The 57,671-nt window shown below is 32.5% G+C and carries 60 protein-coding genes and 2 tRNA genes (1 of these 62 running past the window's edge); 19 read left to right on the plus strand and 43 right to left on the minus strand.

What is annotated here, in order from left to right:
- The 3 genes from BM227_RS04410 to BM227_RS04420 form a co-directional block, all read right to left on the minus strand.
- A partial coding sequence (locus BM227_RS04410; RefSeq protein WP_143089669.1) for a transposase family protein occupies positions 1 to 284 on the minus strand: 284 nt, incomplete at its 3' end.
- 120 nt (positions 285 to 404) lie between these two features.
- The gene (locus BM227_RS04415) at positions 405 to 5,324 is read right to left on the minus strand and encodes a DEAD/DEAH box helicase (protein ID WP_092911581.1); all 4,920 of its coding nucleotides are present in this window, start codon (positions 5,322 to 5,324) and stop codon (positions 405 to 407) included.
- A complete protein-coding gene (locus BM227_RS04420; protein ID WP_092911583.1) occupies positions 5,317 to 8,022 on the minus strand; it encodes a hypothetical protein in 2,706 nt (901 codons plus the stop codon). The genes BM227_RS04415 and BM227_RS04420 overlap by 8 nt, the downstream gene beginning before the upstream one ends.
- A 337-nt stretch (positions 8,023 to 8,359) precedes the next feature.
- Here BM227_RS04420 and BM227_RS04425 point away from each other — a divergent pair, with 337 nt between their 5' ends.
- Complete coding sequence (locus tag BM227_RS04425) at positions 8,360 to 9,004, plus strand: ParA family protein (protein ID WP_177201988.1); 645 nt, start codon at positions 8,360 to 8,362, stop codon at positions 9,002 to 9,004.
- 40 nt (positions 9,005 to 9,044) lie between these two features.
- A complete protein-coding gene (locus tag BM227_RS04430) occupies positions 9,045 to 9,263 on the plus strand; it encodes a hypothetical protein (RefSeq protein ID WP_092911588.1) in 219 nt (72 codons plus the stop codon).
- Between the two features lie 467 nt (positions 9,264 to 9,730).
- Here BM227_RS04430 and BM227_RS13135 read toward each other — a convergent pair whose 3' ends face one another.
- The 4 genes from BM227_RS13135 to tnpA all read right to left on the minus strand — a co-directional run bounded on the left by BM227_RS13135 (position 9,731) and on the right by tnpA (position 11,198).
- The gene (locus BM227_RS13135) at positions 9,731 to 9,853 is read right to left on the minus strand and encodes a hypothetical protein (protein ID WP_281244296.1); all 123 of its coding nucleotides are present in this window, start codon (positions 9,851 to 9,853) and stop codon (positions 9,731 to 9,733) included.
- A gap of 628 nt (positions 9,854 to 10,481) precedes the next feature.
- Positions 10,482 to 10,607 (minus strand): hypothetical protein, encoded by a 126-nt coding sequence (locus tag BM227_RS13140; RefSeq protein ID WP_281244297.1) that lies wholly within the window; start codon positions 10,605 to 10,607, stop codon positions 10,482 to 10,484.
- 12 nt (positions 10,608 to 10,619) lie between these two features.
- The gene (locus tag BM227_RS13145; RefSeq protein WP_281244298.1) at positions 10,620 to 10,748 is read right to left on the minus strand and encodes a hypothetical protein; all 129 of its coding nucleotides are present in this window, start codon (positions 10,746 to 10,748) and stop codon (positions 10,620 to 10,622) included.
- Positions 10,749 to 10,781: 33 nt separating this feature from the next.
- A complete protein-coding gene (tnpA, locus tag BM227_RS04435) occupies positions 10,782 to 11,198 on the minus strand; it encodes an IS200/IS605 family transposase (RefSeq protein WP_092911590.1) in 417 nt (138 codons plus the stop codon).
- Positions 11,199 to 11,284: 86 nt separating this feature from the next.
- On the opposite strand from tnpA, the gene BM227_RS04440 reads away from it, so the two are divergent.
- Together BM227_RS04440 and BM227_RS04445 are read left to right on the plus strand one after the other, a co-directional pair.
- A complete protein-coding gene (locus BM227_RS04440) occupies positions 11,285 to 11,689 on the plus strand; it encodes a hypothetical protein (RefSeq protein WP_092911592.1) in 405 nt (134 codons plus the stop codon).
- Between the two features lie 77 nt (positions 11,690 to 11,766).
- On the plus strand, positions 11,767 to 12,231 hold the full coding sequence (locus BM227_RS04445; protein WP_092911594.1) for a hypothetical protein: 465 nt from the start codon (positions 11,767 to 11,769) through the stop codon (positions 12,229 to 12,231).
- Here BM227_RS04445 and BM227_RS04450 read toward each other — a convergent pair.
- The 4 genes from BM227_RS04450 to BM227_RS04465 all read right to left on the minus strand — a co-directional run bounded on the left by BM227_RS04450 (position 12,228) and on the right by BM227_RS04465 (position 15,709).
- Positions 12,228 to 12,407: a hypothetical protein gene (locus BM227_RS04450; protein WP_092911596.1), complete on the minus strand. Its 180-nt coding sequence runs from the start codon at positions 12,405 to 12,407 to the stop codon at positions 12,228 to 12,230. The genes BM227_RS04445 and BM227_RS04450 overlap by 4 nt on opposite strands.
- A 439-nt stretch (positions 12,408 to 12,846) precedes the next feature.
- Positions 12,847 to 13,248 carry a hypothetical protein gene (locus tag BM227_RS04455; protein ID WP_092911598.1) on the minus strand — a complete coding sequence of 134 codons (402 nt, stop codon included), beginning with the start codon at positions 13,246 to 13,248 and terminating at the stop codon, positions 12,847 to 12,849.
- Between the two features lie 143 nt (positions 13,249 to 13,391).
- Positions 13,392 to 14,234 (minus strand): IS982 family transposase, encoded by an 843-nt coding sequence (locus BM227_RS04460; RefSeq protein WP_092911600.1) that lies wholly within the window; start codon positions 14,232 to 14,234, stop codon positions 13,392 to 13,394.
- Positions 14,235 to 14,683: 449 nt separating this feature from the next.
- Positions 14,684 to 15,709, minus strand: a complete 1,026-nt coding sequence (locus tag BM227_RS04465; protein ID WP_092911602.1) for a bifunctional 3,4-dihydroxy-2-butanone 4-phosphate synthase/GTP cyclohydrolase II — start codon at positions 15,707 to 15,709, stop codon at positions 14,684 to 14,686.
- Positions 15,710 to 15,821: 112 nt separating this feature from the next.
- Between BM227_RS04465 and BM227_RS04470 the strand changes: the two genes are divergently transcribed.
- From BM227_RS04470 to BM227_RS12720, 6 genes are all read left to right on the plus strand, one after another.
- Positions 15,822 to 15,896, plus strand: a tRNA-Gln gene (locus tag BM227_RS04470).
- Between the two features lie 13 nt (positions 15,897 to 15,909).
- Positions 15,910 to 15,986 (plus strand) — tRNA-Met (locus tag BM227_RS04475).
- A 286-nt stretch (positions 15,987 to 16,272) separates the two neighbouring features.
- Positions 16,273 to 17,733 (plus strand): NAD(P)/FAD-dependent oxidoreductase, encoded by a 1,461-nt coding sequence (locus BM227_RS04480; RefSeq protein WP_092911604.1) that lies wholly within the window; start codon positions 16,273 to 16,275, stop codon positions 17,731 to 17,733.
- A gap of 25 nt (positions 17,734 to 17,758) precedes the next feature.
- A complete protein-coding gene (locus BM227_RS12715; protein ID WP_177201989.1) occupies positions 17,759 to 17,926 on the plus strand; it encodes a hypothetical protein in 168 nt (55 codons plus the stop codon).
- Between the two features lie 163 nt (positions 17,927 to 18,089).
- The gene (gene msrA, locus BM227_RS04485) at positions 18,090 to 18,623 is read left to right on the plus strand and encodes a peptide-methionine (S)-S-oxide reductase MsrA (protein ID WP_092911606.1); all 534 of its coding nucleotides are present in this window, start codon (positions 18,090 to 18,092) and stop codon (positions 18,621 to 18,623) included.
- Between the two features lie 12 nt (positions 18,624 to 18,635).
- The gene (locus BM227_RS12720; RefSeq protein WP_177201991.1) at positions 18,636 to 18,803 is read left to right on the plus strand and encodes a hypothetical protein; all 168 of its coding nucleotides are present in this window, start codon (positions 18,636 to 18,638) and stop codon (positions 18,801 to 18,803) included.
- Between the two features lie 10 nt (positions 18,804 to 18,813).
- Here BM227_RS12720 and BM227_RS04490 read toward each other — a convergent pair whose 3' ends face one another.
- The 4 genes from BM227_RS04490 to BM227_RS04505 form a co-directional block, all read right to left on the minus strand.
- Positions 18,814 to 19,038 carry a hypothetical protein gene (locus tag BM227_RS04490; protein ID WP_092911608.1) on the minus strand — a complete coding sequence of 75 codons (225 nt, stop codon included), beginning with the start codon at positions 19,036 to 19,038 and terminating at the stop codon, positions 18,814 to 18,816.
- A 63-nt stretch (positions 19,039 to 19,101) separates the two neighbouring features.
- Positions 19,102 to 19,716 (minus strand): phosphatase PAP2 family protein, encoded by a 615-nt coding sequence (locus tag BM227_RS04495; protein WP_092911610.1) that lies wholly within the window; start codon positions 19,714 to 19,716, stop codon positions 19,102 to 19,104.
- Positions 19,713 to 20,507, minus strand: coding sequence for a patatin-like phospholipase family protein (locus tag BM227_RS04500; protein WP_092911612.1), 795 nt, complete (start codon positions 20,505 to 20,507; stop codon positions 19,713 to 19,715). Before BM227_RS04500 ends, BM227_RS04495 begins: the two co-directional genes overlap by 4 nt.
- Before the next feature lie 7 nt (positions 20,508 to 20,514).
- Positions 20,515 to 21,105, minus strand: a complete 591-nt coding sequence (locus BM227_RS04505) for a TetR/AcrR family transcriptional regulator (protein ID WP_092911614.1) — start codon at positions 21,103 to 21,105, stop codon at positions 20,515 to 20,517.
- 104 nt (positions 21,106 to 21,209) lie between these two features.
- On the opposite strand from BM227_RS04505, the gene BM227_RS04510 reads away from it, so the two are divergent.
- From BM227_RS04510 to BM227_RS04520, 3 genes are read left to right on the plus strand one after another with little or no spacing between them, the layout of a single operon-like run.
- The gene (locus tag BM227_RS04510; protein WP_092911616.1) at positions 21,210 to 22,325 is read left to right on the plus strand and encodes an HlyD family secretion protein; all 1,116 of its coding nucleotides are present in this window, start codon (positions 21,210 to 21,212) and stop codon (positions 22,323 to 22,325) included.
- A gap of 3 nt (positions 22,326 to 22,328) precedes the next feature.
- A complete protein-coding gene (locus BM227_RS04515; protein ID WP_092911617.1) occupies positions 22,329 to 23,885 on the plus strand; it encodes a DHA2 family efflux MFS transporter permease subunit in 1,557 nt (518 codons plus the stop codon).
- Positions 23,882 to 25,159: a TolC family protein gene (locus tag BM227_RS04520; protein WP_092911619.1), complete on the plus strand. Its 1,278-nt coding sequence runs from the start codon at positions 23,882 to 23,884 to the stop codon at positions 25,157 to 25,159. The genes BM227_RS04515 and BM227_RS04520 overlap by 4 nt, the downstream gene beginning before the upstream one ends.
- Here BM227_RS04520 and BM227_RS04525 read toward each other — a convergent pair whose 3' ends face one another.
- From BM227_RS04525 to BM227_RS04560, 8 genes are all read right to left on the minus strand, one after another.
- Positions 25,160 to 27,952 carry a helicase-related protein gene (locus BM227_RS04525; RefSeq protein WP_092911620.1) on the minus strand — a complete coding sequence of 931 codons (2,793 nt, stop codon included), beginning with the start codon at positions 27,950 to 27,952 and terminating at the stop codon, positions 25,160 to 25,162.
- A 32-nt stretch (positions 27,953 to 27,984) separates the two neighbouring features.
- Positions 27,985 to 28,518, minus strand: coding sequence for a molybdopterin adenylyltransferase (gene mog, locus BM227_RS04530; protein WP_092911622.1), 534 nt, complete (start codon positions 28,516 to 28,518; stop codon positions 27,985 to 27,987).
- 11 nt (positions 28,519 to 28,529) lie between these two features.
- Positions 28,530 to 29,054 carry a pimelyl-ACP methyl ester esterase BioV gene (bioV, locus tag BM227_RS04535; RefSeq protein WP_092911624.1) on the minus strand — a complete coding sequence of 175 codons (525 nt, stop codon included), beginning with the start codon at positions 29,052 to 29,054 and terminating at the stop codon, positions 28,530 to 28,532.
- Entirely contained in the window at positions 29,041 to 30,690 is a 1,650-nt protein-coding gene (locus tag BM227_RS04540) for an AAA family ATPase (RefSeq protein ID WP_092911626.1), read from the minus strand. The genes bioV and BM227_RS04540 overlap by 14 nt, the downstream gene beginning before the upstream one ends.
- Positions 30,677 to 31,924: a tRNA (N(6)-L-threonylcarbamoyladenosine(37)-C(2))-methylthiotransferase MtaB gene (gene mtaB, locus BM227_RS04545; RefSeq protein ID WP_092911628.1), complete on the minus strand. Its 1,248-nt coding sequence runs from the start codon at positions 31,922 to 31,924 to the stop codon at positions 30,677 to 30,679. Before mtaB ends, BM227_RS04540 begins: the two co-directional genes overlap by 14 nt.
- Position 31,925: 1 nt before the next feature.
- Entirely contained in the window at positions 31,926 to 33,554 is a 1,629-nt protein-coding gene (locus tag BM227_RS04550; RefSeq protein WP_092911630.1) for a mechanosensitive ion channel domain-containing protein, read from the minus strand.
- 1 nt (position 33,555) lies between these two features.
- The gene (aroB, locus tag BM227_RS04555; protein ID WP_092911632.1) at positions 33,556 to 34,614 is read right to left on the minus strand and encodes a 3-dehydroquinate synthase; all 1,059 of its coding nucleotides are present in this window, start codon (positions 34,612 to 34,614) and stop codon (positions 33,556 to 33,558) included.
- Between the two features lie 69 nt (positions 34,615 to 34,683).
- Entirely contained in the window at positions 34,684 to 36,099 is a 1,416-nt protein-coding gene (locus BM227_RS04560) for a COG3400 family protein (protein WP_092911634.1), read from the minus strand.
- Positions 36,100 to 36,151: 52 nt separating this feature from the next.
- Here BM227_RS04560 and tgt point away from each other — a divergent pair, with 52 nt between their 5' ends.
- Genes tgt through pdxA form a run of 5 tightly spaced genes read left to right on the plus strand, consistent with a single transcriptional unit; the run spans position 36,152 to position 39,573 of the window.
- Positions 36,152 to 37,270 (plus strand): tRNA guanosine(34) transglycosylase Tgt, encoded by a 1,119-nt coding sequence (tgt, locus tag BM227_RS04565; protein WP_092911635.1) that lies wholly within the window; start codon positions 36,152 to 36,154, stop codon positions 37,268 to 37,270.
- A gap of 55 nt (positions 37,271 to 37,325) precedes the next feature.
- Positions 37,326 to 37,583, plus strand: a complete 258-nt coding sequence (locus BM227_RS04570) for a type II toxin-antitoxin system RelB/DinJ family antitoxin (RefSeq protein WP_177201992.1) — start codon at positions 37,326 to 37,328, stop codon at positions 37,581 to 37,583.
- The gene (locus BM227_RS04575) at positions 37,580 to 37,822 is read left to right on the plus strand and encodes a type II toxin-antitoxin system RelE family toxin (protein WP_092911639.1); all 243 of its coding nucleotides are present in this window, start codon (positions 37,580 to 37,582) and stop codon (positions 37,820 to 37,822) included. Before BM227_RS04570 ends, BM227_RS04575 begins: the two co-directional genes overlap by 4 nt.
- A gap of 21 nt (positions 37,823 to 37,843) precedes the next feature.
- A complete protein-coding gene (locus tag BM227_RS04580) occupies positions 37,844 to 38,623 on the plus strand; it encodes a pyridoxine 5'-phosphate synthase (protein ID WP_092911641.1) in 780 nt (259 codons plus the stop codon).
- The gene (gene pdxA, locus BM227_RS04585; protein WP_092911643.1) at positions 38,620 to 39,573 is read left to right on the plus strand and encodes a 4-hydroxythreonine-4-phosphate dehydrogenase; all 954 of its coding nucleotides are present in this window, start codon (positions 38,620 to 38,622) and stop codon (positions 39,571 to 39,573) included. The genes BM227_RS04580 and pdxA overlap by 4 nt, the downstream gene beginning before the upstream one ends.
- 6 nt (positions 39,574 to 39,579) lie before the next feature.
- On the opposite strand, the gene BM227_RS13150 is transcribed toward pdxA, so the two are convergent.
- The 7 genes from BM227_RS13150 to BM227_RS04615 all read right to left on the minus strand — a co-directional run bounded on the left by BM227_RS13150 (position 39,580) and on the right by BM227_RS04615 (position 44,911).
- Positions 39,580 to 39,711 (minus strand): hypothetical protein, encoded by a 132-nt coding sequence (locus BM227_RS13150; RefSeq protein ID WP_281244300.1) that lies wholly within the window; start codon positions 39,709 to 39,711, stop codon positions 39,580 to 39,582.
- An 11-nt stretch (positions 39,712 to 39,722) separates the two neighbouring features.
- Entirely contained in the window at positions 39,723 to 40,853 is a 1,131-nt protein-coding gene (gene cydB / locus BM227_RS04590; protein WP_092911645.1) for a cytochrome d ubiquinol oxidase subunit II, read from the minus strand.
- A gap of 1 nt (position 40,854) precedes the next feature.
- Complete coding sequence (locus tag BM227_RS04595) at positions 40,855 to 42,384, minus strand: cytochrome ubiquinol oxidase subunit I (RefSeq protein ID WP_092911647.1); 1,530 nt, start codon at positions 42,382 to 42,384, stop codon at positions 40,855 to 40,857.
- Between the two features lie 13 nt (positions 42,385 to 42,397).
- Positions 42,398 to 42,631 (minus strand): DUF4492 domain-containing protein, encoded by a 234-nt coding sequence (locus BM227_RS04600; RefSeq protein WP_317066511.1) that lies wholly within the window; start codon positions 42,629 to 42,631, stop codon positions 42,398 to 42,400.
- A gap of 138 nt (positions 42,632 to 42,769) precedes the next feature.
- On the minus strand, positions 42,770 to 43,105 hold the full coding sequence (locus tag BM227_RS04605) for a hypothetical protein (protein WP_092911649.1): 336 nt from the start codon (positions 43,103 to 43,105) through the stop codon (positions 42,770 to 42,772).
- The gene (locus tag BM227_RS04610) at positions 43,093 to 44,271 is read right to left on the minus strand and encodes a sensor histidine kinase (protein WP_092911651.1); all 1,179 of its coding nucleotides are present in this window, start codon (positions 44,269 to 44,271) and stop codon (positions 43,093 to 43,095) included. Before BM227_RS04610 ends, BM227_RS04605 begins: the two co-directional genes overlap by 13 nt.
- Entirely contained in the window at positions 44,243 to 44,911 is a 669-nt protein-coding gene (locus BM227_RS04615; RefSeq protein WP_092911653.1) for a response regulator transcription factor, read from the minus strand. The genes BM227_RS04610 and BM227_RS04615 overlap by 29 nt, the downstream gene beginning before the upstream one ends.
- A 119-nt stretch (positions 44,912 to 45,030) precedes the next feature.
- Here BM227_RS04615 and BM227_RS04620 point away from each other — a divergent pair, with 119 nt between their 5' ends.
- Entirely contained in the window at positions 45,031 to 45,456 is a 426-nt protein-coding gene (locus tag BM227_RS04620) for a c-type cytochrome (RefSeq protein WP_092911655.1), read from the plus strand.
- 1 nt (position 45,457) lies between these two features.
- Here the strand turns inward: BM227_RS04620 and BM227_RS04625 are convergent, their stop codons facing one another.
- The 13 genes from BM227_RS04625 to purL all read right to left on the minus strand — a co-directional run.
- Positions 45,458 to 46,240, minus strand: a complete 783-nt coding sequence (locus BM227_RS04625; RefSeq protein WP_092911657.1) for an energy-coupling factor ABC transporter ATP-binding protein — start codon at positions 46,238 to 46,240, stop codon at positions 45,458 to 45,460.
- Complete coding sequence (locus BM227_RS04630; RefSeq protein ID WP_092911659.1) at positions 46,233 to 46,787, minus strand: hypothetical protein; 555 nt, start codon at positions 46,785 to 46,787, stop codon at positions 46,233 to 46,235. Before BM227_RS04630 ends, BM227_RS04625 begins: the two co-directional genes overlap by 8 nt.
- A complete protein-coding gene (locus tag BM227_RS04635; protein WP_092911661.1) occupies positions 46,774 to 47,421 on the minus strand; it encodes an energy-coupling factor ABC transporter permease in 648 nt (215 codons plus the stop codon). Before BM227_RS04635 ends, BM227_RS04630 begins: the two co-directional genes overlap by 14 nt.
- A 15-nt stretch (positions 47,422 to 47,436) precedes the next feature.
- Positions 47,437 to 48,411: a transporter gene (locus BM227_RS04640; RefSeq protein ID WP_092911663.1), complete on the minus strand. Its 975-nt coding sequence runs from the start codon at positions 48,409 to 48,411 to the stop codon at positions 47,437 to 47,439.
- A 2-nt stretch (positions 48,412 to 48,413) separates the two neighbouring features.
- Positions 48,414 to 48,830, minus strand: a complete 417-nt coding sequence (locus tag BM227_RS04645; RefSeq protein ID WP_092911665.1) for a hypothetical protein — start codon at positions 48,828 to 48,830, stop codon at positions 48,414 to 48,416.
- Positions 48,827 to 49,498 (minus strand): DUF4198 domain-containing protein, encoded by a 672-nt coding sequence (locus BM227_RS04650; protein WP_092911667.1) that lies wholly within the window; start codon positions 49,496 to 49,498, stop codon positions 48,827 to 48,829. The genes BM227_RS04645 and BM227_RS04650 overlap by 4 nt, the downstream gene beginning before the upstream one ends.
- Positions 49,499 to 49,711: 213 nt before the next feature.
- A complete protein-coding gene (locus BM227_RS04655) occupies positions 49,712 to 52,762 on the minus strand; it encodes an efflux RND transporter permease subunit (protein ID WP_092911669.1) in 3,051 nt (1,016 codons plus the stop codon).
- Complete coding sequence (locus BM227_RS04660; protein WP_092911671.1) at positions 52,755 to 53,816, minus strand: efflux RND transporter periplasmic adaptor subunit; 1,062 nt, start codon at positions 53,814 to 53,816, stop codon at positions 52,755 to 52,757. Before BM227_RS04660 ends, BM227_RS04655 begins: the two co-directional genes overlap by 8 nt.
- Positions 53,817 to 53,840: 24 nt before the next feature.
- Positions 53,841 to 55,025: a hypothetical protein gene (locus BM227_RS04665; protein WP_092911673.1), complete on the minus strand. Its 1,185-nt coding sequence runs from the start codon at positions 55,023 to 55,025 to the stop codon at positions 53,841 to 53,843.
- An 88-nt stretch (positions 55,026 to 55,113) separates the two neighbouring features.
- Positions 55,114 to 55,422 carry a hypothetical protein gene (locus tag BM227_RS04670; RefSeq protein WP_143089688.1) on the minus strand — a complete coding sequence of 103 codons (309 nt, stop codon included), beginning with the start codon at positions 55,420 to 55,422 and terminating at the stop codon, positions 55,114 to 55,116.
- Between the two features lie 99 nt (positions 55,423 to 55,521).
- A complete protein-coding gene (locus BM227_RS04675) occupies positions 55,522 to 56,070 on the minus strand; it encodes a Uma2 family endonuclease (protein WP_092911677.1) in 549 nt (182 codons plus the stop codon).
- Positions 56,071 to 56,084: 14 nt separating this feature from the next.
- Positions 56,085 to 57,620, minus strand: coding sequence for a bifunctional phosphoribosylaminoimidazolecarboxamide formyltransferase/IMP cyclohydrolase (gene purH / locus BM227_RS04680; protein ID WP_092911679.1), 1,536 nt, complete (start codon positions 57,618 to 57,620; stop codon positions 56,085 to 56,087).
- A 13-nt stretch (positions 57,621 to 57,633) separates the two neighbouring features.
- On the minus strand, positions 57,634 to 57,671 hold the 3' end of the coding sequence (gene purL / locus BM227_RS04685) for a phosphoribosylformylglycinamidine synthase subunit PurL (RefSeq protein ID WP_092911681.1). 2,173 nt of this gene lie beyond the right edge of the window; 38 of the gene's 2,211 nt are visible here — the last part of the coding sequence; the start codon falls outside the window, past its right edge; its stop codon occupies positions 57,634 to 57,636.

Below are 57,671 nucleotides of genomic sequence, written 5' to 3' on the forward strand. Positions count from 1 at the left end.
TTTCTAAAAGCCGTCTCTAATTCATCTTTATCTACTATCTCAAAAAAATCATATAATCTTGATCTCCCAGGTATTCGTATAAACTCTACTCCTAGTAATTTTTTTATCTCCTTCCTTTTAGCATTTGCTTTCATCCATTTATATACCTCTATTGGATTCTTTGCTCCCATTAATATAGCTATTATCGATAAAAACATTATTACCGGCAAACTATACTGTCTCCCCTGTGGTCTTGCCTGTTCTGATATATGCTCTTTTAAAATTTTCAATAATTCTGGCTCCATTTTTTCTCCCGATATAAATATACTTTTTTGGCTTTATAGCAAAAAGTATTCCTTAGTATCGGAATGGGCTATATGATATATCCTTTTAATATAAGTTTTTATTTAAAAAGATTTTTAAATTTATATTTTTTTAAATTTTTTCAATCTTTCACTATTACTTATTTTTGGCTTAATAATTTGTTTTTTTCTTTTGCTATTCGCACTAATTATGTCATTGTTTTTACCTACTAAATAGTCTAAAGTCTCTTTTCTAGGTAATGGCTCATTTGTATTCATTGTTACAACACATTTTATACATCCATTTAAACACTCTTCATTATGCTTTTCATCAATAAATAATCTTTCTTTAGTTTTTTCTATCCAAGTATTCCATCGATTTTTTGCTAAGTCATACACGTAACCAACACCACCAGATTGATTATCATAAAACATTAAAACATATTTACCATCTATCTCTTGTACTAATGAAGCTATCTCTCTTTCATCAATTCCTAACTCATCAACTCCACTTAGTTTCATAGCATTTGCTAATGTTTGAGCTATTTTAATATCTGTAATCTCTCTTTTAGGAACTATTATAATTGCATCAGTTATCATTTTTGCCATTAAGTTATAATTTCTCCAGATAGTTGGATGGCTTTCAAGGCATCTATTCAAATCTGACTCACTGTAAATAGAAGCATGTTTTTTAAACGATGTTGGCAATTTATCATAACTTCCTTTATTTACCTGTCCATTTTCAGACTCTGCATATCCACACTTTGTACAAATTGCAAATCCATATCCTTTTTCACCTTTATTTATTCCATAAATTGATGTTTTTTCTTTATAAACAATTTTAAAATCATCATATTCAAAAACAATATCATTCTTTGAGGTTGAATATATTTCACTATGTATTTCAACTCTTCCTATTTTTTTAGGACTTGCAATTTTAAATGACAATTTATCTGAAGCAGCAGTAATATAACCATTTTTAGGTATCAAATAATTTGCTGGTTTAACACTTGCCTCACATCCATCCATTTTACATTTATGAACGATATATTGAGATGTAAAAAAATGACCTTTACTACATATATAAATAAATCCATTTTCTCCAAATGCTTCATCTAAATTTTCTCCAGTAAAATGTTTTGAAATCCCTTTTGATTCAATCAGTTTTCCTCCAGCTAATATTTTTGAACCTGGAACATATTCAGATAAAGCTATAAAACTTCCCCTTGATAATTCAAATTCATCTTTTTCATCTCTTCCTTGATTAATAACTTGAAGTGATTTTACATCTATAGGAAAACCATACTTTGGTAAAATTTGAGCATTAGAAAATACTTCAATCAAACTCATGCCATGCTTTTGTTTAATATTGTATCTAATTGCATTTTTATGGCTTACTACTGTTGTACTGTTCCAATCATTAAAGAGTTCTTTTACATCATTAATATATTTATCACATATTTCTTGAATATTCTTTTTAAACTCTCTTAGTAGTTCATAATAATCAAAATCTTGTTTTGTATATGCAAAAATTTCTCTAAAAAAGTTTTTGTCCTCTTCTGAAATTTTATAAGTTTTCAAAAAAAGAATAAACTTCTTATAAATTGACTCTTCCTCTATTTCAAAATCAAATTTTGAGTAAGAATTATCAGTAAATTTTGGAATTTCCAAAATGCCTACAAAAACTCCCATCTTATTAAAAGAATTAACTAAATTATTTCGACTGTCAAAATAAGATTCATAAAACTTTGAGAATATAAAAGAGTTAAAATGCCTAATTACCACTTTCTCTTTTTCAAGAGAAATTGTTAACTTTTTAAGTGGTTTTTCCATATAAAACTTAAAATTTCTAAAAGCATTTTGGTCAAAATGTCTTGTTTTTGCATAAGTCAAAGTAATTGACGAACCATCTGTTCTTCTTCCTGTACGTCCTGAACGTTGAATATAATTTGCTTTATTTGGCGGAATATTTGCCATTAATACACCACTTAAACCACCAATATCAATACCAACTTCAAGGGTTGTTGTAGCAGATAAAATATTTCTTTTCCCTTGAATAAAGAGATTTTGTAATCTTCTATTTTCCTTTTGAGAGAGTTGAGCAGAGTGTTCTTCTGCCCAAAGTCCCATACTTAATTCTTTTGTTCCTTTAAGATACATATTTCTATATCTTGAAAAATAAGGATCTCTATTTAAATCATCTTGAGATACTTTTTTTAGATTGACAATACTATTTTTTTCAGGAACTATATTGTTTACCGCATTTTGCCAAATTGTTTTATTTATGGTATTTAAATAGAGTGTACTTGGTATTGTTAAGCCTAATTCATAGAATACAATTCTAAAAGCATCTACTACTCTATCATCATCAGATTGAACTTCTTTATATTCAAGCCATTGTATATCTGCTCTTTTTGAAGCTACTAAAAATGTTTCATAGATTGCTTCTAAAAAAATATGAATATTTTCATCGGTATCCGCCAAATTGAAACTTCTAAGAATAAAAGCTACAAATCTATATAAAAAACTTTGATTAGTTACTTTTAAATTATAAAGCTTTTTACCTTTTGCATTATATGTGATATATTGACCAAGACCTATTTTTGAAAATTTATCTTTAATTTCATCAAAATATACTTGTTCTGCTGTAATTGCTTTTAAATCTCTAAAGATATATAAAAATATATTTAAAATCTCTAGTTTTATTTTCTCAAAATTATCATATTTATCATCAATAAATATATATTTGAATTTATCAGATAACTCTATTGACTTTATAGCAGGATATATAAATTTTATCAATCCCAAACTTTCTAAGTTAATATCTTTGATATTTGGAGTAATAAGAGACTCTACTACTCTTGAGTAAATATTTCTTTTGATAGCTTCTAAATTTTTCTCATAAGCTAATTGTTCTCTTTCATCATAAGATTGTCTCCTCATTCTTTCCTTATCAAAAAATTCTCCAAGTAACTTATGATTTTTTATTTCATGAATTAAATCAGGTATTGTTATAGCAGAGTCCATTTTTGAAAGTTCAATTTTTAAACTATTTATCTTTTCTATCACTTTTTCTCTAATCTTAGGATTTTCTATACCTTTTAATTTTTTTTCATTTTCTAAAATTTCATTTTGATAATACTCTTTTAATTCGTTATTTTCATTTTCTAAAATTTTATTTTGAATCGTTTCAACTATAATTCTTCGAAAAAGTTGAAGCTCATGTTGGTATGTTAAAAGAGAACCAAGCCTTGCTGCTTCACTTCTACTATCAGAAAAAATTAAAAGTCTTCTTCCCTGAGCTGGTAAAAATCTATTAATCTCTTTATCTATTTTAGGCATATTAACAAGCATTGTTTCAGCAACTAAAGGAAGTAAAAACTGATCACTCAAACCGATAGGAATAAAATTATCATTAGAACACGTTGGACAGACTGAATGAATATAAAATTTGTTATTATAGTCATGTTCAGAGCATTCTTTTCCATCTTTGTTTATATAAATTGATTTTGAAGACTCTTTAAAACTTAAAAAATAGCTATCTTCATTATCAAACTCATTTGATATAAACCTTTTAAGATGTAGTTGATCTTTATCATCAAATTTTCCATAAAAAAAGTGTTCACCACATTCAGAACATTTTACAAGATTTAAAGTAGGTCTCTTGCAAGTTGTACAGTTATAAAAAATCCCATGATGAATTTTTCCTATTCCTTCAATCTTTGAATCTGGACATTTTGGATTGGAACATATAGAAAAACCTTGTAAGCTTCTAACTTGTAAATGTAACTTGTGAGGGAGTAGCGGAAGTTCATTATCATTTTGTCTTGCTTTTGCTCCAATTGTAAAAATATTTAAAAGAGTTTGAGAATCAATAGAGTCAGAAATAATTCTTTGCAGTTTATTAAATTCAATAATATCAATATCATTTTCTTCTTCTGGTTTTGACAATATTTTTAAAATTTTAGGAAATATTTTGTAGTTTTTAAATTTATTATATAAATCAAGATTATTTTTTGTTATTAAATTTGAAATGTCTTTAAAATCTTCTATTTCATTATCAACATTTATATCTTTATCAATTTCTTTAAACTCTTTTTCACCACGAACATTTATAATTTTGTATTTACTTTTATTAAAAAATTTACTAAAGAAATCTTGTTGCTCTTCTTTATTATCTGAAATTGTTGCTGTTGTAGCAATATATAAAACCTTTGAATTATTAATTTTTGCTTTTGTAATCACTCTTCTTAGTAAAAGTGAAACTTCTGCGGCAAGAGTTCCAGTATATAGATGAGCTTCATCTACAATTATAGTTCTTAGTGCATTGCCTATTAAAGGATAATCATTTGGTCTTGCTAATATATATTCAAGCATAGAATAATTCGTAATCATTATATCTGGAGGATTTTTCCAAGCTTCCTCTCTTGTTTTTACAAAGCATTTATCATTAAATTCATCTGTTGCATATTTTTCTTTTTTTGGTGTTTCACTATTGTAAAAAAACATTCTAATTTTTGATTGCCCTTTTAGATATGAAAACAGTCTTTTATTTTGATCTGCAACTAAAGCATTCATTGGATATAAAATAATTACTCTTACACCTGTTTCTCCCTTTCTTCTTGGGTTTGATATTAAATCATTAAGCATTGGTAGTAAAAAGGATTCTGTCTTTCCTGAACCAGTCGGTGCAGTAATAACAATAGCTGGTTTGTTATTTTCATCCATATCACTTACAATCTTTAAAGTCTCATATTGATGTTTATATGGATAAAAATTAGGATCAAAGATTTTATTTAAGTCAAGAAGTTTCAAGAATTTTTTATTCAAAAATGGTATATTGTTTAAAGTTTGAGTATGCTTTTTTGCAGGGAATGCACCCTCAACTAAAATTTCTGAAATTAATCCATCCTCTGATTTTATAACTTCATTTAATTTATTTTGCAATTCACTATCTCTAATATCTATACTACTTAAAGCAACTTCTTCTAGCCTTTCCCTTAAATTTTCTGCTAATTCTATAGCATTTAAATAGTCAGCCATTTAATCTCTCCAATGCTTTTTTTAAATAGTATTTTCCATTTATATAATGCATAGCAATTTTTAAACTATGTTCTTTAATCTCTTTTAAAGTTGTTATTCTAAATAAATTGTCAATAATCTCTTTAATAAATTTTTCATCCCTTTCACCATTTAACTCAACTCTCATAGATACTAGATAATTATAAAAATAATTTATCAATTTATTTGAGTTTGATGCTTGTAGAAGTTTAAATAATACAATTGGTGTATCAATCATAAAATTTTCTTTTCTATTAAGAACAATTTCATTAAGTATCTTAATAGATTTTTCGGTATCAAACTTAAATGAAAACAAAGTATGATCTATTAAGTTTTTATATTTTGAAAAGTTTAATTTAAGCATATCTCCATTTATATTTATTTGTTCACTATAAAATTCTGAAAAAAATTCTTTTAAATTAGTATCAATGCCTTTTCTTAGAAAATTTGTAAAAGAGTCTTTTGATAAAAATATATAATTTGACAATAATAAATTTTTTATTACTTCAAAGTTTCTATAATCATCAAAATTATTTAAAAACTTTGAATCATATGTACTATCTATTATATTATTTTCATGTATCAGTAGAGCAGAGATTAACTTATTATCAAATCTAAATTTATTATCTGTAAATTCTAAATCTTTAACCAAATATCTATGATATTGAAACTCTTGATCTAATAGTATTAATTTTGAATTTTGTGGAATATTTTTACGTATAAAAATTTCATTTAAATTTGTATCTGATAAAGATATATATTCATCAGAATTTTTATAATAAAAAATACTATTATTAAGAGTATAAAATTTATCACTTGAAATAAAAATTGTTTCTCCAAATCCATCTAAACTATTAAATTTAAATATTCTATTTGGTTTAATACTTTGATAAAAGTTTGATTTACTTTTAACATAAAACTTTTCACTTTTACTAAAATCGCTTAAATAGTACTTATATTCAAGAATATCATATTTAGTCAGAAAAGATGATCTATCTACAATCTCACACTCATATCTTCTATCAGTAAAAACTTTAAAAAGCTGATATTTTTTATATTTATTATAATTTTCAATGAAATTGCAATTTAAAACTTTTTTAAATACTCTGCCTTTATATTTTAAAAATATTGTATGTTTTGGAAATACAACCATTTCCGGATGTAGTTTTACTTTAATTGTATTATTTTGAATATCACTAAAATCAGCATAACCAACAGAGTATGACCACTTTATTACTTTACATTCATCTGGCAAATCTGATAACGATATTTCTTCTGTATCAGAATTGAAATGCATTACTTTTAGTTCAAATATATACTCTTTATCAATAACAAATGAGTCAAATGAGTAATCTGTTTTAGCACAAGTATATAATACTAAATTATCAATAAAATCAGGTTTTTCAATATATGTTTTAAAATTTAACTCAAATAATACTTCATTATCATATATTATTTTACAGTCATCTTTATATCCTACAAATGGAACTAAAGTAGCATACCCTTCAAAATATTCTCTTTGATTATCTATATTAAAATTGCAGTCCAAATCTGAATCAATTAAAATGTGATATTTTTTAGAAGCATTTAATTTTTTAAATATATTTTGACAAATATTACCATCTTCATCAAATAAAATCATCTGTTCACTAAAATCAAATAGTGTAATCTCTGTAGCATATACTACATCACTATCTTCATTTCTAACTTCCAAATCTATCTGATTAATTTTGGGATTTGAAATTATAATTGGAGATTCTAGTATTAATTCTTTTGAATTGTTTGCAATTAAAATACCTTTATATTCATCATCAATATAAATTTCATATCTAAAACCACTCAAATTAAGTGAATAGAGATCTTGTGCATTAATAGTAAAATTAAGACCATCATATGAATAATTAATCTTTTCAAGATAAAAGATTGGCAAATCTTCATCTTGTGTTATCATCAATTGCTTTTTAACTCTTTGTTTAGCTGCTTTTAATAACTCATCTAAATTTAGATGTTTAAACCAGATATTTTGATTTAAAATATTTTTGACTTGCTCTTTTGATAAAATATTATCTCTATATCTTCTTAAAACTCTCCATCCATCACTAAACTCTTTTGAAAAATTTAGTGAATCTACATTTAAAAGTTCTGAAATTACTATAAGCAGATTATAATTTGAGAGCCATAACTTTAAATTATCAATACTATTATTTAATAGTCCAATTTGTAATAATATTGTATTTCTAAGATATTGATGCTCATCTCTGTTTTCAAAATCATTTCTTAGATTAAACTCTTTTGTTGCTAATTCTATAGATTCTTTTAAAAAATTATTTGGATTTTTTCTCGATATAAAATAAGTATCAAGAAAAAAAGTAGTTGTTCTTGCATATTTTTCTAAATCTTCAATAATTATATTCCAAAGTGAAGAATAACTTAACTTATGTTTTAACCTATATGTTACATAAATCAAAAATATTAATCCTACAAATGCTTTCCTATTTTGTGATAATTTTTCAGGTCTTTCTCTAAAATGAAACAAAATTTCTTCAATAAAATCAATATCATTTTCACTTAAATTTAATTCTATAATAGATTTAGTATTTTTGTTCTCATAAAAAAAATCAACAATCCTACTAACAACCTCATTATTATATTTCTTTAAAATTTCTTGTTTATTTATCATTTTACACCTCTCGCAAACTCCTCATCAATGAAGATCTCACAATACTCTTCACCATCTTGTACGATTATAATATTTTGACCCGTTGGAAGATAGATCGCTCTTTTCAATGTATTTCCTAAATTTAAAATAAACTGTAAATATCATATAAATAATCTATTTAATTGTTTATTAACTAATAGTAATTAATTTTTGATAAAAACAATGTTAAGTAAAAGTCACTTTATAATTCACACCAATCTTATAAAATGAAAGATTTTTATATCTATTAAATATTATTTAAATATTTAATAGATATACTATAGATATATGTTTAATATATCTTAGATAAAGGGTTATCTTGATTCTAACACTCTCACATCAAAAAGGTGGCGTAGGAAAATCTACAATAGCTTGGAATCTTGCTTTTGAGCTTAGCAAGAATATTGATGTAAAAGTTATTGACCTTGATATTCAACAATCTTTGAGTGTTGCAAATGATATAAGGGTTAATAGTGGTTTGCCAAGTATGCCAATTGAAAAAATTGAATCACCTGATAGGCTTACTAAACTTATTCAAAATGATACAGATGATCAGTTAATTATTATCGATTCAGGAGGTTTTGACAGCTCTTTTAACCGTATAGCTATCGTTGCATCTGATATGATCATAACACCTATTTCAGATAAACCTTTTGATCTTATGGGATTAAAAAAGTATGAAGAGATACTGCAAACTCTATCAGATATACAAAAAGAGACTATACAGTCTCATGTAATATTTAATAGCATCAATCCATCAATGAGAAGATTTGAAGAATTAATAGAATTTGTAGAGAGTTCCAAACATTTCAAACCATTAAAAACAATACTGCGTCAAAGAGTTGATTATGCAAACTCCATAGGCTCTGGTAAAACTGTATGCGAATACAAGCCAGCATCAAAAGCTGCTCAAGAAATACTTGCTCTTGCCAAAGAAGTAAAAGAGCTATTGAATATATTTTAAATATCAAAAAGATATACTATAGATATATAAAGGATATGTTATGGCAAAAAAAGATTTTTTAAAAAATATCGATCAAGTAACATCTTCAGCTGCTCTAGATGAGCAAAAGAAGTCTTTAGAAAAACCTCAAAAGAAGAAAAAACTAATCTCATTACCAGTTGAGTGGGAAGAGAAAATCAAAGCATATTATGGTGGTTCAGTAAATTCTTATATTCTTATAGCTATTCAAGAGAGGATGCAAAAGGATGGGCTTTTGTAAAGATAAAAAATAGTGTTACATTGTAACGATATATTAAATCAGTTGTTTATGGAAACGATAATGCCAGGTCGGAAAATCCAACCTTTTAACATCAATAAACTTATGTTACTATTATTAGAAACAAAAGCACTATAACTAACAACATTATAGGGTTTAGTCTCGGCAAAAAAAAGCCCGTGGGAGCTACCCACAGGCTTTGCCGGGCCATTAACCCCATAAGGTTGTTAGTCAATATAATTATATCATTTTTCAAAGTCTTTTTCATCCTACAACTATGAAAAGTAACTATTAGAAAAAACTGTAAAGTAAAAACATAATTAGTGTGTTTTTTGCTATATGACTTTACAAAAGTGGATTGCTATGACAGCCGACAAGATCAAAACAAATGTTTACCTTGATAAAGAACTCAAAGAAGAATGATCTGTTAACCCTTTTTTAGGCTTTAGATAGCTTTAAAGATATATTAATCAAGCTTTAAAATAGTCCCTAAATGATCTTTTGCCTTTTTTATACTCATTATGTCCAATATGGTACATAATGCCTAAAATTGTAAAGATGGTTAATGGCAAAAAACCTAATATATCCTGCATTTCCAATCCTTTTTTAATATCAACAATTCTATACAATTAAAGGTCACAATGACCCTCTTTTTTGTTTTTATCGTCAATGCTTTTGCCAATCGCTAAAATTGAACCAATTAAAGCAATTATCCCTAAAATAATATTTGCTTCCATTACATTCTCCTTTGGAATATAACAGCTACCTTGCACTATTTGAATATCTTGACAATCCATTCTCATAGCGATATTTTCCAATTGCTATGATTGCAACGATTAGTGTAAAAGTTCCAAGTATTAAATTAAACACTTTTTAGCCTTTCTTTTTTATCTAATATAAGCTCCAGCCAATGTCCTATTGTACCAAAAAGTAGTACATTCATTGATAAGGTATTGTAAATTAAATACTGATAAATACCAGCTCTCAAGATATGATACTAATTACAAAAGTCTACTAAGAAAAAATGAAATTTTAACTAATTGACTACAACTATAAAAGATAATATAATAACAATAACTACTAAGAAGGTAAAAAATGGAAGAGATAAAAGCGCTGTTATTACTTATTTTTGCAATAGGTTTGCTATATGGTTCAATGCAAAAAAAGCATAAAAGAGGTAATAAAAAAATAGAAAATACTCTCCATTAAACTACCTGTTCACTACTTTAGTTTTCCCTTCCAAACGTTTTTAATACGCTTTTTATGCTGCAATCTATCTATACAGATAATAGAACATACAACCACACCAAAAACTGCTATACCTATAACTATTTCAGAAACTGTCATTGGCTAATTTACCTAACTATTAAGTCCAATAAATGAGCCTATGCCAAGTCCTGTTAAAATAATTGCAGTAAACCATTTAATTGGATCCTTATTAACTGCATTTTCGAACCATTCTATAAATTTCATTACAGATTCAACCATTTTTCTTTCCAAATAGCTTATGGACTTTTTTAATTACTCTTCTACTAAGTTATTAACATACTCATCTATTATTACATTTGCATTATTACCCACAGATAATAGACAATAACTTGGTGCCCAAAAGTATGACTTATCGAAGTAATACTTTTTTACATCTTCTTTAAACTCTTTTCTAATAAGCCTACTGCTTACCGTTTTAAAATTGTTTACAAGCTTTGAGAGTTGTACCTGCGGTTGTGTTTCAAATGCTATATGTACATAGTTAGGTTTAAACTCAATATTGGTAATTTCACACTTCCAAGCCTCTTCAAATATCTCTTTTGCGATTTCCTGCAATCTTTTTGCAATCTCTTCATTGATTACATCTCTTTTAAACTTAGAAACTACAACTAAATGATACTTTAGTCTAAATATAGCGTGTCTATTCTTTTTATATAGGGTTTTATCCATTCTTTTACCTTCTTGACAACTGATACTTAGTTGTATTACAATACAACAGAAAGAGATAAAAGTCAATAGACAAAAAGGAGCATAAGATGGCAAACATTATCTATAGAACCAATGGATATGTTGTAGAGTTTGAGATTAGTGAGCCAATCTCTTACAATAAAAGCGAAAGATTTCAAGGTATGTATAAAATGCTAAAGAGTCTTGGCAAGACTGAAATCATCTCTCCAAAACTTGCACAAGCTCTTGAAGATGCAGGTTTGCTTGATCAGTTCCTTTTTGACTTGGAGAGATTTAGTAATGGCGATTGTGACTGTTTCTATATCATTAATGACGAGCATCAAAGAAAAAGAGTTATCGATCTTGAAAGTGATGAAAAGTTTGAAGTGTATGCTCAAAATAAATTTGGATATGTACTTAGAAATGAAGATGGCCCACAAGCGTTTGTAGATAAAGATATGTTTAGAAAGTGTTTTGCAGTTTTGAAAGGTTAAATTGCAATTTTGATATTTTTTTATATCAAATTGCAATGAATATACTAAAATAGAAAAATCTAAGCAAAGGATGGTCAATGACAATTATTAAAGCAGTTTACAACTATTGCGACTATTTTTACAGTTTTGAACTTAAGAGTAATATAGACAATTGTAACGGTGATCTGAATAGAATGTTGGCATTTAGAGAAATCGGCGAACTAAAGCTAACTGATCTATCAAAAGAGTTCGTGGACTCATTAATAAAAGATGGAATCTTAATCCACTTTACTCAAGACTTAGAGAGATTGAGAAATGGTACTAATGACTCTTTCTATTTAATAAATCAGTATAAAAAGGTAGTAGTAGATAGAAATACAGGTGAAGAGTATATTGTATATGCATCTAACAATAGAGCTCACGTACTTTGTAGAAAAAAGGATAATGCATACGAAACTATAGTAACACCGCTAGTTTTAGCTTTAAACTATAAGGATCCTAATGAAAAAGTGCAAAAGATTGATTATGAATACTACCAGAATATGATAGATTTTTATGACTAAAAGTACTTATCTAGCCACTTTTTAAAAGCGCTATCATCTTGATGCAAATCAGCAAAAAGGATAAAAGCCAGAACCGCTACAAACATAGCTGATGCTTTGTACTCTTGCATAGAATACATTCCGGTAATGAGTAGCACCAGGACAAAAACAAAAAGGTATTTTATGTACTTTTCCATTTTATCTCTTTCTTTTGGTAAATTTAGAACTTAGTCTTTTTTATGCAATAGTCGATAAAGCTCACTATTTGGGTTATCTTTTTCGGTGAAATAGTAAGCAAATCCGGCGAATATCAAGCCTGTAATGATTTTTATCATTTTTACTTCCATATATTTGTACAAAAATTTGAAAAACAACATCAATATTTAATGATTTTTTCTTCTACTTCCCTGATATTGTAGCAAAAATTTAATAATTTTAAACTGCTTTTTAGCTTAATAATCAAGCATATTAATAATACATTGACTACGACATAATGATGGCAAAAGGATGAGTAATTGAAGAGATAAAGGCATTAATTTTACTTATTTTGTAGATCATTATAGCACTTTTATATAAAGCCTTTGAGCTTTAAAAATGCTATTAAAACTCAAAGGCAAAATTGTCAGTCTATATTATTTAACCTAATTCTTCCCAATATGAGAAATCTTCACTCTTTATATGTATAGAGTGTGATATATGCTTACAAGAAGTTATATCAACTGCAAACAAAGCTTTCTGACCATTATTATCCATATTAAAAGCTGTATAATCATTATAAAAAGCTACACAAAATGACTCCCAGCTCATCAATGGATTATTAGGTAGCTCTTTTGCTACAAAGCCGGCTGGTGTAATTTTTTTTATTATGAAATTTACAATATCATACGATTTGTCCAATAGTTCATCTGCAAGCTCTTTATTATCATCATCAATGGCTTCATCAAATTTTTGTCCAAGCACCTTAAGTTGATGCAACTCATCTTTAACACATTCAATAGTTATCGACTTAACTATTTTCTTAATTTCAGTTTGTGTCATATTCCAATCCTCCTTTTGTTTTTATTAGATATATATACATATTTTGCACTCTTGTAAGAAAGTTAAACAAATTAAGAGATTGGAATTTTTTTTAAGTAGAATAATTTTGTAGTAAGTGTTTAAAATATTTGTAACCCAAATTGCTAGTTAATCAATAACATTTGCTTCTCTTCATCAAGCTTCAAAAAGCAGTCAATGCTGTAAGCGACAAGAAAGAGTTTAAGTTTTGTAAGAAAACCACCTATGGATGTTGCCTTGATTACTTTACCAAACTTGGCTGTTATCATAGAGAAGGCTGTTTCAACGCCTTTTCTAATTTTTCGTTTAATGAAATAATCATCATCATATTGCATACGTTTCTTAAATATTGGTGAAAGCTTGATATTCAATTTTTTTAGAAACTCTTCAAGCTTACTAGAGATATATCCTTTATCTCCTATGGCAATTGATCCTTTTGGTAGATGAGAAAGTAGTCCATAAGCTGCTGTAACATCATGCATTGATCCTTCAGAAATAAAGAAGTAAACAGGTGATTTATCTGTAGTAACAACCATATGAACTTTAAAACCATAAAAGAATCGACACTTAGAAGCATTAAAACCTTTAAAATCTGGATTATTCCATAGCTGACACCGTTTTTCTCTAGTGATATTGCATAACTCTACTGGAAAGGAATCAACAGAGTAGATATTTGTTCCTTCAAGTTTGATAAATAGTTTACCTAGCCAAGAAAAGAGTTTTTCAATTATCTGCTCTAAACGATTAAGCCGTCTAATAAAGCGTGAATATTCAGGTATCTTAACAAAATTAAGCATTTGACAGTACTTGTGTGCTTTGCGATAATTTCCATTGAAATCACTGACTGCAAGATATCCAACCAAAAGTATCTCACTATTGGATACTTCTGCTCTAATATCATCTTTGATCCCATTTACTTTTAGATATTCATCTATTAAACAATAAACTGTTATAATTCTTTGCTCCATAAATTGCCCCCAAGCTTTTTATGGAGTACTCAAGCAAACTTTAATCCTTCTTTGAAACTAGCAATTTGGGTTATTTGTAAGATAATATTACACATAGGGAACAAGGACAGGTAATCACGTCAAGTGCATTAAATAACAAAAAATACATTATTTTTAGTAGCTCAAATTGTTGTTTTTTACTATAATTATAATTTTATACTGGATAAGTGTGATAAGTCGGATAAGTCCTATTTTAGGGATTTTTATAAGTTAGATAGTTGCGGACAAGTGCGGATAAGTGCCACACTTGATATTCATAATATTTATGTTTTACAGTGTCCAAAATCGTGCCTATTTTTTCGCTTAAAATACAAGTTTTAGATAAAGTTATTTATTGTATTTCCCTATTTTTAGGCATTTTTCTTTGTAATATAGAATAAAAAAGTCTTCATAATATACTCTGATCTTCATTACACTTCAACCTCTTCTACTATATCTAATCCAAACCCTCCAAGACCTACAAACTCTTTTCCTTTGTTTGAAACAAGCAATTTAATATTTTTGATGCCAAGTTCAGTCAAAATTTGTGCTCCAATACCATACTCTTTCATAGAATCAGATGCATTTGTATCTGCACTATCTAAAAATACAACTACTCCACCATTTTGTTTAAGGTAATTTATTGAGTTAGTCAATTGTTTATATCTTGATGAGTGCATTAAAAGGTCAACATCTCTACCTATATTATGAAACTTTACATACTCAGTTTCATGTAGCTTGTAAAAAACAATAGCATAGTGACATCTTCCTTGATGATCTTTAAAACTTTTTTTTTCTACTTTAGTATCAAAAAACTCTATCTCTTCTTCATTAATTAATTGAACCAATCTTTCATTACGAAGTCTGTATTCAACCAAATCAGATATATAGACAGTATTTAGATTATGTTTCTTTGCAAAAACTTCAAGATCATCACGCCGAGCCATTTGACCATCATCTCTCATTATTTCACAAATCACAGCACTTGGTGCAAGTCCGGCTAGTTTACAAATATCTACAGACCCTTCAGTATGTCCTGTACGTACTAAAACTCCTCCATCTTTAGCAATAAGAGGAAAAATATGTCCAGGACGTACAAGATCATTAGGTGAACTTAAAGGTGAAGCCAGTAATTTAATAGTCATATCTCTCTCATAAGCTGAAATACCTGTTGTTGCATCTTTTGCATCAACTGATACTGTAAATGCAGTTTCATGCTGAGAATCATTATGTTGAACCATTGGCTGGAGCTTTAATCGATCTGCAATATCTTTAGATATAGCAACACAAATAAGCCCTTTTGCCTCTGAAGCCATAAAGTTAACTTTTTGTGGAGTAGAAAAAGTAGCTGCATATACAAGATCACCTTCATTTTCTCTATCTTCATCATCTATCATTACAACCATTTTGCCCTGTTTTATATCTTCTATAGCCTGTTGAACTCTTTGAAATGGCATTTTTATCCTCTTTTTTGAAAATTTAAAAAATTATAGCGAAAAACTCTTGACAATGAAACTTTTTTGCACTATAATTCTGCCAACAAAAAGCAATGAGCTTCAAGAAACCGATTGGGGTATCGCCAAGCGGTAAGGCAGCAGGTTTTGGTCCTGCCATTCGGGGGTTCGAATCCCTCTACCCCATCCACTTTTTCTTCAATCGCGGGATAGAGCAGTTTGGTAGCTCGTCGGGCTCATAACCCGAAGGTCGGGGGTTCAAATCCCTCTCCCGCAACCAATCAAAACTTCATAAACGATATTCTTTTAAGCACCTATTCAACTCATTAGTACGATTTTAAGTCGCCAATTCAACCCATCAGTACAATCGCCAACATAATAAGTTTCAGTTTCAACTTGATTCATCAAGTTTTATCAGTTTACTTGTAATTCCCATTCAATAATTTATATTATTTATATAAAAAAACCTATTTTAAAAGTAAAATTTACTATTTTTACAGCATTTAAGTTTCAATTTAATCAGTAGGGATTATAATCAAGTGAACTATAAGTTTAAGGAGAAAAATATGGCAAGAGTAGTTGTTTTAGGGGGTGGAGTATCAGGTCATACTGCAGCTACATTTCTAAAAGATTGGTTGGGTAGCAACCATGAAGTAGTTGTAGTAACACCAAACAGTAAATGGAACTGGATTCCATCCAACATATGGGTTGGTGTTGGAAAAATGAAAAAAGAAGATGTTGTTTTTGATCTTGGACCTGTATATGCAAAAGCTGGAATTGACTACAGACAAGCAAAAGCTATCTCTATTCATCCTGAAGGAAGTAGTGAAAGTGATTCTCCATTTGTAACTATAGAGTACACTGGTCAAAACAAAGAAGGTGAAAAAGAAGAAATTACTTACGACTATTTAATTAATGCAACTGGTCCTAAACTAAACTTTGCTGCTACGGAAGGACTTGGACCACATGGAGGTCATACTGTATCTGTTTGTACTGCTGATCATGCTGTTCATGCAAATGAAGAGTTGCAAAAATGTATTGCAAAAATGAAAGCTGGTGAAGAGCAAACTTTTGTTATAGGTACAGGGCATGGAATGTGTACATGTCAAGGTGCAGCATTTGAGTATATATTTAATATAGATTATGAGCTTCGTGCTGCTGGAGTACGCGATAAAGCAAAATTGGTTTGGTTGACAAACGAGTCATTCCTTGGCGACTTTGGTATGGGTGGAATGCATATAAAACGAGGTGGTTACATTGCTTCTAGTAAAATTTTTGCTGAATCTCTATATGCTGAGCACAATATAGAGTGGATTTTAGGTACACATGTTACTAAAATTGAAGAAGGAAAAATATATTACGAAACACTAACTGGTGAAACTGGTGAGCAAGAATTTGACTTTTCAATGCTAATTCCTCCATTTGGTGGTGTTGGTTTAAAAGCATACGATAAAGAAGGTACAGATATAACTGATAAAGTATTTGCACCAAATGGCTTTATGAAAGTAGATGCTGATTATACTCCAAAACCATATGAAGAGTGGAAAGCATCTGACTGGCCAAAAACTCTTCAAAATCCAGACTATAAAAACATGTTTGCAGTAGGTATTGCTTTTGCACCTCCTCATTTAATGTCTAAACCTATGAAAAATCCAAATGGAACACCAATTAACCCAACTCCTCCTAGAACAGGTATGCCTTCTGCAATGATGGGTAAGGCTGTAGCTGGTACAGTAAGAGATATGATTCTTGAGGGTGCTAAAGAACCAACTCACACTGCAAGTATGGCTGAAATGGGTGCAGCTTGTGTTGCATCAGCAGGTAGTAGTTTGATCAATGGTAAAGCAGTATCTATGACTGTTTACCCTATTGTTCCAGACTATGAAAAATATCCTGGAGTAGGACGTGATTTAGAGTATACAACTGGAGAGATTGGTCTTGCAGGACACTGGATCAAATATCTGTTACACTATGCATTCTTGTGGAAAGCACAGCTTAAACCAGGTTGGAAGATAATTCCAGAATAAAAAATAAAATAGAAAGGATATTAAAATGGCAAATGAGCACATTCAACATCTAGACCCTTATAGTCCACAATCAGGAACAATGATTCCAGGAGGCTTGGTAAAGTTTCTTAGAACGAATATTATATATCAAATTATTCGTTTTCTTGTAATCAATATAAGAATGACAAAATTGATTCTTAAATCTCACCACTAATCAAAATCAATCAAAGGTGCCTTGTGGCTCCTTTGATGCTTACTTCTAATTTAATATCTCTACATTTCTTTTAGTTAAGTAATACTACAATGATTGAATGAAAAAAATAATCTTTATAATATTTTTACTGCAACTATATTTAATTGCAGAAAAAGGAATTGTAATGTCAAAAAATTATGAGAAAGCTACATTAGGTGGTGGATGTTTCTGGTGCCTTGAAGCTGTTTTTGAAAATGTTAAAGGTGTTGAAGATGTAGTAAGCGGCTATGCTGGCGGTCATATTAATAATCCAACTTATGAAGCAGTATGTTCTGGAACTACTGGTCATGCAGAGGTTGTTCAAATTACTTATGATCCAACTATTATAAGCTTTAAAGATATTCTTGAAATCTTTTGGAAAATACATGATCCTACAACACTCAACCGCCAAGGTGCAGATGTAGGAACACAGTACCGTTCTGTTATCTTTTATCATGATGAAAAGCAAAAAGAGATAGCTGAAGAGAGTAAAGCAGAAGCACAAAAAAACTTTACATCACCAATAGTTACTGAAATCTCTCCTCTTCAAACTTTTTGGAAAGCGGAAGATTATCATCAAGACTATTTTAAAAATAATCCTAATCAAGGATATTGTCAGGTAGTTGTTGCACCAAAAGTAGAAAAATTTCAAAAAACATTCAAAGAATTAGTAAAGTGAAAGGAGATTACAATGGCTGAAAAAATGATAGAGTTAGAAGTTAAAGTAACAATGGAAGAGATGAAGAAAATTGGAGAGTTTTGCCGTCAAGAGGGAGTTAATTTTTCAGAGTGGATGCGTAAATTAGCACTAAAAGAGATTGAAAACAAAGAGAAAGAAAAAAGAGACTCAAAATCTTAAGAGTCTCTTTTTAGAGTTTAAACTCCATTTCAACTTGTTTGGCAACTAAAAAGCCTTTTGGTGTCAACTCGCCATCAGAAATATACCCTTCATTTTTTAAACTTTTTGCAAGCTTCTTCCCCTCTTTCATTGTAAATAACCGGTTGTTTTCAAGTATAGCCAATATATCACGTAATCCTTCACCCTCTTCTTTTTTAAGCATAGCAAGCAGTATTACTTTCTCTTCAGTACTCATTGAACAGCTCTTTCCTAACTTTTTAAATCGATAAAAGTATAGCACAATACATAAGCTAATACTCTAAAATTTTATAGTTGAATTTTCATTAAAATATTTAAAAAAAAGTGTTGAAGTGCTGACAATAAATAGTCCTAGTCCCCATCCGGCTAACACATCTGACAACCAGTGTACATTCAAATAAACTCTTGAAAAACCTATCAATAAAGGCCATATAAAAATAAAGCTTATAAAAAATTTTTTAACACGACTATTTTTAATATACTCATTAAAAATGATAAAAACAAGAAGTGACAACACAACAGAAAGAGTAGCATGCCAAGATGGAAAAGCATAACTGTTGATATCAAGCAGTCCATTATCAGGACGATTTCGCATTATATAAATTTTAAAAAAATATGTACTTATCGTAGCAGTAACAATTGTAAAAAGATAAAATAGTAAAGCTTTAAACCTTTTTTTATTGATCAAGTATATAGATACAATTATTGAAATAATTAAAACTGATTCTACATTATTTAAATATGTAACTATTATAAATAGTTGATCAAAAAAAGTTGAGTGATACTGAAAAAGTATCTCTGCTGTTTTTTTATCAAAATAAGGTAGTGGGTCATTCGATATAATCAAATACATTGAGACAAAAAGAAGTAATCCCAAAAAGCTTAAAACTTTCAATTATTAATATCTTTCAATATCTTTTTTGTAACATTACGACCAGTTTCAATAACCTCTTCAGCTTTATGAAAATCTATTGTATTACAAACATCCATAGGAATATTGATCATTATATCTGGTGGATACCCACTAATTCTATAACGTGTTAGTGCATCTTGCATTGTATCTAATGTTTTATCCAATACATCCAACATTGAAAATTTTGGTGCAGATACTATTTTTGTATCAGGTCTTGGTTTAGAGATATCCCCATATAAGTTAACGGCTATTGTAACATCAGTATGATCAGCGTTGGTAGGTGCAACAGGAAGAGGATTTAAGGCACCACCATCAATAAGGATCATATTTCCCATTTTTACAGGTGTAAAAATAGAAGGAATTGCAATAGAGGCACGAATAGCTTTAAGCAAATCTCCCTGCTGAAACCACACCTCCTTTTTCTTTACTAAATCTGTTGCTACTGCTGTAAATTTGATAGGAAGGTCTTCAATTTTCTGCTCTCCTATCATAGTAGAAAGCTTCTGAAAAACCTTTTCACCTTCTATAATTCCACCACGAGAAAAAGAGATATCAAGCAAAGTAGCTATATTGATAGCATTAAGTCCTGTTACCCAATTTTTATACTCTTCAAGTTTACCACAAGCATACAATCCGCCAACCAAAGCACCCATTGAAGAACCACTGATCGCTACTATCTCATAACCACTCTTTTCAAGCTCTTCAATTACTCCAATATGAGCATAACCACGAGCACCACCACTACCTAATACCAATGATACTTTTTTCTTCATAATAATTTCATGCTTTCATACCTTTTAAAAACTCTTCAAGAACTACAGATGCACTCTCTTCAAGTTTTTCATCATAATTTATCCAATACTCAATATACCCCATTGTAAATGCATTAAACAGATAAGCAAGTTTCATATAGTTTTTCTCTTTAAGTGGCTCAATTTTGTCAAGCCTTTCAAAAAGTTCAGCTAAAAATTCAAAAATGGGTTTAACTGGATCGTTTTTTTGAGTATTCATTTTAAAAAAGAAGAGTGGATCACCAATAACTGGATCCTCTATAGCTTTTCTTTTAGCTGTAAATACATCAAATTTCAATTTTACATATGTCTCAAGACATAATTTTGGTTGGGATAATGAAGAACAGTTCTCAACTAACATATTATGAAAGAGTCTGATCTGATAAGCAATATATTCGTAAAAAAGCTCATCTTTTGAAGAGAACAGTTTGTAAAGTGCTCCAACAGAAATGTTAAGTCTGTTTGCAATATCTTGCATTTTAACACTGGAAAATCCATCATTTTCAAATATTTTAGATATCTCTTCAAGAACAAGATTCTTTTTTGTCTCTAAAACTTTCTGTCTAATAATATCTCTCACAAATACTCCATAGAAATTAGATCTAGTACTGATATTATATCAGATGTTCTTAAACTTGAATAAGATAATATTTTCGTGAATATAATTCACTTTAAGGAAAATGAATGTCAAAACGTATAGGAACTTTCATTATTATAGGATTAATACTATTTTTTTCATATATTGGTTACTCTTATCTTCATTACCGTTCAGTTAATGCCGTAAGTGATGCTGCATTTATCAAAAGCGATAAAATATCTACCTTAAGTTTTAAAGTTGGTGGAAAAGTAATTGAAATGAAAAAACTTGAGAATGAAGAGGTAAAAAAGGGAGAGTTACTAGCAGTTATTGATCCTATAGACCTTAAAATAGCAAAAGATAAAATACTCTACTCTATTGAGAGTTTAAAAAAGTCAATAGAAGTTTTAAAACTAAAAAAAGAGCGTTTAAAAAAGAGCCTGCAACTGCAAAGAGAGATTGCAAAAATAGATATAAAGGCAATTAAACAAGAGAAAGATTCACTCCACTTCAACATAGAAGCATCTAAAACAAGACTTAAAAAACTAGATCTTGATCTGAAAAGATATAAAAATATGCTTGAGCAAAATCTTATAGCATCAACTGAATATGAAAATATCAAAACAAATCGTGATGCACTTAGCAAGCAAATTGAAGCTATGGAAAAAAAGATAGATGAGTTAAATGTAAATATATCAAAAGCAAAAAAAGCATACAAACTGGCAATAGTAAATGAAAAAGAGATAAAAGAGCTTGAAAAAACAATAGAAGCTCAAAATGAAAATCTTAAACTTCAAAAAAAATCACTTGAAGATATAGAAAACAAAATTGAATATACAAAACTATATGCACCATTTGATGGAATTATTGCAAAAAAGTTTATAGATGCACCTCGTGTAGTAAAAAAAGGCTCACCAATTTATGCACTAGCCGATCCAAAATCACTATATTGCGAAGTACTACTCTCTGAAAAGAAGATGTATGGAATTAAAGATGGAAGTAGTGTTACAATTAAAGTAGATGCAGTAAAAGATAGAGTCTATAAAGGAGTGGTAGAGTCAATTGCCCCAACATCTGCATCAACTTTTAGCCTTGTTCCCAGAGACATTGCAAGCGGTGAATTTACAAAACTGGACCAACGTTTTATTGTACGCATTAAATTAGACAGTATAGATGGATTACGTGCCGGAATGGGTGCAACTGTTGCAATTAAAAGGAACTAAGTAATGACTGAACCAAATGGTGATGTCATAACACCTAATAAACCTTGGGATATTACATCCAAAGAGAGAGCAATATTTAGCATCATTGTAATGACTGGTGCCTTTATGGCAATTTTAGATACAACAGTTGTAGATGTCATTGTTCCTAAACTTACAGGTCCACTATCTACCGATATGTACGGCGTACAGTGGATCATTACAAGCTATATGGTTGCCGCTGCTATTGCACTGCTAATTACAGAGTATTTAATAAAAAGATTTGGCTCGAAAGCGATCTTTCTTGCAGGAATTGCACTCTTTACAACTGCTTCATTTTTTTGTGGTGTTTCATCTACACTTGAAGAGATCATCCTTTTTCGTATAATTCAAGGATTTGGTGAAGCACTCATTATGGTTACAAGCCACGTTATGATCTTTAGCTACTTTCCACCCGAAAAGAAGGGTTTGGCAATGGGAATTTACGGACTTGGCGTCAGTTTTGCACCAGCTTTGGGTCCCACAATCGGTGGCTATTTGACAGAATATTACAATTGGCGGATGGTCTTTTTTATAAACGTACCTATTGGGCTTTTGCTTGTTATTGCAGGTATTGTTTATCTACCTAAAGATAGCCTTTTTGAAAAGTTGAAGTTCAATTTTGTTAGCTTTTTGCTTCTCTCCCTAGCAACAGTTTCACTGCTTATAATGCTTAGTCGTGGTCAGCAGATGGGATGGTTCAATAACTCATTCATAGGTCTTTTGCTCTTTGTATGTTTGATCGCTTTTCTACTATATGCATTGAGCGAAATTTGGTCAAAACATAAACTGATCGACTTCACTCTATTTAAAAATCCAACTTTTGCCAATGGAATGATGATCTACTTCTTCATTCTTGGCTTCTCTATGTATCAGTATTTTTATCTTTTACCCGTATATTATGAGCATATCAAAATGCTTCCAACCCTTGATGCTGGTATAGCAGTCTTTGCTTTTGCTGTCTTTATAGGCTTCTTTTCTCCAATTGCAGGAATGCTAGCCGACAAAATTGGAGCAAAAAGGACAGTTCTCATTGCATCACTCTTTTATGTGATCACATCAATAACCTTTTTACCGTCACTAAACTACTATACACCATTGACACAAGCAATGCTTTTGACGATCCCGTTTGGCATAGGTATGGGGCTATTCTTTGCCCCTGTTACAGTGATGGTACTTCAAAGTGCACCAGCAGACAAAAGTGAACTTGCCATTGTGCTAATGGATTACTTCCGATTTGTAGGCGGAAGCTTTGGTACAGCACTAGCTACTAACAATATGGAGTATTTTAAAAATCTCCACTTTCTTAGGATGGAAGAACTGCAAAACATTACCTACCTTCAAAACTATCTTAAATCAATAGAAGAGAGTCTTGGAATCACTGCCGATCAGGTTAAGGCCATTTTTATGAATTATGAAACTTTTATGAGTTACAACTATGGGTTTTACAATACCTTTATGCACGCAGGATATTGGGGAATTTTAGGTTCTATTTTTGTACTGCTGCTATTTGTTAAACTCAAACCATCTAAGGATACAAAATGAAACGTTTAACTCTTTTACTCTTTCCATTACTGATATATGCCCAAACCTACCAAGAGATTTTAAGTGGGGTAGATAACTCCCTACAATTAAAAAGTGCTAAACAGCTTGAAGAGTCTGCAAAATTGATCTCTGAAGCTAAAAGAGGTAAAAATCTCCCAACTCTTGATCTTAGTTTGAGCGGAGTATGGCTAAATGAGAAACCGACAGTAAACTTTGTCAATACAACCTTTCCTCTTGGTTCTGAACGCAGTTTTACTGGATCGCTGAAACTCTCCTACCCTATTTTTACAGGTTTTGCTATTAGTGCTGAAATTGATCAGGCAAAATTGGAGTATGAAAAAGCCTCATTAAAAGTGCTTGATCTTAAACGAAATCTCTACCTACAAGCAACACAACTCTTTGGTGCAATTTATGCTGCACAAGAGACGTTAAATGCAAAACAAGATGCAAAAAAGGCGATTGAAGATGCCTATAAAAAGGCAAAAGGACTTTATGACAATGGCATTCTCCCACCGGCAGATCTTTACAATATTGAAGCTAAACGATACGCAATTGAAGCAGAAATTACTGATGCAAAAAGTCAAAAAGATAGGCTACTTAACCAGCTTAAATATCTTCTTAACCAACCTATTACATCGGTTGAGTTTTCTAACTATCCATTACAAAAACTCAATAAAAAAGAGATTATCACAACAGCATTGCAAAATCGTGAAGATATTCAAGCTTTACAACGTACTTTAAAGATCGATAAAGAGAATGAAAAACTTGCAAAGAGCCGCTACTACCCTACAATTGCTCTTACAGCAGAACTAAAAAGAAAAGGTGACACACTAGCACTTAATGGTGATGGATTCAGCAATGCTGATCAAAGCTACATTGGCACGGTAATTTCTTGGAATCTCTTTAACGGTTTTTCTGATAAGAAGCAGTATGAAGCATCATGTTACCGTACACTTTCAGCCAAAACAGCTCTTAATGACTATAAAAACAGTGTTAAAACAGAACTGGAAAATGCCTTTTTAACCTTATCTGCTCTTCAATCAAAGCTTTTAAGCGCAAAGATGGAGCTAAAAGCTCAAAAAGAGTATTATAAATTAACAAAAGGAAGGTTTGAAAACCAGCTTGCAAGTGCTGATGAACTTAGCCGTGCCATTGCCGACCTTTCGGTTGCTCATGCAAAAGTTTCGGTACTTAAGAGTCAAATCTTTATTCAAACAGCTACAATAGGATTGATGGCAGGATTAGAGCGTTTTAAAACGCTCTTTATAAAATAGCTACTTTTTTATATAACGGCGTATTTGCCGTCCTCCTCTATAACACTCTTGGCATATACCAAATTTAAAGTTGGGCGGTAGCGGCTTTCCACAACGTTTACAAGCTCTGGCAAAAACACCCTGTCTCAAAGAGCGTTCAATAAAATCATTAAGAATTTTCCTAGCTTCTAAAGCATTTTCAGTATCTATGAAAAAATTAGAAAAACGATAAGATAACCAAAGATATAAAGAGACCTCTTTAACCATCTCTTCTGCTTCAAAGAGCATATCTGAAGTTTGTGCAACTTGCGGCAGATGTTCAGGTAGATTAAATGGTATCGGCTCTTGTCGCTCAAGTGAGATTAGGTAGCGATGAAAAACACTCTCAAGGTATGGTGATCCCAAACTAAGTGGAGCACATGCAAGATGATATTTTGTCTTAAGATCCAAATTGTACAGATCAACCATTTTAGCAATCTCAAGCATATTTTCAATATTAGCCGCAATAAATGGACCATCAAACTGCATATGTTTAACAAAGAAACCTAAAATCTCTGAAAGGCTTTGTGTCTCAATGATTTTTGCAATCAAATCAATATGATCAAAATTTGCCATTACACGGTATGGACCACGAATTGATGGAGATGGTTCATCTATCAGTTCTGTAATAGTATTTAAAACAGGTCCTGTCAAGGCACCTACAAAACCCTCTTCGTGTAAACCGTAACGCCCTGCTCTTCCTGCAATTTGACGAATTTCAGATGGTGTTAGAAGACGACGGCTTTGACCGTCAAATTTAGAGTCACGCGCAAAAAGAATAGTTCTAATAGGAAGATTCAACCCCATTGCGATAGCATCAGTTGCAACCAAGATTTGCGATTCGCCTTCTCTAAATCGTCTTGCCTCTTCCCTTCGTACTTCCGGACTCAAATTTCCATAAACGACAGAAACATCATAACGACCGCTTAACTGCTCTTTGAGAGCTAAAACATCACGTCTTGAAAAAGCTACAATAGCAGTAGAAGGTTCAAGTTTTTTCAGTGATGTAGAGTTAGAGTTGAGAATAAGCGGTGATTTTCTCTCAAATCGTACTACTTCAAGCTCTTCATCAAGCCACTCTGCCAACTCTTGCACCGCTTCGAGTGCATCTTCACTTCCAGTCATTATGACAGTATGAGCAGGAATCCCAATAATCGCATTTGCCCAAGCCCAGCCACGATCTGGATCAGCAATCATTTGAACTTCATCTATAACACAGACATCAACATCAACCTGAAAGTTTACCATCTCAATGGTTGAGCTTATGTGTGCTGCCTCCTCGTCAATAATCTGCTCTTCTCCTGTTATCAAACTAGCCTCTAAACCGGAGTTTTTTAAAGTTTCATACCCTTCAAGCGCTAAAAGACGAAGAGGAGCAAGATAGTATCCAGTATCAGCCTCTTTTAATTTTTCCATAGCGGCATATGTTTTTCCGCTATTTGTTGGACCAACGTGAAAGATGAGTTTACGACCCATCTCTCTTGCCAATGGAAATAGGTTTTTAAAATCTCTGATAGTACGCGCAAGAAGTTCTTCACGCTGTTTTTTTAGCTTAAGTCCCTCTATTTGACGTGCAAAATGGCGATTGATTCTTTTTAATGTTTTGTAAGGTATCTCAAGAACCTCTTTTTGAGAAATTGCATCAATTACAGAGTTGGCAATAATCGTCTCTACCTGCTCATCTCTCATTTCAAGCCCTTCAGCCTCGCTTAACAGGGCATCTTTAAGTGCAATTAACTCAGCATCAAACTGTGCCTCAACCTCATTACGACGCATTTCAAAATCTTCATCAATAGGCAAATGCTCATTTTCCCAAATAGCCTGATAGAGCCATCGCATCTGCACTTCGAGTAACAGTTTGTATCTGACTTTCCACTCCGGATTTTTAAAAAGTTCTTTTTCAAATTTTTTAAACAATCTAAAGCTATCAGATAAAACCTCTATATCTTTAATCTCAAACTGATTAAACAATATTTCGTGCAAATACTCTGAAGGAATTGGGACAAATGCAAAATCACAATTTTCTGGAATCCGTTTAATTGCCTTTAATTTCTGATCAATATCTAAATATCTGTTAGGTTTTGAAGCAATCTCTAAAAACTGCTTAATTTCCTCTTCTCTTTTGCGAATAGCACTCTCTTTACAACTCTCAAGTCTCTTGCCAAGTTCTTCTTCATCAAGCGTTAAAATCTCTTCTTCTTCAAACGGTCTGCAACTAAGCTCAAGAATCTTATGAAATTGCTCATCAAAAATTTTAAAGGCAAATGAGTGGAAGAAATGAAAGTTTCCGTCATCATCAAATGCACCGTCAAACTTCTCCTCCAAGCTATTACGCTTTTTAGCGTTTCGCAACTTCATAAGAGATTTTTGAATGCGTTTTGGCGTAATCTTTTTTAGCTTTACATCTTCAAACAGCTCTCTTATTGCAACCGCTTCACCTGGAGTATGATCTATGGTTGAGAGTATCTCATCAATTTTTTCAAGCCTTGCTTCTTGACTTGAAACTGTTTTATCTACTTTAAAAGTTGTATCAAGCGATTTAAGATACTCGGTGATCAATGCTCTGTCTGCCGTATCACCATTTGACCATACACGACGAAAAGCTTTTACAAGGTCTGCTTTAGTTAAGTGCTGCTCTTTAAGTGAGAGGATCATTGCCATTTCTATTAAGTTATCTAATGGAACACGGGTGATCCCCTCATCAAAACCTTCGCCGCCAAAAATTTTACGTATAGTTTGATTATATTTAATCAGTTTTTTCTTTTTCTTTGCCATATTCTTCCAGTAAAAAGTATTTTAACTTTTACTTATTTTCCTTTAGGTCTAAATGCTTTGATGACATTTTCATCTGTAACCATATAACGCCCACCAATAAGGTCTATGCAGTAAGGAACTGCAGGGAAAACTGCATCAAGACATTCACGAATAGACTTAGGTTTTCCAGGAAGGTTAATAATAAGACTTTTATTGCAAATACCAGCAGTTTGACGACTTAAAATTGCTGTAGGTACATACTGTAAACTTACCTGACGCATCAATTCACCAAAGCCTGGCATCATTTTTTGACAAACTGCTTCAGTAGCTTCAGGAGTTACATCACGTGGCGCAGGTCCTGTTCCACCGGTAGTTACTATTAAGTCGCACTCTTCATCATATGCCAACTCTTTAAGAGCCTTCTCTATCTCACTCTGTTCATCAGGAATACAACGATATACAAACTCTATCTCATTTTGCAAATACTCTTTAAGAGTATCCATAATGGCTACACCTGAGATATCATCGTAAATACCGGCACTCGCACGATCACTTGCTGTTACGACTCCAACTTTAATTTGATCCATATATATTCCTTTCATAAAGACATTAAAATATGTCCTACATTTTTAAAAAAATAGCTTTCTGAGTATTGTCTGAAAAACTCATGAGCTTCATACGCATCTATAATCTTATCTTTACCGCCAAGATAGGTTTCAATAATTATATCTCTGTTTTTACAGATTTTAAAAGGTTCACTTGGCCACTGATATGTCAAAAGTTTTTCCAAGTCAAACAAAGTCGCAGGTGCAATGTATTTACTTAAATCTAAGTTAGCAGGATATGCAATATTTTTTAAAAATGTTTTAGTGTATGCATCAGCATCTTTTTTATAATAGAGAAGCTGGGTTTTTATAAATGCTTTACTTTTATTACAAAACCAAGCTGGAGAGATTAAAATGAGTTTATCAATTCGCTCATTGCTGTTTGCAGTAAACTCCAATGCTTTTATAGCACCGTAACTAAAGCCAACTACAACGTATGGGTTCTCTTTTACATTATTTAAATAATCATAAAAGAGCTCCTCTTCATTTTTCAGGGAGAAACCACTAAAAAATATCATGCAGCAGATGCCTTACATCATTTTTTGTAACAACTTCACACTTTAAAATCTCATCAGCAAGTTTTACGATACTGTCATGCATTCGTGTAACAAACCCCTCTATATCTAAACGAGCATCTTCTAAGATTTTATCTTCTTGATGTAATCCAGCTGAAAGCTTTTCTCCCATTCCAAAATGCTCTACCATATCTTTGGCTAGCATTCTTGCTTCTTTTAAATCTTGTGCAGCATTTGTATATTGTTCATTAAAATGTAACTGCATCATTATATTTCCAGCTAAATAGACCTTTATACGGTTCATCATCTCTGTTTTAGAGACAATCTCTTTTTCAGAAGTTTTAAAATGATCACTCAAAAGTCCAATCTTTTCAAACTCTACATCAAGCCAGTAAGCTGCTACTGCTTTAGATGCTTGATATAGTGCTTGTATCTTCTTCTCTTCACTGCTGTATGTCAATATTTTTCGCTTACCAAGTAAAACTTTATCTTTTACTGCTAAAAAGTCATCTGTTTCAATAACTTTTTTCCCAGCTTTCAGTGCATGTATAGCTGCTTCATTTACTAAAGATGAAAGAGCTGCTCCACTAAAGCCGACACTCATCTCTGCAATTTCATCTAAATCAAGTGAGTGTGGTTTATTAGAAAGATAGATTTTTAAGATAGATTTTCTCTCCTGTTTATTTGGCAATGATACAAATACCCGACGATCAAAGCGACCTGGTCTAAGTAAAGCATCATCAAGCATTTCAATCTTGTTAGTTGCCGCAATAACAATAACACCGCTGCTATCTTCAAAACCATCCATTTCAGTCAAGAGTTGATTGAGAGTAGCTTCTCTTTCATCATTTCTCATACCGCCACGTGCTTTACCTACAGCATCTATTTCATCAATAAATACAATTGCAGGAGCCATTGTTTTAGCTCTTTTAAAAAGTTCACGAACCCGTTTTGCTCCCATTCCAACATAGATTTGGACAAAAGATGCACCACTTTGATAAAAAAATGGTACACCTGCCTCTCCGGCAACTGCTTTTGCAATCAAAGTCTTTCCAACACCAGGAGGACCTACCAAAAGTACACCTCTTGGCATTCTTATGCCAAAGTTTCTGTACTTTTGCGGTTGCTTTAAAAAGTCAATAATCTCTTCAAGCTCCTCTTTGACATCATCTATGCCTGCTACATCATTAAAAGTTACATCAGAAATAATAGGATGAATATCTGCAGGTTTTTGTAGTTCATTTGCCAGCTGTATCTGCTCGTTTATCTGCTGCTCTTTTAATTCTCTATTTTTTCTAGCCCATCTAAGTAGATATAAAACAAGCAAAATAAGAACAGTCACAGTGATAATGTCTGCAATATATGGATTTTCTTCTTTAATTGTTACAGCAGTTGAGTTGTAAATCTTTTTAAGATCAACTCCATCTTTTGGAACTTTATATAAAGACCCACCACTTTTAAAATATAGATAAGGTCCATCTATTACTGCATCTGTTACCAATGAATTTTCTATTAAGTTTTCTGCTGTACTTGCATCAATTGTTTTTGCTTTATCTCGTAAATAGGCAATAGTAAGTATAATTGCAATAAAAAGTGCAGAAATAATTAAAATAATACGGTTCTTTTTAGAAACTTCCAAAATTTATCTCCTCAGCCACTTCATAATTTTCAATGGTGAGCCACTCACCTTTTATATCACGACTGCTTTTTACTGCTATTTTGTTAAAATATTGATCAAGTCCAACATATGCACCATCTTTTTCACTCTCTATGAGAACCTCTAATGGTTTATCAACACTTTGTCTAAAAGCATAATTTTTTGCTTTTATTATTGAAGTCAACTCTTTATGACGTGCTTTTGCAATATTCCCAGGAACCTGCTCTTTCATTGTACTGCTTGGTGTTCCATCCCTTTTTGAGTAGCTAAAAGCATGAATATGTGTTAATGGAAGAAGTTTAATACGCTCACAGGCTTCACTCCACTCCTCTTCACCTTCACCAGGATGCCCTACAATGAAATCAGTTCCTATTGCATACCCATGACTAGCAATCTCTTCAAAAAGTTTTAAATCACTAGCAAACTCATTTCTGCGATTCATCAGTTTTAACATTTTGTCAGATGTATGTTGCAGTGCTATATGCAAATGTTTAGCCATCCACGGTTCATCAAGAAGCTCTTTAAATTCATCTGTAATTTGAATAGGCTCTAGTGAACCTATGCGAATACGACGTACTCCACGAATGAGACTCATACGCTTTAAAAGTTTTGCAATAGAGCTTCCTCTATCTTTTCCATAACTACCAACATTGGTACCTGTAAGAATGAACTCACCAAAGCCATTTGCTGCTAAACGTTTTATCTGCTCTAAAATCAAGGTTTCATCAAGACTTCTTGCATTACCTCGTACAAAAGGAATGATGCAGTAACTACAGCGAAAATCACAACCCTCTTGAATCTTTATGAAAGCTCTTGATTTTCCTACAAATTGTTCAACTACAGTTGAATCTATATGCTCTAAATCACCTATCTCATAAAATGGTGTATCACTTTGCAAAAACTTTGTAATCTTCTCTTTTTCGCTATGTCCAAAAACTCCCTGAACTTTACCACTCTTAAAAAGCTCTTCACCTTTTGTATGAGCTCCACAACCGGTTAAAAAGATCTTGGCATCTTTGTTTTTACGCCCAACTTGATTAATGTAACCTCTTACACCACTGTCGGCACCATTTGTTACTGTACAAGAGTTTACAACTATTACATCTGCCTCTTCTTCACTATCAGCAATTTCATATTTACCAAGCCGTGACATCATAACCTGTGTATCAAACTGATTAGTCCGACACCCAAAAGTCTTAAAGAAAACCCTCTTCATCCTAAATCCTAACCTCTAAATCCTCACTCCTAAACCCTGAATCCTCTAAATATATACGTTGTGATGGATAGGTGATTGTTATATCTTCTTGCTCTTTTATTTGATCTAAAATTTCTGATGAAATTGTACTTCTTAATGTCAATGTGGCATAAGCATTTGTAAGGTACCAAACACTGATCCTAATTCCATTCTCCTCTAAAAATGAGTAAACGCGAGGCTCAACATTTGTATTTTTCAAACTATACCTTGCACGAAGCTTATTTAACTGTTTTCTTGTAATATCTGTATAACCTTTTGCATACCTCTTTGCTGTCTCTTTTGCAATCAGTTGTGCCTTTTTATGGTTTGAATCAAAAGTGATAGTAAAATCTATTCCATCCCATACTGTTTTTAAGGTTGCGTGGGAATAGTTGGCTATCATATTGGTAAAAATATAGTTATTTGGTATGAAAATTATACGCCCTGCTCTTCTATTATGCAAATATGTAGTTAATGTAATATCTTCAAGTATAGTAATACGAAAGAGTGAAATATCTAAAACATCACCGACATACTTCATACCATCTTTATCTACCCTTATCCTGTCTCCAACATGAATAGAGCCACCTACAACTATAACCATCCAACCAAGCATACTCATAAACCAGTCTTTCATTGCAATAGCAATACCGGCAGAAGCAAATCCAAGTACTGTAACAAGATATGAAACATTTTCTATATAAGCAAAAAGTAAAATCATCACTACAAGAAAAACAAAAGTAAAATTTATAATTTTATTAGCCATATAGAAGCGTTCATTATCGGTAATTGTACGTTTTATAAGCCATTTGAGAAGAAGAACAAAAAGAAGTAAAATAGCTATAGAAAAACCTATAGTTCCAGCTTTTTTTGCCTGCTCTTTAATTTGTTCAGTCAATCTTAGATTTATTTCATCAACTTTTTTTCTATAAACAACTAGAGCAGTCTCATTTAAACTTAATGCGTCCAATGCATCATTTAACTCTCGCTCAACCTGTTTAAGTTCCTGTTTATAATCTTTATTATCAGGTTTTAATTCAAGATACTCTTTTAAAATAGCAGTTTTCTTTTCCAGTAAAGATGTAAACTCTTTTAAACTTTCTAACTCATTTTCAAATCTTAAAAGATGCTCATTTAACTGTTTAATAAATGAAAATGCACTTATTATGGCTATTGGATTAGTTACAGTTGGAATATCTTTGATCTCTTGAGGCTTTACAACTGTCTTAAAAGGGTTTTGTTTATACTCTTCTAAAAGTTTTAACCTCTCTTCAAGCTGGGACTTTTTTAATTTTAGCTCCTGAATTTTTGTATGATATTTTCTGCTGCCCCTTGCTTTATAGTAACGTATCTTCTTCTTTAGCTCTTCTATATCTGAGTTTAGTTTTATATATGCTAAATGGTTCGCATAAATTTTTTGCCAGACCCCTTCATCATTTATTTGCTGATTTATTTCATTTAAATCCTGACTTAACTGTAATAACTTCTCATCTATTTGTTCAACTGAACGATTGTTTTCAGATATATTATTTATAGTTCTTGATGCTTCAATATTTTGAGTTAAAGCAAATGCATAAAAAAGAAGTATAAGATGAAAAAATTTAAATCTCATCTTAAAAACCTTCAGCCTTTTCAAATTTTTTTAATACTTTTATAACTGACTCTTTTTCTGGACTTGACAACATCTTATATTTTCCAATATTTTCTGGAATAATAAAAGTAATTTTATTATCGTGACTCTTTTTATCTAGAAAAAATTGATCATAAAACTTTTCAGCTGACTCTATACTGTAACTGACTGGCAAATTATATTTTTTCAGTAACTCTTTTACACGTTCAGACTCATCCGTAGAAAAATATCCAAACTCCTGTGCCAAATCATTAGCCATTACCATACCAATAGCTACCGCTTCACCATGAAGATAAGAGCCATACCCACTGAAATTTTCAATAACATGAGCAAAAGTGTGTCCATAGTTTAAAACTGCTCTTACACCTTTCTCTTTTTCATCTTCATTAACAACACGAGCTTTTAGCTCAACAGATCTTTTGATTGCCTCTTTTAGATTGCTATCTTCATAAAGATCATTTTTTTCCAGCCAATCAAAAAAGTCTGCATCAAACATAACAGCCATTTTGATTATCTCTGCAATTCCTGCTGAAAACTCTCTTTTTGGAAGTGTATTAAGCCAAAAAGTATCGATATAGACAGCTTTTGGTTGATGAAAAGCTCCTACAAGGTTTTTACCAAAACGATTATTGATACCTGTTTTTCCGCCTACACTGGCATCAACCTGTGATAACAGAGTAGTTGGAATCTGAATAAAATCAATACCACGTTGAAAAATGCTAGCAGCAAAACCTGTCATATCTCCAATAACTCCGCCGCCAAAAGCAATAAGAGTCGATTTTCTATCAAGCCTATGGTCAAAGAAACGATCTAACATAAACTCAATAGTCTCCATTGTTTTGTACTCTTCTCCATCTGGAATTGTCACAATATAAAGCTCTTTAGCTTTTACAGATTGAAGAAGTCTTTGCAAATGAAGACCTGCTACTTTTGGATTTGTTACAATTGCTGCTTTGCCCTCTATTTCAATGGATGGTAATTCATCTATAATAATTTCATAATCTCTACTTGGAGGTGTAGGAAGAGTAATTGATACTTTCATTTATGAAAACCTATTCAGTAAAATTTGTTTGATTTTACTTAAGAACTCCTTAATATGTGCTTTGAAGCACTACTCAATATCACTAGGAACGAATAGTTGTGGATTATCTGAAAGTTTAAAATATAGCTTCTCAAAATCTGTACTAAAAATTGAGAATATACGATTGCTTATAATTTTTTTTGTGAAAGGTACTACTTGTAAAAAATCTTTTTGTGTTGCCAACTCTCTTATAGGATTTTTTTGTCCCTGTATAACTTTCATCTTTTTTGAAAATATGTTTGAAAGATTCTCATAATGGTTAAGTATAAAACTTTTTTTCTCAGACTTGCCATCAGGTTCATAATCTAGCAGTTCAATATCTAAATCAAGCTGTGATGCAACATCAAATACTGTAGTAGAGATAATCTCCATATTTTTATCTTCAGAAAGAATTACAACTAATTTATTTAAATGCATTAAAGAGGTTTGACTTAACTGCAAAACAGGCTTTTTAATAGAGAAAAAAATCTCTTTATACATTTTTTTACTAAAAATATCATATCCGCAAATGATAAGTCCAATATTATATTTTAAAATATCTATTTTTATTATACTTTCAGGTTGATCATAGTTGTAGTCAATAATTGTTTCAATATTTTCATTATCTAAAGATTTGATTTTTTCAAGAAGTTTTATATCTGTTGGATTATTAATACGAATAATAAGTCGCTTTCCTTTTATACGCCTATGAAAATAAGTAACTTGCTCTAAGCAGTTTAAAATACACTCTTTACTCTCTTCTTGCATATCAATATAGAGATATAAATTTTCTCCAAATGGAGCAGGAAACTGTCCCAACTCTTGCTTAATCTCTTTAAAAACTGACTCCAATACAGAAGGTTTTCCAACCAAAAGAAGTACATCATTAGGTTTAATCATTAAAGATGGTGTTGGAAGTATCAATTTGTTAGAGCGATACAAACCTACTATACGCCACTGATTTTGTATGATAGTACCAATATGTCGATACACATATGAACTACCAAATGGAACAAGAACTTCCATTATCTCACCTTGACCCAAACCAACATTTTGCGCAATAACAGGAACATTTGGCAAAAAGTCATAAATACGGCTTGCAAGCAGTTCATTTGCATTAATACTTAAAAGGTTTTCATCTTCAAAAACTATATCCCATTTATTAAAAAAGGTTATTCTTGTAAAAGGTTTATCTCTTCTTATATTCTTATATGATCCCTCTGCATCAACTCTATTTTTCAAAATAATAAAAATATCATCAAAATCTCGTTTTAAAATTTTTGACAATTTTATATAACTGGTAGGATCAAAAGTATAAAATGTAAAAAATGAAGGCTGATTTTTTGGCAAAATGCTTTTATCAAATGTAATAACTGTATAAGAGTTGGTACTAATAAATGTTTTACTTATACGATGTAAAAAATGTTTTGCTACAATTCCATCAGCAAGAATTAATATATTTTTCATAAGACCTATACCTTTTTAAATTAGGAAATTATAGCGAATTAGGATAAAAGTAATGAAATTCAACCTTGATGCCATTGATGGAAATGCACGCGCCTGTACAATTCAAACTGCTCACAGTACCATTCAAACCCCTATTTTTATGCCTGTTGGAACCAGTGCAGTAGTTAAAGCTCTTGATACAAATGATATGCGAGAAATACTTGATACTCAGATCATCTTAGCTAACACATATCATCTTTATTTAAGACCAGGAGATGAGACAGTAAACAAACTTGGAAAACTTCACGGTTTTACAAAGTATGATCGCAGTTTTTTGACAGACAGTGGAGGCTTTCAAGCTTTCAGTCTCAGCGACATAAGCAAAGCAGATGAAAAAGGAATTATGTTTCGAAGCCATATTGATGGTAGTAAACACTACTTTACCCCTTCCAAAGTACTAGACATTCAGTACAATCTTGGAAGCGATATTATGATGATTCTTGATGACCTTGTAGCACTTCCCGCAACTAAAGAGCGTTTAACACTATCGATTGACAGAACTACACGCTGGGCGAAAGAGTCGATAACATACCATAGAGAAAAACAGTCAGATGGAATTGGTGTAAACCAAAATATTTTTGCCATCATACAAGGTGGTATAGATAAAGAGTTTCGAAAAATATCTGCTGAATCACTTTGTGCTATGGATTTTGACGGTTTTGCCATAGGAGGTCTTAGCGTAGGTGAAGAGAATCAGGCAATGTATGATACTGTTGAATTTACAACACCTTTTATGCCAAAGGATAAACCTCGCTACCTTATGGGGGTAGGAACACCGGAAGACTTAGTGGAAAATATTGAACGAGGCATTGATATGTTTGACTGTGTTATGCCTACAAGAAATGCCAGAAATGGAACTTTGTTTACAACTTTTGGAAAAATAAACATTAAATCAGCCCGTTTCAAACTTGATGATACACCAATTGATCCTGCTTGTGACTGCTATACCTGTAAACGATACAGCAGAGCCTACTTAAACCATCTATATAGAGCAAAAGAGCTTACCTATTTTAGACTTGCATCACTGCATAACTTGCACTACTACTTAAACTTAGTCAAAGAGGCTCGTGAAGCTATTTTAAAAGGTGAGTTTCAGGCATTCAAAAGAGAGTTTTATAATAGGAGAAATTGACAATGTACCACATATGAAGTATAATCAAATAAACTCCAATATAAAGGCTTACAAAATGAAAATACAAACAAGTGTAAGAGTAGAAGAGAGATTTTATAAAGAGGCTAAAAAAGTTTTTGACAGTTTTGATCTATCTTTTACAGATGCAGTAAATATCTTTTTAGCCAAAGTTGCAATGGAAAAAAAGATACCATTTGAACTAGCACTACCTAAAGATGTTGAAGTCATTGATAAAAATGATCCAGACTATAAACTTATTGAACAAACCAGAGGTGAAGAGACTATACCATTAGATGAATTTATGAAATTATGAGAATAGTAGTTAGAAAAAGTGCAGCAAAAGATATTCAAAAAATTGCTGAACCACATAAAACAAAAATAAAACTACAAATTCAAGAGCTACAAAATTTTCCAAATATCTCAAATATTAAAAAGTTAAAAAATCATCAGCCTGCATTTAGACTAAGAGTTGGAGATTATAGAGTTTTATTTGATGTTGAAGATGGTCTGATTATTGTAGCTAGAATTAAACATAGAAAAGAAGCATATTAAACACTGTTTAAGGAGAGAAAAGTGAAACTTGGAGTAAACATAGATCATATAGCAGTTCTGCGAGAAGCTAGAAAAATTAATGATCCTGATCCTGTTGAAGCTCTTGGTATTGTTAAACGTGCAGGAGCAGATCAAATTACCATACATCTAAGAGAAGATAGAAGACATATACACGATGAAGATGCCAAACGTATAGTAGAGCAAAGTAGTTTACCTGTAAATCTTGAATGCTCTATAGATAAAGATATAATCGAAATTATCTGCGACCTAAAACCTCACCGTGCAACGCTTGTGCCGGAGCGTCGTGAAGAGGTTACTACTGAAGGTGGTCTTGATATTATCTCATATGCCGATCGTACACAAGAGGCTATTGAAAAACTTCATAAAAATGAAATTGAAGTTTCACTTTTTATTGATCCAGATATAGAGATAATCAAACAAGCCTCAAATATGAAAGTAGAATGGATAGAGTTGCATACAGGAACATACGCAAATATATATGCTATGCTCTACTCAAATCTATCTCATACTCATCACTCTATTAAAGAGCTTGAACTCTCTCGCAGGGAGTTACATACAAAACTTCAAGAGAGCATTAAACTACTAAAAGATGCGGCTGATTATGCTAAGTCTCTAGGCTTAAAAGTTGCCGCTGGACACGGACTAAACTACCAAAATGTTGAATCAATAGTTGAAATAGAGTCTATTGAAGAGCTTAATATTGGTCAAAGCATAATTGCAAGAAGTGTTTTTACAGGACTTGAAGCTGCAGTAAGAGAGATGAAGGATATATTAAGGTGAAAATAGCAATAAGCATAGGTGATCCTAATGGTATAGGTCTAGAAATTGCTCTTAAAGCACACGAAAAAATATCTGAATTTTGTCATCCAGTATATTTTGCAGGAATAGATCTATTTGAACAAGCAGCAGAAAAGTTGGATCTTAAATTACCTAAAAATTTAGTTTTTGTCTCCCCTGCTCCTGCTTGTACTATTCATCCTGGTATAACTACTGCTGAAGCAGGAGCTTACAGTTTTGCATCATTTAAAAAAGCTGTTGATGCTGTTAAAACAAAAGAGTGTGATGCTGTTGTTACTCTTCCAATCAACAAAGAATCCTGGATGAAAGCAGGCATCAATTATAAAGGTCATACCGATGCACTAAGAGACTTCTTTAAAAAAGAGGCCATAATGATGCTTGGATGCGAAAAAATGTATGTCGCACTCTTTACAGAGCATATACCGCTAAAAGAGGTACCTCAAAAAATTAAAAAAGAGACTCTTGTAAAATTTTTGACTGATTTTCAAAAAGAGACAGGAGCAAAAAAAATTGGTGTATTAGGACTAAACCCACATGCAGGAGACAACGGAGTTTTAGGCAATGAAGAGCAGATCATAACAGAAGCGATCAAAGAAGCCAACCAAACTATAATCCAACATCCAACATCCAACATCCAACATCCAACATTCATAGGTCCTCTTGTCCCAGACATTGCATTCTCACCAAAAATGAGAGAATCATTTAAATACTATGTAGCAATGTACCACGACCAAGGTTTGGCACCATTAAAAGCACTATATTTTGATGAAAGCATTAATGTAAGTCTAAATCTTCCTATTGTAAGAACATCTGTAGATCATGGAACAGCTTTTGATATAGCATATCAAAAAAACCGTCCCGTAAATTTAAAAAGCTATATTGAAGCAGTAAAGGCGGCTATCGAAATTAAGCAAAAGAGAGATAGCCGCTAATAAAAATTAGTTTTTTACTGATTTTTCAAGCTCTTCAAGCCGCTCCATTTTAGAAAAGTGCTTAATATTAAGCATTACAAATTTCCAAGAAACATAGATAACCACCGGCCAAACTGAATACCAAATAATTGCTTCCATACTCTCCCCTTTTAGTAGTGGTGAGGGTCCTCTTCGACCTCTTTGATTGTAATCTTTTTACTATCCATTGCACGCCATACAGCAGCTATGTATGCTAAAACAAATGGAACCATAAGCGATACATAGCTCATTGCTACAAGAGTATATTGACTACCTGAACTATTTTCTATAGTAAGTGAGCTTTGCAAATCACTGAGTGATGGGTAAAATACTGTATTGTTAAAACCAAGTATTAAAAATAGAGCAATAACAGTCAGTACAGTTCCAGTACCGCTGAACCAGATACCTTTTTTGCTTTTCTTAAAAAGAGTTACAAAAATACCTGTAAGTAAAAGAAAAACTCCAGCTGTAAACACAGCCAATACCAAAGGCATATCTAAAAAGTTATGCAGATATTTTCCCTCTTCAACATATACAACTTTTGTAACAGGGTCATAAGCATACCCCTTCATAACAAGTAAATTCACAGCCACATACAAAAATGCAATCAAAAATAGAATTGTAGATCTCTTAAGTGCAGCTTTTGCACGAGTTACTATTGTCTCTTCATTTATATTATTGATAAAGTATAGGCTTGCAAGTGTTCGTGCAAGGAAAAAAAGCATAAAACCAAATGCTACATTAAATGGGTTTAAAACTGCTTCAAGACCATAAGTAGGCTCAGTCCAATGAGATAGATTCATATCATTTACTATGAAACTTCCTCCAGTAAAAAGAGTTCCTATTGCTATACCGATTAAAATGATTCCAAGACTTCCATTGATAAACATAAAAGTTTCAAATGTTCTCTCGCCATATAGATTGTCAGGTTTTTTTCTATACTCATATGCTACTGCCTGAATTATAAAACAAAAAAGTATAGCCATCCAGACAAAATATGCACCTCCAAAGCTAACAGCATAAAAGAGTGGAAAAGCTGCAAATAAAGCTCCACCAAACATTACTAAAGAGGTGAAACTAAGCTCCCATTTGCGTCCAAGAGAGTTTACAATGACATCTCTTTCTGATTCAGTTTTACCAAGTGTATGCAGTAGAGTCTGTCCACCCTGTACAAATGTCATTAAAACAAACATACCGGCTAATACTGCAACAAGAAACCACCAATACTCTTGAAGAGTCAGATAAGATAGATTTTCAAACATTTTAGTGCTCCTTTGGTCCGATGCTGATCTGTTTTGCCATAATCTTTACTTCCGCTATAAGCAAAGCTGTAAACAAAACTGCAAACATCCAAAAAGTTATTACAACATTAGTAGATGCCATATTTGAAGTTGCCATACCTACCGGTAGCATATCTTGAATAGCCCAAGGTTGTCTACCAACTTCAGCAACAATCCAACCTGCCTCTTGTGCTATATATCCTAATGGCAAAGAGATAACAGCAGCCCAAAGGATCCATCTTTTTTTATCCAAATCATTTGTCATAGCAAAGTAAAGAATAATGAAAAAGAGTGCAATAAACCAACTACCAAAACCTACCATAATGTGAAATGCATAAAAGGTTATAGGTACATTTGGTACTACCTCTTTTGGATCATTTAGATAACCATAACCTAAATATTTACTATTAGCTTCAAATCTATTTAGAGCCTCTTGTGCCAACTCCATATTTTCTGCTTTTTTAGCCTCTTTGTATGCTGCTAATGCAGAAACTGCCTCTTTTCCTCTCTCTATCTTCTCAGATGCACTCATAATACCAAGTTTCTTATTTCCATATACAAGATCATCAATCCCTGGAACATATGCATCAACTTTGTGATAACCTAAAAAAGATAGAGCATATGGAATCTCAAGTTCAAATAGGAAAGTATCTTTATCATCTCCTACCTCTTTTTCAGGGTTTAAAACACCTACTGCAATAATACCGGCGTGATCTTTACCTTTGTAAATCCCTTCCATAGCAGCAAGTTTCATAGGCTGATTCAGTGCAACTCTATGAGCAGATTCATCTCCAGTTGCCAACATAAACAAAGATGTGATCAAACCAAAGCTTGCCGCAACAACAATACTTCTTTTAGCAAACTTTATTTCACGATGTTTAAGAATATACCAGCTACTTATAGCAATAACAAACAAAGATGCAAGAACATACCCACTACTTACAGTGTGTAAAAACTTACTGTATGCATTTGGATTAAAAAGAACTTCCCAAAAATTGACCATCTCATTTCTAGCAGTATCAGGGTTAAACTTCATACCTACAGGATTTTGCATCCAGCCGTTGGCTACCAAAATCCATAGAGCTGAAAGGTTTGAGCCGACTGCAACAAGCCAAGTAGAAAGAAGATGCATCTTTTTGCTTACTTTATCCCATCCAAAGAACATTACAGCAAAAAATGTTGACTCTAAAAAGAATGCCATAATACCTTCAATAGCCAATGGAGCTCCAAATATATCACCAACAATCCAAGAATAGTTAGACCAGTTGGTACCAAACTCAAACTCCATAATGATTCCTGTTGCCAAACCGATAGCAAAGTTGATTGCTAACAGTCCCATCCAGAATTTAGTTGTGTTTTTCCACCATATATCTCCTGTCTTGACATAGATCGTCTCCATTATTGCGACGATGAATGTCAAACCAAGTGTCAATGGTACAAAAAGCCAATGGTATAGCGCTGTTAGCGCAAACTGAGCACGTGACCAGTCGGTCAGTACATCTATATTTTCCATATTTCCTCCCTGTTTATGGATTTGTCTGTGTCAATTGATCAAGAATGTAACTGCTTCTTTCTTGATCGTTTTTGAAGTTTTCTTTCAAAACATTAGGAAAAAAAAGTAACTTTATAATTACAAAGAGTATAAAAATCTTTATAAAAATAATAGCCCACAATTTTTTTCCTAATTGCATTGAACGAAACCCATCAACATAGAAGCTGATAATATTCTTAATCAAATTGAACAAGACAGTTCCTTCCAAGATTTTTATGTTTTGAATAATGAATGATAATAGCTTAATTAATGAGACTTTTTTTAAGAAGATTAAATATTTCAGCCCAATTAAAGATTATAAGATGCTGTAATAATTATAAATTTTCTCGTTAAAAAAAAATTATTTCTAAAAAGTGATTTTTTTAATAATATCTTCTCTATTAATCACTTCATCTACAGATTTATTTACCTCATCATAACTATAAATAGGATGATTTTCTGGATAAAAACGGATCTTCATTCCCTCTGGCATAGAACTTTTATTTCTTGAAGGTGCAATTAAAAAGTCAACCATTCTCTTTTTAATCTCAGATTTTGAACTATAAAGCATTAAGTATCGTCTATAAACCATAGCAAAAGGAGGTGCACTATTTTTATGACATACTAAACATTTTTGCAATGAATTACTCTCTGATGCCATAGATTGCAATAAAAAAATAAAAATAAAAATTACCTTTCCCATAAAATACTTACCTTTGTTCCTAAACTTTTTTTACTTGCAATCTCAAATTTCATATTATAAAACTCCACAATCTCTTTAACTATATTTAAACCTAATCCAAAACCACCCTCACTTTTATTTGCTCTGAAAAAACGTTTGGTTGAGTCTATTACCTCATCTTCATTCATACCTATTCCATTATCTTTAACAATAAAACCATTTTCAAAAAGTTCTACAGTTACTAATCCTTTTGGCTGAGTATATTTCACTGCATTTGATAGCAGATTGTCTATAAGTCTAGAGGCATCCTCTCTATCTATTCTAAGTATAACTCCATCAATAATAGCTGTTTCTATCTTTATACCTTTTCTGCTAGCTAAAGTGTTAAAGAAAGTCAATCGCTCTTTTAGTAACTCTGAAAAGTTTACAGATTCAATATTTCTATGTCGTTTATGTTTGAGCTGCAGATATGCTAGATCATCATAAATTCGACTCAATCTCCCAGATGCTATCTCAATCCTATTAAGTTCTTCACTTTTTTCAAACTCAGGATGCAAACTTTTAAAGAGTTCAATATTGGTTAGAATTGTACTAATCGGAGTATTTAACTCATGAGTTGTATCTTTTATAAACCTATCTATTAATTCCATAGTATTATGTACAGGAGCTAAAAAAAGTTTCCCAAGCCACTTTGCAATAAAAACTGCAAAAAGCAGACTCAAAAAAAATGCTACTGCAATTTTTATTTTAAGTTCATATATTGGTTTATAATCAATAGGCGCTGCAGTTACTATTGTAGCTGCACCTATATAGTACGGATACAATTCAGTACGATGATAAATATTATCTTTATACTGCCAAAAATCTCTACTCCACTCAATATTTTTAGGTTTAAAATCACCTATCAAATAGTTTCTATCTATATCATAAACCGCACTCTTAATACCTTTTATTACAGGGTATTTCAATTTGCCCCAAAGATTTGAGTGAAGCTCATGTAGTTTTGATTTTATAACATCTGTTTTTATTTTGAGCATCTCATTTTGATGGTCATAAATTTGATGAATTTCATAGTGGTAAAATATACTCAACCCAACAGATATAAATATAAGAGTAGATAAAATATAGATAGCAAGAAAGCGTCTTAGACTACGCTTTTCACTCGGAAACATATCTATACCCAACATCTTTTATGGTTTCAATACGATTTTTTCCTAAATATTTTCGTAAAACTTTTACAAATGTTCTTAAACTTCCCTCATTTGGAGTTTCATTATAATCCCAGATATTATTGAAAATCTCCTCTTTTGTTAAAGGTTTATTTTGATTTTGTAGAAAAAATGCAAGTAATTTAGCCTCTTTTGGTTTTAGTGATACCCTATTACCATCTACCTTGAGTATAAAATTAAGTGTATCAAAACTGCTTCTATCATCTATTCTAACTATTTTGTCAATACTTTTATAATGCCTTTTTATTACTGCCTCTATTCGTGCAAGTAACTCTTTTAAAGCAAAAGGTTTTCTAATATAATCATCACACCCTGCTTCAAATCCACTTGTAACATCATCAACACCATGTAAAGATGTAATAAATATAGCAGGTGTTTCATTACCATCTTGACGAATCTCTTTTAAAAGCTCTATACCATTTTTTATAGGAACTTTAACATCAAGCAAAAGTAGATCAAAATGCTCTTCATAAAGCTTTTCAATAGCATCTTGTGCATCAAAACTCTGTACCACTTCAAAATTATTAGCAGATAAGAACTGTACAACAGTATTGCTCAACTCAATATCATCTTCTAGTAAAAATATTTTTGGTTTCAAACATTTGCCCTATATTAAAATTTAAATTTTAAATTATTTTAGCGTAATATTTCATCTTGTGTTCACCTTTTAAAGCTATAATACTCTCCTAAAATTTTTTAATTAAGGGATTAAAGTTTATGAAGCAACTTATAAGATACTCAGCATTTACTGTAGCTTTAGGAGTCTCTCTTTTTGCAGCTGATGGAAAAACACTGTTTGAACAAAAGTGTGCATTCTGCCATATGACAACAAAACCTACACCACAACAACGTTCACAAATGGTAGCACCACCAGCTGCTGGAGTAATGTTTCATGTAAAAGATAGATATCCTAACAAAGCAGATGCGGTAAATTTTATTGTAGATTATGCACATAATCCATCTAAAGAGAAGGCTCTATGTCCTTCAATCAGACGATTTGGACTTATGCCATCACAAAAAGGTGCAGTTACAAAAGATGAGTTAAAAGCAATAGCATCTTATATGTTCGACACATTCCCACCATCAGGTTTCAAACACCCTAAAGGTATGGGAATGGGTATGGGAATGCCGTTACAGCGTTAAATTAATTCCAATCATGAATATGATAATGTGAGTGTTCCACACCGTCATGGCGATGCTTATGACGGTGCATCAACCTTGCCTCTATCATCAACTCTTTTTTATCTAAAAGAGTCTTTAAATCTCCATCATAGAGAAGTTTATGATCGTGGCTTAAAACCAATGCTCTATCGCCAAGCTCTGAAGCAAGAGATAGGTTATGAGTAGATGTAACAGTTGTAATTTCAAGCTCATCAATCAACTCTACAAGCCAAGCTGTTGTTACCGGATCAAGACTTGATGTAGGCTCATCCATCAAAAGCAGTTTTGGCTCAACAGCTAAAATAGCTGCCAATGCAACTCTTTGCTTCTCTCCTCCACTAAGAAAAAATGGTGGTGTATCAAGGTATTTTGTCAGTGAGAACTTTTTTGCTATCTCTTCAGCACGATCTTCAATATTATCAAATCCAAACTCCCTTAAACCAAACTCTATCTCTTCTCTGACTGTTGCATTAAAAAGCAGCATATTTGGATCTTGCATTAAAAATACAACATCTTTTCTAAAGCTACGAGATAACTTTTTAATACTCTTTTTATCTATCTTTTCACCACGGTAAAAAAGCTCACCCTTTTCTGGGAAAATTAGAGCATCCATTATCTTCAAAAGAGTTGACTTTCCGCTTCCGTTAATTCCAAGTAGAACAACCCTCTCCCCCTCTTCTATAGAGAAAGAGATGTCACGTAACAACTCTTTTCTTTGCCCTTTAAAGTCTATATGATCAAATGATACATCTTTTAACTCAATCATTAAAAAATCCTCTACTCTTCATTCCATTGGTTATCTCTTTTGATGTATGAAGAGTTTTGTTTAAAAAGTATAGCAGTGCTGCTTTAAGTGATATTAGCCACGTTGAAAAAGTTGGTTTGACGGTACGAGATGCATACCCCATTTTAAACTCTGAAAATGTTCTTCTAAAAATTGTCATTTGTGAAAATGCTATAGCAACAAGAGCGCTAAGCTGTTTCGAAAAAGAGAGAGCTTTAAAAAGATTTACTCTTTCAAGCATAAGAAAAGTCATAAATGTAAGCAAGACAACACGAAGATTAAGTAAAATCAGAAAATTTGGATCTATCTTTTTAAAAAGACCCATTGTAATATATGAAAGAGAGACTACAATTAGTGTTATAAACAGACTCTTTACTGTCTTTTTAAATAGATAGAAAAAAGATTTCCCTGATACTAAAAAAAGTATAGATAATCCTAACAATAGTAACATTGGTTCATGTATTGATGTAAATAAAACCAATGCCAATAGATAGAATAGAAGTATAACCTGATCTCTATTTATCTTCATCAAACACCGTCTTAAAATTCTTTTTAAGATACCTATAGAGTGCAACAGTTACAATACCCTCTATAATCCCAATCATTGAGTGAGGAACCATTAGTGCAATAGTTGTCGTTTTAAGATCAAATGGGAAAAAGAGTGGCTCTCCTGCAGATGAAGCTATAATAGGTTGAATACCCAAAATAAAAGCTACAAAGAGGGCAGGAGCATTAACTCCTATCCATCCTGCAGCAAATATAGCAAAGGTTTCATTCACCCGTTTTAAAGCCCTAAAAGTATAGTAAGCTGTAAAACTTCCTATAAATGCAATAGCCAATACATTTATACCAAGTGTAGTAACACCACCCTCACCAAAAAAGAGTGCTTCAATGACTATGACCATTGAGATTGCACCAAATGCCAAATAAGGAGAAAAAAGGAGTGCAATCAGCGCAACTCCACTCAAGTGCGCTGATGTCCCTCCAGGCAACGGTATAGTTATAAGCATAAGCACAAAACTAAGTGCTGAAAGTGTAGCAAGAAATGATATCTGATCACTCTCTAATTTAGCTTTTTTAAATGCCATATACCAAAGTGCTACTGTTACACCTGTAACCGGTATATAAGTCTGAGGTGATATAAATCCGTCAGGAATATGCATTGTTTACCTACTTAATTAAAATAGTGTCGAAAAAGTAAAGAGTGCTCTATAATCCTCTTTTCCCTCAGCACCCTGCTGTTGACTCTCTTCATTCAAATCTGTCCACATTGGAGTTTTGATCCCAAATCCTGCACTAATGCTTCCTTTATATATGCGAAAGCCAATTGTATCATATAAAATATGACCGCCGGTAGCACTCTCATATACTCCATCAACTTTATCACGCCCTAAGTTAAGATAGTTAGCCTCTATATTAAAATCGACTCGAAATTTACTCTCTGCATTTGTATATAGTCTATAAGTAAGGGCTGTATTTAGCCTTATTTCATCAGCATACTTTACACTTGTGCCATCTGGATAAGTATATTCTAAAAATGTATTGTATGAAGTATCAGCTATAAATGTCCATCTATTACCAAACCACTTTGTAGCACTGACTCCAAGCATAAAAGATGGTTTACCAAAGCTAAGTTGAACACTTGGATCAAAGTATGTTCCATCACTTTTCTTTTGAGACGGACTTCCTGTTGGCAATGATACATTAAAAAAAGTGCTGAAATGCCAATCTTCCATATCATCTAAACTCTCTTTTTTTGGTACAAGTTTAAAACCATCATCATAAGCAAACCCTAAAACTCCCATTAGGTTAATATCATGAAAACCACTTGTCTCTTCACCATTGTCAAAAGTTTTAACATAGTAAGGTGCAAAAATATAACCGCTAAAATATGATGTAAATCCATACCCTAGTCCATACATCCAGTAGTTATGTCTCTTCATCTCATCATCACTAGCAGGAGTATATGTCTCAAAATTTACATAGTCTACCTTCATATACCCAAGATACTTTCCTTCAGGTAGCGGTGTTGAAGCTGTAGTCTCTATTGGAGCTCCAGGTCCTTCCAATCCTCCTACACCAACAGATGCAACACCATGATGTGCATATAGTGCAGATGATAGTAGTAGCGATCCAAAAAGTATTCGTTTCATAATTAATCTCTCCTCTTCTTTATAAATGACAATATAGTAAAAATAGCTATAATCAATGCAATACCTACAAACATTTTTGCAAACTTTTCATATAGTGTTTGAGAACCATCAACAATCTTCATATCTTTATCGACAGCCACTTTTACAACAGCTCCGTGACCATCTTCACTCATAACTTTAACAACCCACTCACCCTTTTGATCAGGCAAAAAAATGACACGAGAATATTTGTCAGTTCTTCCAACTGCAAATGGGATCTCACTCTTGGGAGCATAGACTTCATACGGCTTGTATGAAAAATCTTCTGAACCATTGAATGAAAAAGCTACAACTACAGCACTGTTGTAGATAATCTTATGGTGAAGATCGTGTGCAAATAGTGAGATCATTGCAAATAACAAAACTGTTAAAACTCTCATTCTTTTACCTCAAAATTGAGTGCAGTTGTATGAACTATCTCATCACACTTTCCATTACCACAAGGTTCACGAAGTGTTGCTTTTATGTTTTGAAGACCGCTATGTCTAATGCGTATATTTATCTTCCCATCCTCATCTGTTGTTCCTCTCACCTTGTCATCATAAGCTACAACAACATCTTTAACAGGCTTTGAGTGGTAAAATAGTTGCAATCTAGCCTTCTCTCCTACACTTTCAGGCTTTTTAAGTAAAACTATTTCAAGATTGTCAGATATTGGCTTTTTAGAGTTTTTTTCTACTCTCTTAACACTCTCAAAACTTCGCCAACTCTTAATAGCCATTTTTACTTTATCTTTTGGAAGATGTTTAGTACCGTAAGGTGTTTTGGTAAAGTAGCCATTATCCATCAATATAAATAGTTCATCGCACTCCCCTTTTACAACAAAAGGGTAACTCTCATTTACCTGTGGCTTTATCACTTTACCACCATTTGAGCATATTACATTTATTACAGATTTTGGATCGTAAGGCATAACTTTTTTACCGCCATGCTCTTTTGTAAGATGCAAATGACCATAGTTAAGAGTCCAGTTTTGCCCATCTTTTTCGATCCAAACATCATGAGCAAACATAAGTATAGGCATAAGCATAGCTAATACTACTTTCATTAAACACTCCTATCTTTTTACTTTCAAAAGCTGTTCAGGCCTGATACATCAGCTTCGAACGGGAGTATAACAGCAGCAATGTTACAGAGCTATAAAAAAATTTATATCTTATCTAATTTTGGAACTAAAAAGATGAAACTATAATCTATAGGACTAAAGTCCTATCCCCAAATAATGGGGAAGACTTTAGTCTCATATAATATTTCAGATGCCTCAACTATCTTTCATAAATCTGCGATAGAGCATCGGCAGAAGAAGAAGAGTAAGAGCTGTTGAAGAGATAAGACCAAAAATTACAACTATTGCAAGTGGCTTTTGAATCTCAGAGCCAGGTCCTGTTGCATAGAGCATAGGTACCAATGCAAGGGCTGCAATGGTAGCAGTCATAAGTACAGGTCGTAACCTTCTTTTTGCTCCCTCTATAACAACCTCTTTTATAGGAAGAGATCTTGCTAATTCATTGAAGTAGCTTATCATAACGACACCATTTAATACTGCAATACCAAGCAAGGCAATAAATCCAACAGATGCAGGAACTGACAAGTAACTATCAGTGACATATAGTCCAAATATTCCTCCCATCATAGCAAGAGGAATAGTTGTAAAGATAATGACACTTTGCAAAATAGACTTAAAAGTCATATATAAAATCATAAATATAAGAACCAATGCAATCGGAACAACTATAGACAAACGCTCCATTGTAGCTTGCTGATTTTTAAACTGTCCTCCATATGTTATGGAGTAGCCTGCCGGAAGTTTAATCTCTTTTGCAATATTTGCTTTGAGATGATCAACAAATGTAACAAGGTCTATACCCGTAACATTAGTCTGTATAGATACAAATCTACGTGCGTGTTCATGCTTAATCTCAACCGGACCACTACTACGAATAATAGTTACAACTTCTGACAAAGCAATCGGTTCACCTTTTTGACCAACCAGATAAAGCTCATCAAGATTCTTTCTTAGGTAATCTCCTCGTACAATAATAGGAAACTGCTTCATTCCTTTATATATAGTACCAATCTCTACTCCACTGACAGCAGCTTTTAGCAAGTGTGCAACATCGGTTTTATCGAGTCCATAGTTTCCGAGTTTCTCATCGTTAAACCGTAGTTCTTGGTAAGCAACCCCTTCATTTTGGCGCATATAGACATCTTGACTACCTTCAGTCTTTTCAGTAATCTCTTTAATAGCAATGCCAAGCTCATTAAGCTTATCAATCTCTTCGCCAAAAATCTTAATGACAACATCTCCTCTTGAGCCTGTCAACATCTCTGATGTACGCATCTCAATAGGTTGTGTAAAACTGTACTCTATCCCCTGAATACTCTCCAGAACTTTTCTCATCTGATCTTTAAGCCACTCAGTATCCTGTTTTCTCCACTCTGACTTTGGTTTGAACACTAAGAATGTATCTGTATCATTCAATCCCATAGGATCAAGTCCAATCTCATCTGACCCTGTTCTTGCAATAATAGATTTAATTTCAGGAACCTCTTTCATCAACCTCTTTTGAATCTCCGTATTTAGAGCAATACCAGCAGGAATGTTGATTGAAGGTGGCGCTTCAATACCTATTACAATATTTCCTTCATCCATTGTAGGCATAAATGTTTTACCTATATTGGCAAAAGCATAGAATGTACCGCCTAAAAGGACCAATAAGAGTGCATATATTCCAAACTCTGCTTTGAATGCACCCTTTAAGAGAGGCTCATACCCCTTTAAGAGCCACTTCATTAAGAATGTATCTTCATGCTTTGGTTTACGTATAAAAAATGATGCAATTGTTGGAATAATAAAGAGTGCCAATAGAATTGATGCCGCAAGAGTAAAGACAATGCTCAGTGCAACAGGTGCAAAGAGTTTACCACCCAAACCTTGCAACATCAAAAGAGGCGTAAAGACAATAATAATGATGAATACTCCAGAGATAACAGGAGTACTTACCTCTTTTGCTGCATTATAAATTATCTGTATTCGACTCCAACTCTTTGATTGAGGATGAGCAAGTCTTGCAATGATATTTTCAACCATTACAACACCTGAGTCTATAATCATACCAATAGCAATAGCTATACCACCAAGACTCATAAGGTTAACACTGATTCCAAAGTAGTACATCAAAATAAATGCACTTAGAATTGCCAAAGGCAATATCAGCGCAACAGTAATAGCCGATACAAAACTTCCAAGAAAGAGAAGAAGCACAACAAGAACAAGCAAGACAGCTTCAGTCAAAGCCTTTTGAACCATACTGACAGCTTTGCCTATCAAGTCACTTCTATCATAAAAGATATTTAATTTTGTACCTTCCGGAAGTCTCTTTTCAAGCTCTTTAAGTCTCTTTTTTACCTCAGCTGTAACATGAGATGCATCTGCACCTTTGAGTCCCAACACTAACCCTTCAACAGCTTCACCCTCTCCATCTTTGGTAACATAACCATATCTGGTAAGTGCATCTATAGATATATCTGCAATATCTCCAAGACGTATGATTGCTCCGTTATCTTCAACCTTTACAACAAGGTTGGCTATATCTCTACTCTCTTTCATACGACCAGGAAGGCGTACCAAAAGAGCTTCATCACCTCTCTCTATTCGCCCTGCACCAAAGTTGGCATTATTCTTTTCAATTTTTTGTTCAATCTCATCCAGAGTTATTCCAAGAGATGCCATACGTGCAAAATCAGGTTTAATGCGATATGTTTTAACCTCTCCACCAAGAGCATTTACATCTGCAACACCCTCTATATTACGAAGTTCAGGGCGTATAATCCAATCTAAAAGAGTTCGCTTCTCCATAAGCGACAGTGTAGGAGACTCAATTGTAAACATCAATATCTCACCAAGAGGTGTCGTAACAGGAGCTATACCGCCAGATACTGAAGGTGGCAAATCATTTTTAATATTGTTAAAACGCTGATAAACTCTGTCACGAGCCCAGTAAAGGTCTGTTCCCTCTTCAAAGTCGATTGTAACATCTGCAAGAGCATACTTTGAAATAGACCGTACAATCTTTTGATGAGGAATCCCCTGCATCTCAAGCTCAATAGGAATAGTAATCTGCTGTTCCACCTCTTTAGGTGTCATTCCAGGTGCTTTAATGATGATTTTTACCTGTGTTGTGGAGACATCAGGGAAAGCATCTATCGTTAATTTGGAGTAAGATATGATACCCCCGGCAGCAATTGCCAATGCAATAATAATGGCAAAGACTCGCTGAGAAAGAGCAAAACCAATGAGTTTATCAATCATCTGCCTGCCCCTCCAAAGCACCTTTTAAAGCAATTACACCACTGACAGCTACTTCTAAACTTGTTTTTAAATCTTGTGAAACAACATAAACAGTATTACTGCTTCGTCCCAAAACGGTAACAGGTACAAGTTTGAAACCTTTTTGTGTCTTAATAAAAACAGCTTCTCTATCATCATAATCTATAACTGCAGAAGATGGAAGAGCAAATGCATTTTGAGGCCAATATAGTTTTATATTTCGCTTTTCATCAGGCATAATAGCCATATCTGTTTCAGGAAGAAGGTGAATAGCAACTGTTTGGGTTCTACTATCTACAGCACCTGAAATTGACTCAACCTTTACAGGCTTATCACCTACATATAGTTCAAACCCAGGTTTAAGACGCTTTGCAATTTTTAAAGGTAAAGCTACTTCAAAATGTGCCCCTTTTGGATTTAAGATCGTCATCAAATGCTCACCACGCTCCACATACATCTTTGGATATACATTCATATCAGATACTTTACCGCTTATAGGAGCAAATATGCTAATTTCTGGAATCGGCTTTTTACTCTCTTTAATTTTTTCTACCTGCTCTTTAGAGAGTCCCCACTCTATTAGAAGATGATAGTAAAAAAAGCTTTGTGTAGTATATTTAGCAAGTCTGTTTTTTGCTTCAAGAAATCTCTTTTTTGCAACTACTGCTGCTTCATATAGAGGCTTCAAACGATTTACTTCATTAGCACAATACTCTTTTTCTATCAATGTATCTATATATTTTGACTCCAATTCAAGCAGTTTTGGACTCTTGATGATTACAAGCTTTCTTCCTTTTTCAACAGGCTCATAAATATGAACATTTAAATACTCTATTACCCCTTCAACAGGTGCATCTATTCTATATATTTCATTAGCTGACAAATGCCCTTTTGCAAGGAAACTTCCAAGATAAACCCTCTTAGTAGATTTTGGATGAGCCGTTTTAACCATTTTATTTTGACTGTTTATAATAATCTCTTTAGAAATAATTGGCGCAGTAAGAATAAATGTAACTAATAATAACTTTTTTATCATTTTTAACTCCTAATCAATTTTTTACTAACGGCAAGAAGGAGCCAAACTGACTCTTTCTGGATCGATAGCGTAGTTATAAAGATAGTTCGATACAGCTTCATGCCGTTTTGTTTTAAGATCAAGTATAGTTTCAATCATCTGCAGCTTTGTTTCAGCAGCTTTAAGCATAGATATAAAACTCTCTTCACCAGCTACAAAGCGCATACGGCTCTGTGAAATGAGAGTGTCAGTAGAGAGTTTTATAGAGCTTTCAGTATTGCTAACATGATTTCTGTAAATATCAAGACGTGTTTCTAATGCTTTAGTATCTTGTGCATACCTTTTTTGAAAAGCTTCAAGCTCATGACGGGCGGCAGCAAACGTATGCATAGCAGCAGCTCTTTCAGCCTCATTTTTAGATCCAAAAGCCAATGGTATAGATAGACTTAGTACATAACGGCGTGTATCTATTTCATCAACATATGTTCCATCAATACCTAAAGTTTGAGTCCTATTGCCAGATAGTTCAACCATCTTTTTGGCACTTGTTACTTTGCCTTCTAGCATTGGCCAAAGAGCCGAGTATTTAGGATCAAAGAGTTTATTAAAATCAGGTCTCAATCTACGACACTCAAATTGACCATCAAATGGAACAATTGCCTCTATCTGAGCCTCATACTCTTGTAGTCTGCTATCAAGTTCTGATATTTGAAGATTTAAGTTTTCCAATGCCAAGTGTGCCATAATAGATTTACTGGCATCAAATTCCCCAAAACGGACACCTTTGTCTATGTACCTGTTCATCTCATCATAAATGACTCCAAGCTCACCTTTAGCCTGTAGTGCTTTCATTGTAATACAGTAAGAGCCGTAAAGCTGCCATAAACGAGCTTTTATGCGATTCTTTTCTATCTCTTTTAGCATCTTTGCATAGTTTTTTTCCTCTTTTAGCAAAGCTTCAATTTTAGAACCGCTTAACATAAAATCTTTACCAATAGATACAGAATATTCAGTACCAGAATCACTTCCATCTTTTACATCAGCATATGTAAGATCACCTCCTACACGCCAGCCATCATTATAGACAGATGCTCTTTTTTGTTCAAACTCAGCATCAATAGCTTCACTGCGGCTTTTATACAGATCACTCTGTTTAACCCTATCAAAAAGTGTACTAATAGAATCTGCAAAAATTAGTGCAGGAACAAGCATAATAAATAGATATCTCATAATATAAATCTCCTTTTATTTGTGTACTCTTGTACTCTTTATGTAACAGGAGTAAAGAAAAAATAGAATGGTTTTGATTAAAAAAAGGTCAAACTAGTTTTGGAGGAGTAAAGGGAGGATTAGTAAAGTCTTGAGATAAAAGAGTTTGCAATCTAAACTCTGGTGTTATTAGTCGAACTTCACGCATTAATATGCGTTCTGATGATGTTAATGCAGGAGAGTGAAATACCTGATGTTCAACAGCAGTAGGATAGTGAGAAACATTTTGTTGTATATGTGCTTTAGTAATAGAACTATTACTTACTGCATCATCTTGCCCAATCATATAATCATGAGCTATAAATGCTGTCATAACAATTAATAAGATTTTTCCTACAATACTTTTTATTCTTTTCATTAGGAAGAGTATATCAAAGATTTATTACATAAGTTGTACTTTTTTGAGAGTACTATTTTTTTTCAAGTTATTTTAATAAAAGACTATTTTCTTTATTATTTAATTTCTAAACTTTTTAAAAACCTTTTTAAAATCAAGATTTACTTTACAAGTAGTCTCTTCAAAAAAGTAGGTTTCTTCAAAAAAATTACCCTCTTTTATATACTTTTCACCATTATGTTTATAAATCTTTGCTCTTAAATCATCAGGATAAACTATTATGTAATACTTTACTTTTTCTGTTTCATAGAGATCAAACTTATATACTTCATCTTTCTTTGCTGTTGATTTACTTATAATCTCTACAATAATCTCAGGAGCTTTTGTAAGATAGTCTTCATTTTTTTCATTACAAATTAAAACAACATCTGGCCGCACTACAGTTCTTTCAGATATTTTGTAATCAATTCTACCTAAAACTTCGCAATTATGACATTCTTCTAATTGTCCCAATAAAAAACTTGAAATAGAAACTAAAATACTCTGATGCTTACATATAGGAGAAGGAGACAAGGCAAAAGGAATGCCTTCTATTAACTCCCAATCTCCTTCCCAAAGTTTGCAATCATCATAAGTATAATTAATATCTTCTAACTTAATAGAGATCATATTGATTCTTTAAATTAATGCAAGAAGTGTCTAACTCCTGTAAAGTATAGCGCAATTCCATGTTCATTGGCAGCTTCAATCACTTCATCATCACGGATTGATCCGCCCGGCTCTATGATCGCTTTTACACCTGCAGCCGCTGCAGCATCTATGGAGTCTCTAAATGGGAAGAAGGCTTCACTAGCCATTGCAGCACCTGTAACATCCAAGCCTACCTCTTCTGCTTTTTTAAGAGCACATCTTGCAGCATCAACACGGCTTGTCATACCCATACCAACTGCTACCATTGCTCCATCTTTTACATAAACAACACAGTTAGACTTTGTAAGTGCAGCAACTTTATAAGCAATTTCAAGATCTTTCATCTCTTGCTCTGTTGCCTCTCTATTTGACTTACACTCAGCACCAGTTATCTCTTCATCTTTAACTTTGTCAGCATCTTGATAAACAAATCCGCCAGAAATATGCTTGAAGTCATAAGCATCATCACTTACAAGAAGTCTGTCACTATCATATTCAAATAGCTTAATACGCTTTTTAGATGCAAATACTTCTCTTGCTTCAGGAGTAATTCTACCGGCAATAATTACTTCAAGGAAGATTTCATTCATCTTTTCAGCTAACTCTTTATCGACTACACCATTTACAGCAACCACACCGCCAAATGCAGAAACAGGGTCACACTTCAGTGCATCTACATAAGCATCAAGCAAACTATCGCGGATTGCAAAACCACAAGGGTTTCCATGCTTGACAATACAAACAGCATTTTCCTCTCCAAATGCTGCCGCAATTTTAACAGCTCCACTTATGTCTGTGAGGTTATTAAAACTAGCCTCTCCCTTGATGGTTTTAAAGTTTTTGCTAAAAAAGTTATCAAACTCATACAATGCACCCTTTTGATGAGGGTTTTCACCATAACGAGTATTGCAAACTTTGTTTCCAACAATAAACTGTTTATCTCCAAAACCATCATTAAATCGCTTATTCATATAGTTTGCTATCATACTGTCATATGCTGCTGTATGCTCGAACGCTTTGATCATTAGATTTCTTCGCATTTCAAGCGTATTGTTTCCATTTTTAAGCGCTTCAAGAATCGGTGCATAATCATTTGGATCAGTTACAATAATTACATCATTGAAATTCTTTGCGGCACTTCTGACCATTGCAGGACCGCCAATATCGATATTTTCAATGATTTCATCAAAATCATCGGTTCTCTCAATTGTAGCTTTAAAAGGATATAGGTTAACACAAACTAAGTCTATTCCTATAATCCCGTGTTCTTTAGCAGTCTCAACATGTGAAGACAAATCACGGCGATGCAAAATACCACCGTGAACATAAGGGTTAAGTGTTTTAACCCGTCCATCAAACATTTCAGGAAACTTTGTTACTTCGCTAATATCAATAGCTTGAATACCATTTTCCTTAAGAACCTTTAGAGTTCCACCTGTTGAAACAATTTCAAAGCCAAGCTCTTCCAACCCTTTGGCAAACTCTACAACACCTGTTTTATCACTTACACTTACTAACGCTCGTGACATTAAAATTCCTTAATTAAATATCTTGTTCAATAATTCGCTTAAATGTATTAA

The sequence above is a fragment of the Hydrogenimonas thermophila genome (assembly GCF_900115615.1).
Classification (GTDB): domain Bacteria; phylum Campylobacterota; class Campylobacteria; order Campylobacterales; family Hydrogenimonadaceae; genus Hydrogenimonas; species Hydrogenimonas thermophila.

What these genes read in the sequence shown, in the direction of transcription:
- BM227_RS04525 (WP_092911620.1), bottom strand. Translation starts at nt 27,952, where the DNA reads ATGGCAAAGAAAAAGAAAAAACTGATTAAATATAATCAAACTATACGT.
- BM227_RS04660 (WP_092911671.1), bottom strand. Translation starts at nt 53,816, where the DNA reads ATGATAAAAAAGTTATTATTAGTTACATTTATTCTTACTGCGCCAATT.
- BM227_RS13145 (WP_281244298.1), bottom strand. Translation starts at nt 10,748, where the DNA reads ATGGTTGAATCTGTAATGAAATTTATAGAATGGTTCGAAAATGCAGTT.
- BM227_RS04500 (WP_092911612.1), bottom strand. Translation starts at nt 20,507, where the DNA reads ATGAAGAAAAAAGTATCATTGGTATTAGGTAGTGGTGGTGCTCGTGGT.
- BM227_RS04480 (WP_092911604.1), top strand. Translation starts at nt 16,273, where the DNA reads ATGGCAAGAGTAGTTGTTTTAGGGGGTGGAGTATCAGGTCATACTGCA.
- BM227_RS13140 (WP_281244297.1), bottom strand. Translation starts at nt 10,607, where the DNA reads ATGACAGTTTCTGAAATAGTTATAGGTATAGCAGTTTTTGGTGTGGTT.
- BM227_RS04510 (WP_092911616.1), top strand. Translation starts at nt 21,210, where the DNA reads ATGTCAAAACGTATAGGAACTTTCATTATTATAGGATTAATACTATTT.
- BM227_RS04440 (WP_092911592.1), top strand. Translation starts at nt 11,285, where the DNA reads ATGGCAAACATTATCTATAGAACCAATGGATATGTTGTAGAGTTTGAG.
- msrA (WP_092911606.1), top strand. Translation starts at nt 18,090, where the DNA reads ATGTCAAAAAATTATGAGAAAGCTACATTAGGTGGTGGATGTTTCTGG.
- BM227_RS04655 (WP_092911669.1), bottom strand. Translation starts at nt 52,762, where the DNA reads ATGATTGATAAACTCATTGGTTTTGCTCTTTCTCAGCGAGTCTTTGCC.
- bioV (WP_092911624.1), bottom strand. Translation starts at nt 29,054, where the DNA reads ATGATATTTTTTAGTGGTTTCTCCCTGAAAAATGAAGAGGAGCTCTTT.
- BM227_RS04620 (WP_092911655.1), top strand. Translation starts at nt 45,031, where the DNA reads ATGAAGCAACTTATAAGATACTCAGCATTTACTGTAGCTTTAGGAGTC.
- BM227_RS12715 (WP_177201989.1), top strand. Translation starts at nt 17,759, where the DNA reads ATGGCAAATGAGCACATTCAACATCTAGACCCTTATAGTCCACAATCA.
- BM227_RS04675 (WP_092911677.1), bottom strand. Translation starts at nt 56,070, where the DNA reads ATGATCTCTATTAAGTTAGAAGATATTAATTATACTTATGATGATTGC.
- BM227_RS04430 (WP_092911588.1), top strand. Translation starts at nt 9,045, where the DNA reads ATGGCAAAAAAAGATTTTTTAAAAAATATCGATCAAGTAACATCTTCA.
- BM227_RS04420 (WP_092911583.1), bottom strand. Translation starts at nt 8,022, where the DNA reads ATGATAAATAAACAAGAAATTTTAAAGAAATATAATAATGAGGTTGTT.
- BM227_RS04515 (WP_092911617.1), top strand. Translation starts at nt 22,329, where the DNA reads ATGACTGAACCAAATGGTGATGTCATAACACCTAATAAACCTTGGGAT.
- cydB (WP_092911645.1), bottom strand. Translation starts at nt 40,853, where the DNA reads ATGTTTGAAAATCTATCTTATCTGACTCTTCAAGAGTATTGGTGGTTT.
- BM227_RS04670 (WP_143089688.1), bottom strand. Translation starts at nt 55,422, where the DNA reads ATGAAAAGAATAAAAAGTATTGTAGGAAAAATCTTATTAATTGTTATG.
- BM227_RS04605 (WP_092911649.1), bottom strand. Translation starts at nt 43,105, where the DNA reads ATGGGAAAGGTAATTTTTATTTTTATTTTTTTATTGCAATCTATGGCA.
- BM227_RS04625 (WP_092911657.1), bottom strand. Translation starts at nt 46,240, where the DNA reads ATGATTGAGTTAAAAGATGTATCATTTGATCATATAGACTTTAAAGGG.
- BM227_RS04560 (WP_092911634.1), bottom strand. Translation starts at nt 36,099, where the DNA reads ATGAAAAATATATTAATTCTTGCTGATGGAATTGTAGCAAAACATTTT.
- BM227_RS04450 (WP_092911596.1), bottom strand. Translation starts at nt 12,407, where the DNA reads ATGGAAAAGTACATAAAATACCTTTTTGTTTTTGTCCTGGTGCTACTC.
- BM227_RS04455 (WP_092911598.1), bottom strand. Translation starts at nt 13,248, where the DNA reads ATGACACAAACTGAAATTAAGAAAATAGTTAAGTCGATAACTATTGAA.
- BM227_RS04550 (WP_092911630.1), bottom strand. Translation starts at nt 33,554, where the DNA reads ATGAGATTTAAATTTTTTCATCTTATACTTCTTTTTTATGCATTTGCT.
- BM227_RS04445 (WP_092911594.1), top strand. Translation starts at nt 11,767, where the DNA reads ATGACAATTATTAAAGCAGTTTACAACTATTGCGACTATTTTTACAGT.
- BM227_RS04415 (WP_092911581.1), bottom strand. Translation starts at nt 5,324, where the DNA reads ATGGCTGACTATTTAAATGCTATAGAATTAGCAGAAAATTTAAGGGAA.
- purH (WP_092911679.1), bottom strand. Translation starts at nt 57,620, where the DNA reads ATGTCACGAGCGTTAGTAAGTGTAAGTGATAAAACAGGTGTTGTAGAG.
- BM227_RS04630 (WP_092911659.1), bottom strand. Translation starts at nt 46,787, where the DNA reads ATGAAGATAAATAGAGATCAGGTTATACTTCTATTCTATCTATTGGCA.
- BM227_RS04640 (WP_092911663.1), bottom strand. Translation starts at nt 48,411, where the DNA reads ATGAAACGAATACTTTTTGGATCGCTACTACTATCATCTGCACTATAT.
- BM227_RS04595 (WP_092911647.1), bottom strand. Translation starts at nt 42,384, where the DNA reads ATGGAAAATATAGATGTACTGACCGACTGGTCACGTGCTCAGTTTGCG.
- mtaB (WP_092911628.1), bottom strand. Translation starts at nt 31,924, where the DNA reads ATGAAGAGGGTTTTCTTTAAGACTTTTGGGTGTCGGACTAATCAGTTT.
- tgt (WP_092911635.1), top strand. Translation starts at nt 36,152, where the DNA reads ATGAAATTCAACCTTGATGCCATTGATGGAAATGCACGCGCCTGTACA.
- BM227_RS12720 (WP_177201991.1), top strand. Translation starts at nt 18,636, where the DNA reads ATGGCTGAAAAAATGATAGAGTTAGAAGTTAAAGTAACAATGGAAGAG.
- tnpA (WP_092911590.1), bottom strand. Translation starts at nt 11,198, where the DNA reads ATGGATAAAACCCTATATAAAAAGAATAGACACGCTATATTTAGACTA.
- mog (WP_092911622.1), bottom strand. Translation starts at nt 28,518, where the DNA reads ATGGATCAAATTAAAGTTGGAGTCGTAACAGCAAGTGATCGTGCGAGT.
- BM227_RS04490 (WP_092911608.1), bottom strand. Translation starts at nt 19,038, where the DNA reads ATGAGTACTGAAGAGAAAGTAATACTGCTTGCTATGCTTAAAAAAGAA.
- aroB (WP_092911632.1), bottom strand. Translation starts at nt 34,614, where the DNA reads ATGAAAGTATCAATTACTCTTCCTACACCTCCAAGTAGAGATTATGAA.
- BM227_RS04460 (WP_092911600.1), bottom strand. Translation starts at nt 14,234, where the DNA reads ATGGAGCAAAGAATTATAACAGTTTATTGTTTAATAGATGAATATCTA.
- BM227_RS13150 (WP_281244300.1), bottom strand. Translation starts at nt 39,711, where the DNA reads ATGGAAGCAATTATTTGGTATTCAGTTTGGCCGGTGGTTATCTATGTT.
- BM227_RS04635 (WP_092911661.1), bottom strand. Translation starts at nt 47,421, where the DNA reads ATGCATATTCCTGACGGATTTATATCACCTCAGACTTATATACCGGTT.
- BM227_RS04650 (WP_092911667.1), bottom strand. Translation starts at nt 49,498, where the DNA reads ATGAAAGTAGTATTAGCTATGCTTATGCCTATACTTATGTTTGCTCAT.
- BM227_RS04645 (WP_092911665.1), bottom strand. Translation starts at nt 48,830, where the DNA reads ATGAGAGTTTTAACAGTTTTGTTATTTGCAATGATCTCACTATTTGCA.
- BM227_RS13135 (WP_281244296.1), bottom strand. Translation starts at nt 9,853, where the DNA reads ATGCAGGATATATTAGGTTTTTTGCCATTAACCATCTTTACAATTTTA.
- BM227_RS04570 (WP_177201992.1), top strand. Translation starts at nt 37,326, where the DNA reads ATGAAAATACAAACAAGTGTAAGAGTAGAAGAGAGATTTTATAAAGAG.
- BM227_RS04575 (WP_092911639.1), top strand. Translation starts at nt 37,580, where the DNA reads ATGAGAATAGTAGTTAGAAAAAGTGCAGCAAAAGATATTCAAAAAATT.
- BM227_RS04665 (WP_092911673.1), bottom strand. Translation starts at nt 55,025, where the DNA reads ATGAGATATCTATTTATTATGCTTGTTCCTGCACTAATTTTTGCAGAT.
- BM227_RS04520 (WP_092911619.1), top strand. Translation starts at nt 23,882, where the DNA reads ATGAAACGTTTAACTCTTTTACTCTTTCCATTACTGATATATGCCCAA.
- BM227_RS04610 (WP_092911651.1), bottom strand. Translation starts at nt 44,271, where the DNA reads ATGTTGGGTATAGATATGTTTCCGAGTGAAAAGCGTAGTCTAAGACGC.
- BM227_RS04465 (WP_092911602.1), bottom strand. Translation starts at nt 15,709, where the DNA reads ATGCCATTTCAAAGAGTTCAACAGGCTATAGAAGATATAAAACAGGGC.